At 60.6% G+C, this 57,671-nt stretch carries 51 protein-coding genes (1 of these 51 running past the window's edge); 20 read left to right on the top strand and 31 right to left on the bottom strand.

Going from position 1 to position 57,671, the window contains the following annotated elements; all coding sequences use genetic code 11:
* A protein-coding gene (locus HYE77_RS30280) for a c-type cytochrome (RefSeq protein ID WP_177070280.1) crosses the window boundary here: on the bottom strand, positions 1–1,741 show its 5' portion. It extends 284 nt beyond the left edge of the window; the window shows 1,741 of its 2,025 coding nt (coding positions 1–1,741); its start codon is at positions 1,739–1,741; its stop codon lies beyond the left edge, outside the window.
* 223 nt (positions 1,742–1,964) lie between these two features.
* On the opposite strand from HYE77_RS30280, the gene HYE77_RS30275 reads away from it, so the two are divergent.
* The 4 genes from HYE77_RS30275 (at position 1,965) to HYE77_RS30260 (ending at position 4,627) form a co-directional block, all read left to right on the top strand.
* Entirely contained in the window at positions 1,965–3,167 is a 1,203-nt protein-coding gene (locus HYE77_RS30275) for a pyridoxal phosphate-dependent aminotransferase (RefSeq protein ID WP_177070278.1), read from the top strand.
* A 147-nt stretch (positions 3,168–3,314) separates the two neighbouring features.
* Positions 3,315–3,569, top strand: a complete 255-nt coding sequence (locus tag HYE77_RS30270) for a type II toxin-antitoxin system prevent-host-death family antitoxin (RefSeq protein WP_087692805.1) — start codon at positions 3,315–3,317, stop codon at positions 3,567–3,569.
* Entirely contained in the window at positions 3,566–3,820 is a 255-nt protein-coding gene (locus HYE77_RS30265; protein ID WP_087692806.1) for a Txe/YoeB family addiction module toxin, read from the top strand. Before HYE77_RS30270 ends, HYE77_RS30265 begins: the two co-directional genes overlap by 4 nt.
* Positions 3,821–3,922: 102 nt before the next feature.
* Complete coding sequence (locus HYE77_RS30260; RefSeq protein WP_003216395.1) at positions 3,923–4,627, top strand: hypothetical protein; 705 nt, start codon at positions 3,923–3,925, stop codon at positions 4,625–4,627.
* Positions 4,628–4,749: 122 nt separating this feature from the next.
* On the opposite strand, the gene HYE77_RS30255 is transcribed toward HYE77_RS30260, so the two are convergent.
* The 5 genes from HYE77_RS30255 to glyA all read right to left on the bottom strand — a co-directional run bounded on the left by HYE77_RS30255 (position 4,750) and on the right by glyA (position 11,183).
* Positions 4,750–5,835: a pyridoxal phosphate-dependent aminotransferase gene (locus HYE77_RS30255; RefSeq protein WP_177070276.1), complete on the bottom strand. Its 1,086-nt coding sequence runs from the start codon at positions 5,833–5,835 to the stop codon at positions 4,750–4,752.
* A 149-nt stretch (positions 5,836–5,984) separates the two neighbouring features.
* Positions 5,985–7,427, bottom strand: a complete 1,443-nt coding sequence (locus HYE77_RS30250) for a cytochrome c (protein WP_177070274.1) — start codon at positions 7,425–7,427, stop codon at positions 5,985–5,987.
* Positions 7,428–7,430: 3 nt separating this feature from the next.
* Positions 7,431–9,020, bottom strand: a complete 1,590-nt coding sequence (locus HYE77_RS30245) for a GMC family oxidoreductase (protein WP_177070272.1) — start codon at positions 9,018–9,020, stop codon at positions 7,431–7,433.
* Positions 9,021–9,034: 14 nt separating this feature from the next.
* On the bottom strand, positions 9,035–9,571 hold the full coding sequence (locus tag HYE77_RS30240) for a sugar dehydrogenase complex small subunit (protein ID WP_023659207.1): 537 nt from the start codon (positions 9,569–9,571) through the stop codon (positions 9,035–9,037).
* A 256-nt stretch (positions 9,572–9,827) separates the two neighbouring features.
* On the bottom strand, positions 9,828–11,183 hold the full coding sequence (gene glyA, locus HYE77_RS30235; protein ID WP_177070270.1) for a serine hydroxymethyltransferase: 1,356 nt from the start codon (positions 11,181–11,183) through the stop codon (positions 9,828–9,830).
* Positions 11,184–11,462: 279 nt separating this feature from the next.
* Between glyA and HYE77_RS30230 the strand changes: the two genes are divergently transcribed.
* On the top strand, positions 11,463–12,068 hold the full coding sequence (locus tag HYE77_RS30230; RefSeq protein ID WP_003216382.1) for a helix-turn-helix transcriptional regulator: 606 nt from the start codon (positions 11,463–11,465) through the stop codon (positions 12,066–12,068).
* Positions 12,055–12,951 (top strand): queuosine precursor transporter, encoded by an 897-nt coding sequence (locus HYE77_RS30225; RefSeq protein WP_003216380.1) that lies wholly within the window; start codon positions 12,055–12,057, stop codon positions 12,949–12,951. The genes HYE77_RS30230 and HYE77_RS30225 overlap by 14 nt, the downstream gene beginning before the upstream one ends.
* Positions 12,952–13,063: 112 nt before the next feature.
* On the opposite strand, the gene queC is transcribed toward HYE77_RS30225, so the two are convergent.
* From queC to hmpA, 8 genes are all read right to left on the bottom strand, one after another.
* A complete protein-coding gene (queC, locus tag HYE77_RS30220; RefSeq protein ID WP_003216378.1) occupies positions 13,064–13,756 on the bottom strand; it encodes a 7-cyano-7-deazaguanine synthase QueC in 693 nt (230 codons plus the stop codon).
* A 102-nt stretch (positions 13,757–13,858) separates the two neighbouring features.
* A complete protein-coding gene (gene cyoE / locus HYE77_RS30215; RefSeq protein ID WP_003216376.1) occupies positions 13,859–14,746 on the bottom strand; it encodes a heme o synthase in 888 nt (295 codons plus the stop codon).
* Between the two features lie 11 nt (positions 14,747–14,757).
* Positions 14,758–15,093: a cytochrome o ubiquinol oxidase subunit IV gene (gene cyoD, locus HYE77_RS30210; protein WP_003216374.1), complete on the bottom strand. Its 336-nt coding sequence runs from the start codon at positions 15,091–15,093 to the stop codon at positions 14,758–14,760.
* On the bottom strand, positions 15,093–15,719 hold the full coding sequence (locus tag HYE77_RS30205) for a cytochrome o ubiquinol oxidase subunit III (RefSeq protein WP_008435616.1): 627 nt from the start codon (positions 15,717–15,719) through the stop codon (positions 15,093–15,095). The genes cyoD and HYE77_RS30205 overlap by 1 nt, the downstream gene beginning before the upstream one ends.
* Before the next feature lie 3 nt (positions 15,720–15,722).
* Positions 15,723–17,741, bottom strand: a complete 2,019-nt coding sequence (gene cyoB, locus HYE77_RS30200) for a cytochrome o ubiquinol oxidase subunit I (protein ID WP_003216371.1) — start codon at positions 17,739–17,741, stop codon at positions 15,723–15,725.
* 3 nt (positions 17,742–17,744) lie between these two features.
* Positions 17,745–18,686, bottom strand: a complete 942-nt coding sequence (gene cyoA / locus HYE77_RS30195; protein ID WP_008435619.1) for a ubiquinol oxidase subunit II — start codon at positions 18,684–18,686, stop codon at positions 17,745–17,747.
* 798 nt (positions 18,687–19,484) lie between these two features.
* Entirely contained in the window at positions 19,485–19,991 is a 507-nt protein-coding gene (locus HYE77_RS30190) for a disulfide bond formation protein B (protein ID WP_008435621.1), read from the bottom strand.
* Between the two features lie 260 nt (positions 19,992–20,251).
* The gene (gene hmpA / locus HYE77_RS30185; RefSeq protein WP_102369858.1) at positions 20,252–21,433 is read right to left on the bottom strand and encodes an NO-inducible flavohemoprotein; all 1,182 of its coding nucleotides are present in this window, start codon (positions 21,431–21,433) and stop codon (positions 20,252–20,254) included.
* A 147-nt stretch (positions 21,434–21,580) separates the two neighbouring features.
* On the opposite strand from hmpA, the gene norR reads away from it, so the two are divergent.
* Positions 21,581–23,125: a nitric oxide reductase transcriptional regulator NorR gene (norR, locus tag HYE77_RS30180; RefSeq protein ID WP_008435623.1), complete on the top strand. Its 1,545-nt coding sequence runs from the start codon at positions 21,581–21,583 to the stop codon at positions 23,123–23,125.
* A 57-nt stretch (positions 23,126–23,182) separates the two neighbouring features.
* On the opposite strand, the gene HYE77_RS30175 is transcribed toward norR, so the two are convergent.
* A complete protein-coding gene (locus tag HYE77_RS30175; RefSeq protein WP_008435625.1) occupies positions 23,183–24,094 on the bottom strand; it encodes a DMT family transporter in 912 nt (303 codons plus the stop codon).
* Positions 24,095–24,231: 137 nt separating this feature from the next.
* On the opposite strand from HYE77_RS30175, the gene HYE77_RS30170 reads away from it, so the two are divergent.
* On the top strand, positions 24,232–25,107 hold the full coding sequence (locus tag HYE77_RS30170) for a helix-turn-helix domain-containing protein (RefSeq protein ID WP_177070268.1): 876 nt from the start codon (positions 24,232–24,234) through the stop codon (positions 25,105–25,107).
* Between the two features lie 135 nt (positions 25,108–25,242).
* On the opposite strand, the gene dacB is transcribed toward HYE77_RS30170, so the two are convergent.
* From dacB to HYE77_RS30130, 8 genes are all read right to left on the bottom strand, one after another.
* Positions 25,243–26,703 carry a D-alanyl-D-alanine carboxypeptidase/D-alanyl-D-alanine-endopeptidase gene (gene dacB / locus HYE77_RS30165; protein WP_177040289.1) on the bottom strand — a complete coding sequence of 487 codons (1,461 nt, stop codon included), beginning with the start codon at positions 26,701–26,703 and terminating at the stop codon, positions 25,243–25,245.
* 58 nt (positions 26,704–26,761) lie between these two features.
* Complete coding sequence (locus HYE77_RS30160; RefSeq protein ID WP_102369863.1) at positions 26,762–27,796, bottom strand: YncE family protein; 1,035 nt, start codon at positions 27,794–27,796, stop codon at positions 26,762–26,764.
* Positions 27,796–30,222 (bottom strand): TonB-dependent receptor, encoded by a 2,427-nt coding sequence (locus tag HYE77_RS30155; RefSeq protein ID WP_177070266.1) that lies wholly within the window; start codon positions 30,220–30,222, stop codon positions 27,796–27,798. The genes HYE77_RS30160 and HYE77_RS30155 overlap by 1 nt, the downstream gene beginning before the upstream one ends.
* 110 nt (positions 30,223–30,332) lie before the next feature.
* Positions 30,333–31,268, bottom strand: coding sequence for a glutathione S-transferase family protein (locus HYE77_RS30150; RefSeq protein WP_177008763.1), 936 nt, complete (start codon positions 31,266–31,268; stop codon positions 30,333–30,335).
* Positions 31,269–31,343: 75 nt separating this feature from the next.
* Positions 31,344–31,619: a GIY-YIG nuclease family protein gene (locus HYE77_RS30145; RefSeq protein WP_003216354.1), complete on the bottom strand. Its 276-nt coding sequence runs from the start codon at positions 31,617–31,619 to the stop codon at positions 31,344–31,346.
* Positions 31,620–31,655: 36 nt separating this feature from the next.
* Positions 31,656–32,126: a nuclear transport factor 2 family protein gene (locus HYE77_RS30140; RefSeq protein WP_008435632.1), complete on the bottom strand. Its 471-nt coding sequence runs from the start codon at positions 32,124–32,126 to the stop codon at positions 31,656–31,658.
* Between the two features lie 100 nt (positions 32,127–32,226).
* The gene (locus HYE77_RS30135; protein WP_003216351.1) at positions 32,227–32,862 is read right to left on the bottom strand and encodes a response regulator transcription factor; all 636 of its coding nucleotides are present in this window, start codon (positions 32,860–32,862) and stop codon (positions 32,227–32,229) included.
* A gap of 200 nt (positions 32,863–33,062) precedes the next feature.
* On the bottom strand, positions 33,063–33,797 hold the full coding sequence (locus HYE77_RS30130; protein WP_177021865.1) for a response regulator: 735 nt from the start codon (positions 33,795–33,797) through the stop codon (positions 33,063–33,065).
* Positions 33,798–34,301: 504 nt separating this feature from the next.
* On the opposite strand from HYE77_RS30130, the gene HYE77_RS30125 reads away from it, so the two are divergent.
* The 8 genes from HYE77_RS30125 to HYE77_RS30090 all read left to right on the top strand — a co-directional run bounded on the left by HYE77_RS30125 (position 34,302) and on the right by HYE77_RS30090 (position 42,000).
* Entirely contained in the window at positions 34,302–34,931 is a 630-nt protein-coding gene (locus HYE77_RS30125; RefSeq protein ID WP_087692818.1) for a DUF1120 domain-containing protein, read from the top strand.
* A gap of 44 nt (positions 34,932–34,975) precedes the next feature.
* A complete protein-coding gene (locus tag HYE77_RS30120) occupies positions 34,976–35,593 on the top strand; it encodes a DUF1120 domain-containing protein (protein WP_166742204.1) in 618 nt (205 codons plus the stop codon).
* Positions 35,594–35,636: 43 nt separating this feature from the next.
* The gene (locus tag HYE77_RS30115) at positions 35,637–36,266 is read left to right on the top strand and encodes a DUF1120 domain-containing protein (RefSeq protein ID WP_177070264.1); all 630 of its coding nucleotides are present in this window, start codon (positions 35,637–35,639) and stop codon (positions 36,264–36,266) included.
* Positions 36,267–36,330: 64 nt separating this feature from the next.
* Positions 36,331–36,957, top strand: coding sequence for a DUF1120 domain-containing protein (locus tag HYE77_RS30110; protein WP_250884758.1), 627 nt, complete (start codon positions 36,331–36,333; stop codon positions 36,955–36,957).
* 28 nt (positions 36,958–36,985) lie between these two features.
* Positions 36,986–37,684 carry a fimbria/pilus chaperone family protein gene (locus HYE77_RS30105; protein WP_008435638.1) on the top strand — a complete coding sequence of 233 codons (699 nt, stop codon included), beginning with the start codon at positions 36,986–36,988 and terminating at the stop codon, positions 37,682–37,684.
* 141 nt (positions 37,685–37,825) lie between these two features.
* Positions 37,826–40,195: a fimbria/pilus outer membrane usher protein gene (locus tag HYE77_RS30100; protein ID WP_177070311.1), complete on the top strand. Its 2,370-nt coding sequence runs from the start codon at positions 37,826–37,828 to the stop codon at positions 40,193–40,195.
* 11 nt (positions 40,196–40,206) lie between these two features.
* Entirely contained in the window at positions 40,207–41,334 is a 1,128-nt protein-coding gene (locus tag HYE77_RS30095) for a DUF1120 domain-containing protein (RefSeq protein ID WP_177070262.1), read from the top strand.
* A 15-nt stretch (positions 41,335–41,349) separates the two neighbouring features.
* Positions 41,350–42,000, top strand: a complete 651-nt coding sequence (locus HYE77_RS30090) for a DUF1120 domain-containing protein (protein WP_087692824.1) — start codon at positions 41,350–41,352, stop codon at positions 41,998–42,000.
* Here the strand turns inward: HYE77_RS30090 and HYE77_RS30085 are convergent.
* Both HYE77_RS30085 and HYE77_RS30080 read right to left on the bottom strand, forming a co-directional pair.
* Positions 41,997–43,277 (bottom strand): CynX/NimT family MFS transporter, encoded by a 1,281-nt coding sequence (locus HYE77_RS30085; RefSeq protein WP_087692825.1) that lies wholly within the window; start codon positions 43,275–43,277, stop codon positions 41,997–41,999. The genes HYE77_RS30090 and HYE77_RS30085 overlap by 4 nt on opposite strands.
* A complete protein-coding gene (locus tag HYE77_RS30080; RefSeq protein ID WP_003216331.1) occupies positions 43,267–43,926 on the bottom strand; it encodes a FadR/GntR family transcriptional regulator in 660 nt (219 codons plus the stop codon). Before HYE77_RS30080 ends, HYE77_RS30085 begins: the two co-directional genes overlap by 11 nt.
* Positions 43,927–44,085: 159 nt before the next feature.
* On the opposite strand from HYE77_RS30080, the gene HYE77_RS30075 reads away from it, so the two are divergent.
* Positions 44,086–44,397 carry a type II toxin-antitoxin system MqsR family toxin gene (locus HYE77_RS30075; protein ID WP_008435648.1) on the top strand — a complete coding sequence of 104 codons (312 nt, stop codon included), beginning with the start codon at positions 44,086–44,088 and terminating at the stop codon, positions 44,395–44,397.
* Complete coding sequence (locus tag HYE77_RS30070) at positions 44,394–44,882, top strand: type II TA system antitoxin MqsA family protein (protein ID WP_008435650.1); 489 nt, start codon at positions 44,394–44,396, stop codon at positions 44,880–44,882. Before HYE77_RS30075 ends, HYE77_RS30070 begins: the two co-directional genes overlap by 4 nt.
* Before the next feature lie 59 nt (positions 44,883–44,941).
* On the opposite strand, the gene HYE77_RS30065 is transcribed toward HYE77_RS30070, so the two are convergent.
* The 4 genes from HYE77_RS30065 to HYE77_RS30050 all read right to left on the bottom strand — a co-directional run bounded on the left by HYE77_RS30065 (position 44,942) and on the right by HYE77_RS30050 (position 49,110).
* Entirely contained in the window at positions 44,942–45,706 is a 765-nt protein-coding gene (locus HYE77_RS30065; RefSeq protein WP_003171943.1) for an amino acid ABC transporter ATP-binding protein, read from the bottom strand.
* A 10-nt stretch (positions 45,707–45,716) separates the two neighbouring features.
* Positions 45,717–46,814, bottom strand: a complete 1,098-nt coding sequence (locus tag HYE77_RS30060; protein ID WP_003216325.1) for an amino acid ABC transporter permease — start codon at positions 46,812–46,814, stop codon at positions 45,717–45,719.
* A gap of 10 nt (positions 46,815–46,824) precedes the next feature.
* Positions 46,825–48,006 (bottom strand): amino acid ABC transporter permease, encoded by a 1,182-nt coding sequence (locus tag HYE77_RS30055; protein ID WP_003216323.1) that lies wholly within the window; start codon positions 48,004–48,006, stop codon positions 46,825–46,827.
* A gap of 72 nt (positions 48,007–48,078) precedes the next feature.
* Entirely contained in the window at positions 48,079–49,110 is a 1,032-nt protein-coding gene (locus tag HYE77_RS30050; protein ID WP_003216321.1) for an amino acid ABC transporter substrate-binding protein, read from the bottom strand.
* Between the two features lie 347 nt (positions 49,111–49,457).
* Here HYE77_RS30050 and HYE77_RS30045 point away from each other — a divergent pair, with 347 nt between their 5' ends.
* Together HYE77_RS30045 and rhlB are read left to right on the top strand one after the other, a co-directional pair.
* Positions 49,458–50,114, top strand: a complete 657-nt coding sequence (locus tag HYE77_RS30045; RefSeq protein ID WP_177070261.1) for an alpha/beta hydrolase — start codon at positions 49,458–49,460, stop codon at positions 50,112–50,114.
* A gap of 96 nt (positions 50,115–50,210) precedes the next feature.
* Complete coding sequence (gene rhlB, locus HYE77_RS30040; protein ID WP_032899430.1) at positions 50,211–51,698, top strand: ATP-dependent RNA helicase RhlB; 1,488 nt, start codon at positions 50,211–50,213, stop codon at positions 51,696–51,698.
* A 9-nt stretch (positions 51,699–51,707) separates the two neighbouring features.
* Here the strand turns inward: rhlB and HYE77_RS30035 are convergent, their stop codons facing one another.
* A complete protein-coding gene (locus tag HYE77_RS30035; RefSeq protein WP_177070259.1) occupies positions 51,708–56,480 on the bottom strand; it encodes an RHS repeat domain-containing protein in 4,773 nt (1,590 codons plus the stop codon).
* Positions 56,481–56,526: 46 nt separating this feature from the next.
* Positions 56,527–57,552 (bottom strand): hypothetical protein, encoded by a 1,026-nt coding sequence (locus HYE77_RS30030; protein WP_087692829.1) that lies wholly within the window; start codon positions 57,550–57,552, stop codon positions 56,527–56,529.
* Positions 57,553–57,671: the final 119 nt, after the last annotated feature.

The following is a 57,671-nucleotide window of genomic DNA, read 5'->3' as shown; positions in this document are numbered from 1 at the left end:
GGCCATTGTCGCCATGGCACACCGCGCACTGCTTGGCGTAGACCTGCCTGCCATTCTGCATATCCGGCTTGATCGCCGGGTCGACCTTGCCCACCCCGCGCCCGGCGACTTTGTCTTCGGGCCTGGTGTTGTTTTTCATCCAGTCGAAGTACGCCACCATCGCCTGCATATCCGCCGATTCCGCTGGCAACGGCTTGCCATTCATCGAGCGACGGAAGCAGCCGTTGATCCGCTCTTCCAGGCTCACCACCTTGCCCGCACGCGGCGCATAGCTCGGGAAAAATGCCGAGACGCCCACAAACGGCGAACCATCCGCCACAGTGCCGGCGTTGAGATGGCAGCTGGTGCAGTTCAGCGAGTTGCCCACGTTATTGGGCAGCAGTTCCTTGGTCTGCAGGTGCAGGCGCATGCCGCGTACCACCTGATCGGCATTCGGCGCCGCCAACAATTCGGCCAGGCGTGGGGTTTCAAACGCTGACGAGTCGGTGGTGACCGGGTTGAGCTGGCCGCGCATTTTCTTCACTTGGGCAGCCGTGACAGGCGTGCCTTCGTTGCCCCAACTGCTGCGCACGAAACTGAGGATTTCAGCGATTTCCTGATCCGCCAACCGCGCAAACCCAGGCATGGTGTAGACCCGTGGATGGGCTGCGGTCTCGGCGGTTTCCCAACCGGTGAGGGTGATGTGCAGCAGTGACGTCGGGTTGTTCGAGGCAACGCTCGGGTTGCCGGCCAACGGCGGGAACAGCCCTTTCACCCCGCCGCCATCGCTGCGGTGGCAGTCACTGCAAAACTGCATATAGCCCAGGCCACCACGGCTGGTGAACAAGTCCTTGGGCGGTGCGGCGGGTTCGTGGGCCACGGCGGGCATCGGCAGGTCGTCCTTGCCCGGCGGCAGGGATTTGAGATACGTCGCGATGGCGGTCAAATCGGCATCGGTGAAGTGTTGGGTACTGTGATGAATCACATCCGCCATGTTGCCCGCGACCGTGGCAAAGCGGTTCTGCCCGGTCTTGAGCAATTGCACGGTGTCGTCCACCGTCCACAGGTTGCGCAGGCTCAAGGCGCGCCAGTGCTCGACAGTCTCCCCGGCCAGGTAATGCCGGCCACTGCGGCCCGCGTCGCTCAGGGCTTTTTCCTGGAAGGCGATGCCGCGCGGGGTGTGGCACGAGCCGCAGTGGCCCAGGCCCTGGACGAGGTAGGCGCCACGGTTAAGCACGTCATCCTTCGCCGGGTCCGGCACGAATGGTTGCTTGTCGAGAAACGCCAAATTCCACAACGCCAGGCCCCAGCGCTGGTTGAACGGGAAGCCCATCTCGGCGTCCAGGTTGGGTTTGTTCACCGCCTCCACGCCCTGCATCAGGTAGGCGAACAAGGCGCGCATGTCGCCTTCGCTCATCTTCGCGTAGGACGGGTAAGGCATCGCCGGGTACAGGTTCTGCCCGGCCGGCGTCACGCCTTCACGCATCACCCGGTCGAACTGCTCGAAGGTGTACTGGCCGATGCCGGTGTCACGGTCCGGGGTGATGTTGCTCGAATAGATCGTGCCCATCGGCGTGCCCAGTTCCAGCCCGCCGGCCATCTGCGCGCCTTGCCTGGCGGTGTGGCAGGCGATGCAGTCGCCCAGTTGGGCAACGTATTTGCCCTGTTCGATCAGCGTGGGGTCGGCTTCGTTGGCGTGCAGGGGAAGGGACAGGCACAGCACCACCCCCACAAGGCCCAGACGTGACAGGGGAAAAATCATCGCACTATTCCTTTAATAACCCGGCCTGGGGCGGTCCCCTCGGCGCAGGTCTGCAATCGTTTTTATTGGGTCATCAGGCAGATAACCGGGGCATGGCCAGCCCCAGCTTCGTTGTAGCGGATTTTTTGCGCGCGGCCCTTGATGTGGATCAGGCGGCATGTTCTACAGTGGAACTGAAATTGACTAATTGACGCGGGCATCGATGTCGGCGAGGAGAGCAAGGATGCGTTATTCACCCTTTGTGGGGCGCATTGGCGGCGAATCCGTCAGTGCCTGGGATATTCACTACGCCGCCGCCGAAGCCCAACTGCGTGGCGAAGACGTGATTGTGCTCAGTGTCGGCGACCCGGATTTCGCCACACACAGCGCGATCTGTGAAATCGCCGTGGACGCCCTGCGCGCCGGCGACACCCACTACACCCCTGTGCTCGGCCGCCCGAAACTGCGGGAAGCCATCGCGGCCCGGCAGAGCCTGCTGCAAGGGATTGCGGTGCACGCCGACAATATCGCCCTGGTCGCCGGCGCGCAGAATGGCCTGTTCGCGGCCTGCTTGTGCCTGTTCAGCCACGGCGATGAAGTGCTGGTGCCAGAGCCGATGTACCTGACCTACGAGGCCTGTGTCCAAGCCTCGGGGGCACGCATTAAAACCGTCGAACAACCGGCCGCCAACGGCTTTCGCCTGACCCGTACCGCGCTGCAAGCCGCGATTACCGACAAGACCCGGGGCATCGCCCTCGCTACACCGTGCAACCCCACCGGCAACGTCTACTGCCGCGAAGAGCTGGAAGCCGTCGCCGAAGTGGCACGCGCCCACGACCTGTGGGTGATTTGCGATGAAGTGTATGGGCAGCTCATCTATGACGATCAACACCTGAGCATCAGCGCATTACCCGGCATGGCCGAGCGTACGGTGGTGCTCAACAGCCTGTCGAAAAGCCACGCCATGACTGGCTGGCGGGTAGGCTGGGTGGCCGGCCCGCCCACATTGATCAACCATCTGGAAAACTTGCTGCTGTGCATGATTTATGGCCTGCCAGGGTTTATCCAGGCGGCGGCGATCAAGGCACTGGAACTGGATGAGGCCTTGGTCAGCGATGCCCGTGTGGTGTATCGGCGCCGGCGTGACCTGGTGGTGAACGCGTTGAGTGCGATCAGCGAGCTGGACTGCCGAGTCCCCCAGGCGGGCATGTTCATGCTGGTGGACGTACGCCGCACCGGGCTCAGCGGCCGGGAATTCGCCTGGCAACTGTATCGCCAGACCGGCGTATCGGTGCTTGACGCCCAAGCGTTTGGCCCCAGCGCCGAAGGGTTTGTGCGGGTTTCGTTTACCGTCGCCGATGACACCCTCAGGGAGGCTTGCCAGCGCATTGCCGGCTTCGTCGAAGGGCTTGGGGCCGACGCCGCGCCTTTACGTGATCGCCGATAACAGGTAGCGGCTGTACCAGGAATTGGGCTACGAAAAACGCGGCTTCGAAATGGGCAAGCGCCTTGGTTAAATCAACCGTTGGTAAGATGCCCCTTGATGACCTGTACGTATTTCTGTACGTTTCAGCCATTAAGCGAGGACTCAATTATGGAAACTATCAACTACACCCATGCACGGGCCCATCTCTCGGACACGATGGATCGGGTAAACGAAGATCGTGCCCCTCTGTTGGTGACCCGGCAAAAAGGTGAACCGGTGGTCATGATCTCTCTCTCAGAGTTCAACGCTCTTGAAGAGACGGCCTATCTGCTGCGCTCTCCCAACAACGCGGAACGCTTGATCAAATCGATCAACAGCCTGCGAGCCGGAAAGGCCAAGCCGAGGCAGTTGATTGAAGAATGAAAATACTCTTTACGCCTGAAGGCTGGGACGACTACCTCTGGTTTCAACAAAACGACAAAGCTGGGCTCAAACGCATCAACTTACTGATCAAATCGATCCAGCGTGATCCTTTTGACGGCGTTGGCAAACCAGAACCACTCAAACATAACCTCAGTGGTTTCTGGTCCAGGCGAATCACAGCGGAACATCGTCTGGTGTACGGGATTGAGGAGGGTGAAATACAGATCCTCATGTGTCGCTATCACTATTGACGCCATTTACCGTCAGGATCCTGCCTTGACCTGATCCCCCTCCCCGCTGAAAATGCGCGACGCTTTTCCCGTCTCCCCGTTTACTGAAGTAGTGAAATTTCAATGTCTGATTCCCGCACCGAAGAATCCGTAGTCGCCTTGCAATCCAAAGCTGAATACGAAAACGCCATCAATCTTTCACAGCACGTGCCGGCGGCCAAGACCATCAGTGAAATGGTGCTGGACGCGTTCCACACCTCCAAGGAAAGCGACCAGATCCGCGAGCTGCGCGTGGCCATCCGCCAGGCCCACGACGCCTTCGACGACGACAAGGCCTACGACCTGATGGGCGAGCTCAAGCAGCTCAAGGACGCCGAAGCCGCCGACAACGCCGCCCTCGAAGACCTGAACAGCAAGTTCTCCATCAGCCGCATCCTGTCCAGCTTCAAGGACGACCCGGAGTTCCAGGAGCTGGTCTACGGCCTGGCCCTCAAGGTGCTGAACCAGACCCACCAGGCCATCAGCAACCCGAGCGCCGGCAAAGGCAAGGCTTCCCGCCCGAAGAAGGAAGTGGAAGTGTTCGCCATCAGCAAGGACGGCATCAGCGTCACCCTGCCGCTGCGTTCGCCGCGCTCCAAGCCGAACGTCGACCGTGAGGCGTTTGAATTCCTCGGCTTTACCTTTGTCGGTGAAGGTGACGAGGCGGAACTGGAAGTTGAAACCTTTGTGGATAACTCGGGCGCCGAGCAGCCACTGACGCGTAAAAGCATCATCACCGCGCTGCAGCAGCAGACGGCGTTTGAGGGCTACAGCATCGCCCAGCAGTAACTCGATCTAAATGTGGGAGCGGGCTTGCTCGCGAAGACGGTGGGTCAGTCACGTATGCATTGACTGACACTCCGCTTTCGCGAGCAAGCCCGCTCCCACATTTGACCTGCGTCGCAGCGAATTCAGCCTACGACTTGAGCCGCAAACACCTCGCGAAACCGCTGCATCTCATCAGCGTTGCCCACGGTGACCCGCACCCACTGCGGCCAGTTTTGCCACACGCGCCCTATCTTCACGCCCTGCTCGCCCAGCCGCTCGATGACCTGTTCCGCCGGACGGCGCACATCAATCATGAAGCAGTTGCTGTGAGACGCCGTGCAGGTGAATCCGCGGTTTTTTAGCCAAGCCACCGTCTCATCCCGCAACCGGGTATTGAGCGCCTTGCGCGCCGGCACCAGTTGCGCATCTGCAAGGCTGGCGCGGGCGGCCAGCAGGCTGGCGGCCGCCGGCACGTTGTCCCCGCCAAACACCGCCAGTTGTTCCAGCAGCTGCGGATGACCGATCGCAAGCCCCAGGCGTGCGCCGGCCAGGCCGTAGATTTTCGAGAACGTGCGCAGCACCAGCAAGTCGTCATGGTCCTTGACCCAAGCCACACAACTGGGTGCGTCACTGAAGTCGATGTAGGCCTCGTCCACCAGCAAAATGCTGCCCTGGGGTTTGCGCGCCAGTGCCTGTTCGATGGCCTTGGCGGGTGTGAGGGTGCCGGTGGGATTGTTCGGGTTGCAGAGGTAGATCAGGCCGGGCTGGCGGTCAACGGTGAGCATGGCGGGAAGGTCATGGGCGTGATCGGCGGTGAGGTCTACTTCATGCACCCTGGCCTTGCACGACTCGGCTGCCTGGCGCGGAACTTCGTAGGAAGGCGTGGCCATCACCAGGCTGCGGGTTTCGCTGGTAAACGCCAGCACCGCGTAGCGCAACGCAGCCATGGAGCCGGCGAACACCGCCACCTGCTCCTCCAGAATGCCCTGCTGCCGGGCAAATTGTTCAACCAGCGCGTACATGTCCGGGTACGGGTAGCGCCCCGAAACGGCAATACCGCGCTGCATGGCCTGCCGCGCAGCCGGCGAGGGCCCGTAGGGGCTTTCGTTGTAGTTGAGCAGCACCTCGGGCGCCGCCACGGCGGGGCTTGCCTCAGCCCAGTCCAGGCGACCCAGCAACGGCAAGGCCGCGCCCAGTGCGATCAGGGAACGACGACTCACGTTGACCATGAAGACCTCTCCTTGTCGGCTCGCAGCTTCAGGTGCGGGATTCGCCCCCGTTCCTGCAATTGGGTATGACGAGGAAAACAGCCGGTGATTTACCCAACCAACAAAAAGCCCCGCACTTCATACCGAAGGCGGGGCTTTTGCGTTTCCGGCTAGTTGGAATGAAAACGCCGGTTCAACGCGATCCGCTTGGCCTCCACTGCCCGCAGGTGTTGGTGGTGACGGCGCCACAGCAACAGCACGATGATCAGCACCAGCACCACCAGGCCACCGCCCCACAGCAGGTACGGCATGGCCGTGATCAACAACGGCGCATCCCCGCCACGACGCAGGCTGGTGACTTCTTCGGAACTGACGCTCAGCGCCGGGTTGCCGAAGGTCTGCAGGCTGTAGTTGGCGATGGCGGCGATTTGCGCGTCGTTCAGGTCACCGCCCAGGGCCGGCATGCTCACGGCGCCGTCGGCACCTTTGCGGTCGATGCCCGCGATGATCGCCATCACCAGGTTGTTGGCCTGGTTGCCGTTGAGCGCGGTGTTGAGGCTCAGGGACGGGTAGAACTTGTCAGCCGAGCCCTGGCCATCGCGGCCGTGGCAGCTGGAGCAGGCCGAGTTGTAGAGGCGTGCGCCATCCAGTCCGGTGGCGTCGGCCAGTGAGGCTTGATCGCCCTGGCCGGTTTCCAGGGTGCTCATGTCCACCGGCTTGACGTCACGCACCACCCGCTCGGTTTGCCCGGGATCGCGGATCGGCGGCACGCTGTGCAGGTAGGCGGCCATGGCATGCAGGTCGCTGTCGCTGAGGTAGCGGAAGCTGTTTTCCACGGCTTCGGCCATGCCGCCCGCGGCTTGGGCCTTGTCGGCGAGGTGACCGTTTTTCAGGAAGTTGACCAGGTCGTCCTCGCTCCAGTCGCCGAGGCCACTGACCTTGTCGGAGGTGATGTTGGGCGCAACCCAGCCCCCCAGTTTGGCGCCGGCCAGGTACTGGCTGTTGTCCTCGGCCATCAAGGCATTACGTGGGGTGTGGCAGGCGCCGCAGTGGGCGAGGTTGTCCACCAGGTACTGGCCACGGCTGGTCTGTTCGGTGGCGCCGGGCTTGGGCACAAAACCCTGGCTGTCGAGGAACACCAGGTTCCAGCCGAACATCAGTTGGCGGATGTTGAACGGGAACGCCAGGTGCGTTTCCGGCACCGGCTGGTCCACGGCTTTGACGCCCTGTTGCAGGTACACATACAAGGCGTGGATGTCGTCATCGCTCATGCCCTGGTAAGAGGTGTAGGGCATCGCCGGGTACAGGTGCTGGCCCTTGGCGTTGATGCCTTTGCGCAAGGCGTCCGCCAGTTGCTGCTCGGTGTAGTCGCCGATGCCGTAGGCCTTGGACGGGGTGATGTTGCTGGAGATGATCTTGCCCATGGGCGAGTCGATCACATACCCGCCGGCCAGCGGCGCGCCGCCATTCTCGGCGGTACGGTGGCAGGCTTCGCAATCGCCGGCACGGGCGACATAGGCGCCCTTCTCGATCAGCGCGGCAGTGTCTTCAGCGGCAAACACCGGCAACGCGGTGAGCAGCAAGGCCAGCAATGGAAATTTAAGCAATCCCATGACCTAGACCTCCCGCGCAATGATGTCGGCCATACGGATACTCAGCGCCACGCCGGCCAGGGTCGGGTTGATGGTGCCGGAGGCCGGTATCACCCCGGTGGTGGCGAGAAACAGGTTGGCGTGGTCGTGGGTGCGGCACTCGTGGTTGACCACCGAATCCTTGGGGTTGGCGCCCATGATCACGGTGCCCATCAGGTGGTCGCGGTTCTGGTAGCCGGTGTTGTCTTCCACCACCGTACCGCCCATCAGTTGCACGAAGTGCGCATAGTCTTCAGTGACGCCGGCCTTGGCCGCCTTCACGTAGTCGCCCACCTCGTAGTTGACCACCAGCATCGGGATGCCCAGGGCGTCCTTGCGGGTGCGGCTCGGGCGCACGGTGTTGGTCTGCAATGGCAGGGTTTCATACACGGTAGAGACGTCGACCCAACGCGCCGCATCGTGGCGGATGCGTTCGTCCAGCTCCTTGCCGTACACGCCCTGGGCGATCAGCCGCTTGGCCACGGCAATGTTCGGCACGTTGTTGGAGATCGAGTGTTTGACCGAGGCCCGCTCCTTGCGGAACTCGCCGTCGCGACGGTTGAAAATCCCGCCCTGCTGCACCGCGCCACGTCCCGGCCACAACGGCTCGTCGGCGATAAATTGCAGGCCCTGGCCGGTGTGGTCCATCAGGTTGCGACCGACCTGGTCGGAGGAGTTGGCCACCTCGGAAATCAGCAGCAGCTTGGGGGTTTCCAGGCCGTGGGCGGCAACGATGAAGTACTTGGCAGTGAGCCGCACATCGGCGCCGGTGGAGCTGCGGTAATGGATGGCGACGATCTTGTCGTCCGCGCCTTTTTCCAGCTTGTAGGCGGTGGCGTCGGTGATCAGCTTGGCGCCGGCCTGTTCCGCATGGCGGGCGTGCACGTCGCCGCTGTACATCGCACCAATGGGGCAGACCGGCATGCAGTTGTTGTTGCCGCTGCACGCCGGGCGCCCGTCGTAGGGTTCAGTGGCACGGCCATTGGGCTCATGGATAAAGTGATACCCCGCCGGGGCCATGCGTTCGCGCAGGCGCTGGAACAGGTAGGTATCACCTTCCGGCGCCATCGGGTACGGGCTTGAGCGTGGCGGGAACGCGCCGCCGCCCTGCCCGCTCTGGTCCTGGGTGTCACTGCCGCATACGCCCAGGGCAATTTCCGCACGCACGTAATAGGGTTCCAGCTCGCTGTATTCCAGCGGCCAGTCGCGACCTACGCCGTAGAGCGTCTTGAGTTTCATATCGTTGGGCAAGTAACGCCAGCACGCTGCCGCCCAGTGCCAGGTGGTACCGCCCACCAGTTTCAACATGCCGGGGCGGAACTCGAAAGAACCGGTGTTCTCGATGTATTGATCATCGTAAGAATGATGGGCCCACGGTTCATTCGGATAGGGTGAGTTGTAATTGCCCTTGTTCGACGAATTACGGAAGTTCTCGACTATCTTCCAGCGGGGAATATGTTCACCGGCTTCCAGAATAATCACTGACTTGCCGTGCCTGGCCAATTCAAATGCTGCGTTACTGCCTAATGCGCCGGAGCCAACCACAATGACATCGGCGTCAAAATCCTGATTCATAAAAGTGCCTTGTCTTAGTCGTTGGCCAGCGTGGCCGGAGGATTGACCCAGTAATTGGTTTTTCCCCGGGAGTACGTCGGGATCACCGTGGCGTCCGCGGTCGGCGCATAGGCCAGGGCGCCGGTGAAGGTGACCAGGCGCGTGCCGTCGGTGGCGCGCAGGGACACCGGCGTGCCGGTGTAGCCCAGGTACCAGGCGGAGACGATTTTCTGCGTCGTGTCCTTGATCACCGGGTCGGCGTAGAACGGGCTGCCGGACAACTGGCCGACGTTGCGCAAGTGATGCTGGCCAACCTTGCTCCACAAGGCTTTGATCTTCTCGGGGAATGCAGGGTCGTTCCGGGTGCACTGGGCCAGGATGCGCAAGGACAAGGCGGCATCCAGGTTCGAGCGTTCGAGGAGGAACATCGACAGTTGGCGGAAGGATTCAATGTCGTCGCTGGCGGCGCTGCTGACTTCCTGCGCCAGCGCGGCACCTGCCCACAGCGGGGCAAACAGGCCAGCACCGGTCAAGGCTGCGCCTGAATACAGGAGTTTTCTTCGGGTTATCACGGGATATCTCCTCATGAGTCGAACAACTATCGGCGCACGGGCCTAGTTCGACTTCACTGCAAAAGGCTGAGTACTTCGTTCACGGAGGTTGAACGGACTTTAAGAGCCCTTTTTATAACTGCCAGGAGAACGCCAAGCTGTCGTGCAGCTTGTTAATGATGAGAATGAGCAACAACGCGACCGTCTATAACAGCCGCTTAAACACCGTACAGCAATTTATCCTGCAATAACATGAAACATCCATTTGGATGTTTGCTCAGTTGTGCAGGTAATCCGCGAGGGGATACTTCGCGCACAAGGCTTGAGCCTGCAAGCGCAGTGATTCCTGTGCATTCGGATCCAGGGTGAACTTGTGCTCGTTGAGGGGCGTGACCGCATCGAGTACCCGGCACACCAGTTCGACGACCTGCCGACATCCATCGGCGTCGAGCTGGCGTTGCGCCAGGGAGCCGGTGCCGATACACAACCCGCCAGCGACGAATGATGGTCGCGTCTCTCCCGGTGCGCGATGCTTGTCCACGATGATGCCGCACTGCTCCAGCGCCGCCTGGGCGATGGCGCCGGTGATGCCGCCACGCAAGCGAATCAGCACCGAGTGGTTTTCACTGCGCCCGCCCACCACCTCGTAGTCACAGGCCTGGAACGCGCTGGCCAGTTCGTCGGCCGTGGTGCGAATACGCGCCATCCAGGCGTCGAAATCCGCGCACATGGCGTAGCCGAACGCCGCCGCCTTTGCCGCGATCATGTTGAAGGCCGGTGCGCCCTGCATTCGTGGGAACACGGCTTGATCGAGGAGCCGGCTGAAGCTGGTCTTAAGGCCCGGCACCTTGGTTTCGGCGTCGCGACCGGAAAGGATCAGGCCGCCACGCGGGCCGCCCAGTTGTTTATGGGTGCACAGCGTAGTGACGTGGGCTGCGTCGATCGGGCTCGGATGGCGCCCGGTGGCGACCAGGCCGGCGATGGTCGAAATGTCCGCCAGCAGGATCGACCCGGCTTCGTCGGCAATCCCACGCAAGCGCGCGAAATCAATGGTGTGCGAGTAGGCCGTCGCCCCGCAGATGATCACGCGCGGGCGATGGGCCAGCGCCAGTGTGCGCACCTGGTCGTAGTCGATAACACCCTTGGAGGTAGTGCCGTACCTGAGCGCCTTGTAGTTCGCGCCGGTGAACGCGACGGGGCTGGCGTGGCTCAGATGCCCGCCGTGATCGGGGGCCATGCCGAGCACGGTGTCTCCCGGCTCCAGCAAGGCCGCCAGTACCTGATAGTTGGCAGTCGACCCCGAGTGTGATTGCACACCGGCGTATTGCGCATCGAACAGCTCACGCGCTCGGCGCACAGCCAGGGCTTCGACCCGGTCGGCATTCTCGCAGCCGGCGTGATGACGCCAGCCGGGCGTGCCCTCGGCGGTCACGTTGACCAGCAGCGAGGCGGACGCCGCCAGGATATTCGGCCTCACTGCGCAGGACGAAGCGGCCAGCGACAGCGTCTGGTGTTGGCGCGTGACTTCCGCATCCAGCAACCCTGCCAGCTCCGCGTCTTCTGCCCGTAGATCCGCCAGCCCTCGTTGCAGCAGGTCGGCCTGGTGGGTAAGTGATTGCGTGTCGACTGCCATTGTCCTGTGTTCCTTCCCTGAAAATCCCGTGCGCCTTTCCGTTGGGCGCAGGGCAATTAAGCAGAAAAATGAACATTTTCCAAATTAAATGATTCTTTTTGGCCGCACACAGGGGGACAAGGCGCGGTTTTTCCTGGCTGGATGATGGCCAATCGCCAAAAAACTGATCACGGTCTTTATTCTTGTGGCAGGCGCATGCAACACTTCGCGCCGCGGCGAAGCACGCACCCCCAGCGCAACATGGACGCTCTGTGTAGAACATAAGGAAGTGGTGGGCATTTGATTCACAGAAAAGAACGCACCGAGTATTTGAAGAGCAATATCAAATACCTGATCAAGAGCCGCGGAGAGACGCAGCTGTCGTTGTGCAATGCGGCCGGCCTGACCAGAACCACGATCTACAACATTCTGGAAGGCAAGGTCGTTAACGTACAGCAGTCCACCATCCGCAAGATCTCGGATTTCTTCGGCGTTTCCTATGAAGAAATCGAGACCCTCGACTTCGAAGAAAAAGAGATCATCGACAGCAGTATTTCCCCCCAGGGCAACATGAACCCTGCTGCCGTGCCGATCATCAAGCAAAGCCAGGTCATGGCGAGCATGGACAAGCGCATTGGCGAACTCGCCACGCTGTACCCGCTGACCTACTACTTCGGCACTTCCTACAACTTGATAGCCGTGCTGCTGGAACATGCGATTGCCGGCGTCAACGAGCCGGGCGATTTGTTGATCGTGCAGAAAGGGACGTCGAGCGACGACAAGGAAAAGTTGGTGTACGACAGGCTCAGCAAAAAACTATTTATCACGGATCAAGCGTGTGTCAGCTCGGATCGTATCTGTGTGGTGGGAGATATCATTGAGGAGCGCTTCAATGACAACGTATGAGCACGAAGTCGAAAACAGCAAATACAAGTTGCTGGGGTTCGAGAATGACAAGAGCCTGGCGGTGATCATGGTGATCGCCACGGGCAAGATCATTCGGATAAAGCTGAGCGAAGTGCTGAACAGCGAAATCATGGACAATTTAAATAAAATGGAAGTCAAGAACATGTACAAGAAGTTCTACTCACAGGGCGGAGCGCTGACCGCGTACGACCTCAACGACCGCAACGAGAACTCATGGATGATTTACATCATCCTGAACCTACTGCTCTTTACGTTCTATATCTTCACCAGCATCGCCGCGACCAAACCTATTTACCTGGAGTCGCTGGGCATTATCGTCACGCCCGGCACGTTCCTTTACCCGCTGACGTTTCTGATCGTGGACTTGCTCAACGAACAATTCGGCCTGCGGCTGGCGAGACGGGCCATCCTGTTTGCGTTTGCCAGTAACGCGATGATCATCATCCTGCTCTACGGCTCGACCTTCCTCCCCGGCTTGCCAGGCTGGAAGCTCGACGGGCCTTACAACGACGTGATCATCCAGGTGTCGTCGGTGCTCATCGCCTCTTCGGTTTCGTTCCTGGTGTCGGAGAATATCAACTCGTACCTGCTGTGCAAGATCAAGGAGCTGACCAATTCCAGGTACCTGTTCCTGCGGATTTTCCTGAGTACGTTCTTCGCGGTGATCATCGACAGTTTCCTGTTCTGCTTCATCGCGTTCTACGGCGCCATGCAGACCAGCGACATCCTGAACATGATCTACGTGCAGATCGCGATCAAGGTTTGCTTTGCCTTCTTCAACATCCTGCCGGCCTATGGCGCCCGCTCGCTGTTCAAGCGCTACATCACGGGCGATACCCAGGCCCAACCGCACGCCAGCTGATGATCGTTCCCACGCTCTGCGTGGGAATGCCGCGTTGGACGTTCCGCGTCCGCCTTTGTGACGCGGAGCGTCACGGGATGCGTTCCCACGCGGAGCGTGGGAACGATCGACATCACGCCAGTTTGCTTTTCAGGCTCTGCATGACGGCTGCCTTGTTTTCGAGGTAGTCGTTCAATCCACGTGCGCGAAGGTTGCACGCGTCGCAGTTGCCACAACCCGTACCGATAATGCCGTTGTAGCAGGTCAGGGTCTGGTTGCGGATCAGGTCCAGCTGCTGGTGATCGTCCGCCAGGGCCCAGGTCTCGGCCTTGTTCAGCCACATCAACGGCGTTTCCAGGCGCACGTCGTATTCCATGCCCAGTTGCAGCGCTTTGTTCAGCGCCTTGACGAACTCGTCCCGGCAATCGGGATAGCCGGAGAAGTCGGTTTCACACACCCCGGTGATCACCGTTTCCGCCTTGACCTGGTAGGCGTAGATCGCCGCGAGGGTCAGAAACAGAATGTTCCTGCCTGGCACGAAGGTGCTCGGCAAACTCTCGCCCGAGCTGTTCACCGTGGGTACCGGAATGTTGTCGCGGGTCAGGCTGCTGATGGCCAGCTCGTTCAACAGCGACACGTCCATCACTTTGTGAACGGTGGCGCCCAGCTGTTTGGCGAGTTTCTGTGCGACTTCGATTTCCGCCACATGGCGCTGGCCATAATCGAAGGTAATGCAGTGCACCTCGTCATACAGCGCCAGTGCCTGGATCAGGCAGGTGGTCGAATCCTGCCCACCACTGAATACGATAACGGCTTTTTTACTCATCACGCTGCTTCCTGCATTTGTAAGATTTGGCATAGTTTAAAGGCCCCTCAATAAAAAACCCCGCGCTTCTTTCGAAGGCGGGGTTTTTTACTGCTCGATCACTCAGTGAGCGTACGTCAGCAGCAACTCTTTCGGCACCTGGAAATCCAGGGACATCATCACGCTCAAGGCGGTGATGGTGAAGATCGAGAAGACGAACAGCTTGCGTGCCCAGACAGTGTCATCCACCGCCTTGTAGCCGGTCCAGGCCATGTACAACCAGTACATGCCCATGGCGGCGGCAACGGCGAGGTAGCTCATGCCGGCGTAGCCACTGAAGGTCAACATCAAGGTCGCCACGAGGAAGGCCAGGATGTAGAGCAGGATGTGTTTCTTGGCGACCTTGATGCCACGCTTGACCGGAAGAACCGGAATCGAGGCAGCCAGGTAGTCGTTGAAGCGGAAGATCGCGATGGCATAGGAGTGCGGCATCTGCCACAGGCTGAACATCACCAGTAGCACCAACGCGGCCATGTCGAAGCTATTGGTCACAGCCACATAACCAATCACCGGCGGCATCGCCCCCGACAGACTGCCCACCAGCGTGCCGTGAACCGACTTGCGCTTGAGGTACAGGCTGTAGAAGCCGACGTAGATGACAAAGCCGATCACGGCAAACAGCGCCGCCAGCGGGTTGGCCACCTTGTACAGCAACACCACGCCGGCGATACCCAGGATGGTCGCGAAGATCAGTGCCAGTTTCAGGGAGATAAGGCCCTGGACCAGCACACGATTCTTGGTGCGTTCCATCTTGATGTCGATATCGCGGTCGATGCAGTTGTTGAATACACAACCGGAAGCTACCACCAGGGACGTGCCGATCATCGCAGCCAGGAAAATGGCCAGATCGACATGCCCCTTGGAGGCCAGGAAGAAACCGCCTGCCACAGAAAGCACGTTACCGAAAATGATCCCCGGTTTGGTGATTTGGATAAAGTGCTTAAGCGACATCGGGTCTTACCTCACTTCGCCATCATGAACGTATGGATGCTGAACATGATCCATACCGACAGGCCAACCAGCAGGAGGATCACCAAACCTGCGAACACGAACGCAATCACGTTATCGCGCTGAGCCTTCGAGCGGTCCAGGTGCAGGAAGTACACCAGGTGAACCAGGACCTGGATCACCGCGAACGCCAGGACGATCATCAAGGTGATCGACTTCGGCAAGGTTGGGTACATCACCAGGCCGAACGGGATCAGCGTCAGGATGACCGACAGGATGAAGCCAATGGCGTACGACTTGACGCTGCCGTGGCTGTCATCATGGCTGTCATGGGAATGTGCATTAGCCATTACAGAGTCCCCATCAGGTAGACAACGGTGAAGACGCAGATCCAGACCACGTCCAGGAAGTGCCAGAACAGGCTCAGGCAGCTCAGGCGAGTCTTGTTGGTGTTGGTCAGGCCATGTTTGTTGACCTGATACATCATGGTCGCCATCCAGATCAGACCGGCAGTCACGTGCAGACCGTGGGTGCCTACCAGCGTGAAGAACGCCGACAGGAAGCCGCTACGGTGCGGGCCGTAACCTTCGGAGATCAGCAGGTGGAACTCGTTGACCTCCATGCCGATGAAGCCCAGGCCGAACAGGAAGGTCAGTGCCAACCAGCTCAGGACGCCTTTCTTGCTGCCCTTGTAGAAGGCCAGCATGGCGAAGCCGTAGGTGATCGAGCTGAACAACAGCAAGGCGGTTTCGCCGAGCACGTAAGGCAGTTCGAAGATGTCGTGGCCCGACGGGCCACCCGCTACGTTGTTTACCAGTACCGCGTACACCGCGAAGATCGACGCAAACAAGATGCAGTCGGTCATCAGGTAGAGCCAGAAACCGAATACGGTCATTGGCCCCGAGTCGTGGTGATGGTCATCGTGCCCATGGTCATCGACATGGGCGTGTCCAGCATTGGTCACTAAGTTCGACATGGTTTAAGCCTGTTCCAACGAGGTTTCAACACGGTTGGCCGGGATCTTCTTCTCGGCAACCAGGCGAGCGTGTTGCTCGGCTTCGATGCGTTCGATCACGTCGACCGGCACCATGTAGCCTTGGTCATCACGGGCAGCGTGAACGATGAAGTAGCCGATGGTGCCCACCAGGCTCACGATGGCCAGCCACCAGATGTGCCAGATCATCGCGAAACCGAACACGGTCAACAGCGCGCCCATCACAACGCCGGTAGCGGTGTTGTTAGGCATGTGGATCGGTTCGTAACGCGCAGGCTTCTGGTACGCAGTACCGTCTTCCTTGGCTTCGGTGAACGGATCGATGCTGTCAGCCTTCGGCAGTACGGCAAAGTTGTAGAACGGCGGTGGCGACGAAGTCGACCATTCCAGGGTGTGTGCATTCCATGGGTCGCCGGATTCGCACATGTTCTGCTTGCGATCACGCACGCTGACATACAGCTGGATCAGCTGGCAGGCGATACCCACAGCGATCATCAGTGCACCCACCATGGCAACGTACAGGTACGGTACCCACTCAGGGTTGGTCGTGGCGTTCAGACGACGGGTCATGCCCATGAAGCCCAGAGCGTAGAGCGGCATGAACGCGACGAAGAAGCCCGAGATCCAGAACCAGAATGCAGCCTTGCCCCAGCCTTCGTGCAGCTTGAAGCCGAACGCTTTCGGGAAGTAGAAGCTGAAACCTGCGATGTAGCCGAATACTGCGCCGCCGATGATCACGTTATGGAAGTGAGCAATGACGAACAGGCTGTTGTGCAGTACGAAGTCAGCACCCGGGATGGCCAGCAGTACGCCGGTCATGCCGCCGATCGCGAAGGTCACCATGAAGCCCAGGGTCCACAGAACCTGGCTGGTGATACGCAGACGACCGTGATAGATGGTGAATAGCCAGTTAAATAGCTTCACCCCCGTCGGGATGGAAATCAGCATCGTCGCCAGTCCGAAGAACGCGTTGACGCTGGCCCCCGAACCCATGGTGAAGAAGTGGTGCAGCCAAACCATGAAGCCCAGTACCGAGATCGCGCCCGAGGCGTAGATCATCGAGTGGTGACCGAACAGGCGCTTGCCCGAGAAGGTCGAGATCACTTCAGAGAAGATACCGAACGCTGGCAGGATCAGGATGTACACCTCAGGGTGACCCCATGCCCAGAACAGGTTCACGTACATCATTGGATTGCCACCAAGTTCATTGGTGAAAATGTGGAAATCCAGGTAACGGTCAAGCGACAGCAACGCCATGGTTGCAGCCAGGATCGGGAACGATGCAACGATCAGTACGTTGGCCCAGGTGCAGGTCCAGGTGAAGATCGGCATGTCCATCAGCTTCATGCCAGGGGCGCGCATTTTCAAGACGGTGGCCAGGAAGTTGACCCCCGTCAGTGTCGTCCCGAGTCCTGATAACTGTAGCGCCCAGATGTAGTAATCCACACCCACGCCCGGACTGTAGGCCAGGCCCGACAATGGCGGATACGCAACCCAACCGGTCTTGGCGAATTCGCCGACGCCCAGGGACAGGTTGATCAGCACTACGCCGGATACCAGCAGCCAGAAGCTCAGGGAGTTCAGGAACGGGAACGCAACGTCACGCGCACCGATCTGCAGCGGCAAGGCAAGGTTCATCAGGCCGGTGAAGAAAGGCATCGCCATGAAGATGATCATGATCACACCGTGGGCGGTGAAGATCTGGTCATAGTGTTCAGGAGGCAGGTAGCCAGGCGAACCCTCGGTGGCCATGGCCAACTGGGTACGCATCATGATGGCGTCGGCAAAACCACGCAGCAGCATGACCATGGCAACGATGACGTACATGACGCCGATTTTCTTGTGGTCGACCGAAGTCAGCCACTCGGTCCACAGGTAGGTCCACTTCTTGAAGTAAGTGATACCTGCAAACAGTGCCAGACCACCCAGCGCGATCATGGCGATGGTCACCATCACGATCGGCTCGTGGAACGGGACCGCATCCCAACTTAATTTACCAAACATCGTTTACTCCTCTGCCCCAGCAGTTGAATGCGAGCCCGTGTCAGAACCTTCAACCGCGGCCACTTCTTTCTTCTCGTGCTCGATCGGCTTGCCTGGCTTCATACCTTCGTACTTGTCGACGATTTTCTGAAACAGGTCCGGCTCGTACGTGGAGTACAGGGCGACTGGGTTGTTCTGGCTTGGTTTGGCAAGGGCGTCGTATTCAGCTTGATCAAGCTGTTTAGGTGCGGCCTTGACTTCGGCTACCCAGGCGTTGAAATCTTCCTGGCTCGTCGAGATCGCTTTGAATTTCATGCCGGTGAAGCCAGCACCGCTGTAGTTGGCGGAGATGCCTTCCATTTCAGCTTTCTCGTTCGCGATCAGGTGCAGACGGGTCTGCATGCCTGCCATCGCGTAGATCTGGCCACCCAGTGCAGGGATGAAGAACGAGTTCATCACGGCGTCGGAGGTGATCCGGAAATTAAGCGGGGTGTTCTCCGGGAACCGGATCTGGTTCACAGTGGCGATACCCAGGTCCGGGTAGATGAACAGCCACTTCCAGTCCAGCGCGACCACTTCGATGTTGATCGGCTTGACGTCGGAGTCCAGCGGACGGTACGGGTCCAGCTCATGGGTCGACTTATAGGTGATGTAACCCAGGGCGATGATGATGAGGATCGGCACCAGCCACACCGCGATTTCAATCTTGGTGGAGTGCGACCACTTCGGCGCGTAGGTGGCGCTGGTGTTCGACGCGCGGTATTTCCAGGCGAACGCGAACGTCATGATGATCACGGGCACCACGACCAACAGCATCAGCAGGGTGGCGGTGATGATCAGGTTGCGTTGATCCAGACCGACCTGACCTTTAGGGTCGAGCAAGGTCCACTTGCAGCCTCCCAGCATTAACATCATGCCAAGCAGCGGCAAAAAGCCTAGTAATCGGGGGTACCTGTTTTTACTCATCTCACGACCTCTAAAGCAGCTTGCGCAATGCAGTTGGGTTTTGATCGCCAACACTTCACCCTGCCAAGGGTTGGCATTTCTCTTCGATTGAATAAGGGCCTGCCCGTCGCACCTTGCGCGAATCGACACGTCCCGGGCTAGCGGTGAGTTCTTATTCGAATTCGTTGGTCAAAGGCCTTGTTACAGACCAATTCCATTTGGTGCGGATAGTTGAAAGGCTGCCGGCACCTGGGGTCGCATGAAACGTTACATCCGCTTCTCGACCGCCCTAGTTTGCTCAGGGGTGAGCAGCACCGGACATTCAGTGCGGGCGATTGTAGTTAGCTAGCGATGTATAAACCATGTCTTATCCAGAAATAATTTTTATCGTTTCCAGCAATAATCCTTCACCATTATTGCAAAGGTCCGCGATCGTATCGCGTTTGATTCTCGACAAAAACCACAAAAAATGCCGTGTTATTGGGCAATCTGCCACATCCCTTACAGCCTGTAAGGGCATCGAAAACGGATCCAAGTCCCCTAAAAACAAGGCATTCGGACATCGGGCAATGTCGCCGACCGCACGCCACTCGCGGCGTCGGCCAGACGACGAACTGACAGCCATAAAACGCCGCTTCATGCAAATTTATGGCGCGTTTACGAGCGTCAGAAACGTCCTGCGACAGCTTCCGTGTGACAACATGTCGCACGCTGCGCACACTCAAACTTGCCCCGCGTCACGGCCTCTTCACAAATGCCTACAAACAAAAACGCCCCAGCCTTCTTTAGAGGAAGGCCGGGGCGTTGAGTTGTAACCGCTTAGGCTTTGCCCTGGCGATTACGGTAAATGCCCAGTGGCACCAGGATCACCGTCAGCACAAAGGCCACCAGCGCCCACTGGGCCAGGGACAGGCCGAGCACGGGCGGGTACGGCGTCTCACAGAAGCCGTCGACCTGGAACCCCAGGGGAAACACCGAGGCCAGCGGCAAGCCATCGACAATCGGTTGCAGCACGTCGATGCCGCAGCTGACCTTCGGAAAGAACTGGATGTACACGTGATAGCCGGCAGCGGCGACGCCCCCCAGGGCGCTGAGGGTCACCAGTGCTTCAAACACCGTGACACTGCGGGTGGTGCGCATGGCGGCACCGATGAAGGCGAAGATCGCGATCAGCAGCAAGGCATAACGTTGCAGGATGCACAGCGGGCAAGGGGCCTCGCCCAGCACCACCTGCATGTACAGCGCCCCGCCGATCAGCGCCAGGCAGATGATGCCCAGCAGTACCAGAAAGCGTCGCTCCCTGCCCAAACGCAATTCGTCGATCATCCCCGTTTCCCTTTAGCCAATGATGGTTGTGCCAATGGCCGCAAGTTTACACGCGGACGGTGAAAGTTGAGCAGTTGGCGTGTGGAGGTTTAAACAGGAGGCATTAACAGGAGATTAATCAGGGAAAATGGAGATCAAAATGTGGGAGCGGGCTTGCTCGCGAAGGCGGAGTGTCAGTCACTGAATGTGTGCCTGATACACCGCCTTCGCGAGCAAGTCGAATCGTCGCACCGCCGCTCCCACATTTTTGACCGAGTAAGTTATTCCAGGGCCGACGCCGGCCCAAAGAACTCATACCGGCTCTGCGCTTCCGGCACACCCAGGGCCTTCAAGTGACGCTTGATCGCCGCCATGAAGCCTTTAGGCCCCAGGAAGTACGCATCCACATCGCGCTCCTGCGGCAGCCACGCCGCCAGTTGCTCCTGGCTCAGCATCCCGACCTTGTCCGCCGCCGGGCTCACGCCATCATCCTCGGCGTAGCAATAGAAGCGCTTGAGCTGCGGATGCTGCGCCGCCAGGCCGTCCACCCATTCGCGGAACGCATGCACGCCGCCATTACGCGCGCAGTGGATAAAGTGAACCGGACGCTCGGTGGCCAGCGCCGCTTCGAGCATCGGCAATGTTGGCGTGATGCCCACGCCGCCGCTGATCAGCACCAATGGCTTGTCGCTGGCCGCCAGGGTGAACTCCCCCGAAGGCGGGAACAGATCGATGGTCGCACCCACCTGGAACTGGTCATGCAGGTAGTTCGACACCCGCCCACCGGCTTCGCGCTTGACGCTGATGCGGTACTGGCCCGAATCGCCACGCGCCGACAGGGAATAGTTGCGGCGCACCTCCTCGCCCTCCAGCACCAGCTTCATGCCGATGTACTGCCCAGGCTCGGCGGCCAGGATCGGGCCGTTATCCACAGGCGCGAAGTAAAACGAGATAATTTCCGCGCTCTCCTCCACACGCTTGACCAAGGTGAACGGCCGCGCGCCACGCCAGCCGCCCGGTGCTTGTTCCTTCTCTTTATAGATAGCCGCCTCGGCACCGATCAGGATGTCGGCCAATTGGCCATAGGCGGCGCCCCAGGCACTCATCACTTCAGGGGTGGCGATTTCGCTGCCCAGCACTTCGGAAATTGCCCGCAGCAGGCAGGTACCGACAATCGGGTAATGCTCCGGCAGGATCTGCAGGGCCACGTGCTTGTTGATGATCTTTGCCACCAGATCGCCCAACTGGTCGAGTTGGTCGATATGCCGGGCGTACATCAGCACGCCGTTGGCCAAGGCCCGGGGCTGGTCGCCGCTGGCCTGGTGGGCCTGGTTGAACAGCGGACGTACTTCTGGGTATTCGGACAGCATCATCCGGTAGAAATGGGTGATCAGGGCTTCGCCGCCACTTTCCAGCAGGGGCACGGTGGATTTGACGATGGCACGGTCTTGGGCACTAAGCATGGCAGACTCCTGAGTCTTCTTACTGAATACCCTTTACTACTCAGTATTCATGCCAACTAATAAATCCTTATAAATCAAATGCTTAATATTAATGTAGTCAGTATGACTTCCTACGTTATATAGTCACTATGACTACAAGGAGTCATTATGACTGCGAAGCCGCTGCTCACCACCCTGCTGCCCCTGGTCGCCGACCTGTCCCGCGAGTTGCCCGAAGGCGAGCGTTACCGGCGCCTGCTCCAGGCCATGCGCGCCCTGCTACCCTGCGACGCGGCCGCCCTGCTGCGCCTCGACGGCGAATGGCTGGTGCCGCTGGCGGTGGATGGCTTGAGCACCGACACCCTCGGCCGGCGCTTCAAGGTCAGCGAACATCCGCGTTTCGCCGTGCTGCTCAGCAGCCCCGGCCCTACCCGCTTTGACAGCGACAGCGAACTGCCCGACCCCTATGACGGCCTGGTGGATGGCCTGCACGGCCACTTGGAGGTTCACGACTGCATGGGCTGCCCACTGTTTGTCGACGACCAGCCCTGGGGCCTGCTGACCCTCGACGCCCTGGATACCGAGCGCTTCGAACGGGTGGAACTGGACGCCCTGCAAGCCTTCGCCAGTCTCGCCGCCGCCACCGTCAATGTCGCTGAACGCATTGAACGCCTGGCCCTGCGTGCCGAAGACGAACACCAGCGCGCCGAAATCTACCGCCAGGCCAGCGGCCAGCAGCACAAGGAAATGATCGGCCAGAGCAAGAGCCACAAACGCCTGGTGGAAGAAATCAACCTGGTGGGTGGCAGTGACCTGACGGTATTGATCACCGGCGAGACCGGCGTGGGCAAGGAGCTGGTGGCCCAGGCGATCCATGCTGCATCAAACCGCGCCGAGAAACCGCTGATCAGCCTCAACTGCGCCGCCCTGCCGGAAACCCTGGTGGAAAGCGAACTGTTCGGCCACGTGCGCGGGGCGTTTACCGGCGCGCTCAACGAACGCCGGGGCAAGTTCGAGCTGGCGAATGGCGGCACGCTGTTTCTTGATGAAGTGGGCGAGTTGTCCCTCACCGTGCAGGCCAAGCTGCTGCGGGTGCTGCAAAGTGGCCAGTTGCAGCGCCTGGGGTCTGACAAGGAGCACCAGGTGGATGTGCGCCTGATCGCTGCCACTAACCGGGATCTGGCCGAAGAAGTACGCAGCGGCCGCTATCGTGCCGACTTCTATCACCGTTTAAGCGTGTATCCCCTGCAAGTGCCGGCCCTGCGTGAGCGCGGTCGCGATGTGCTGTTGCTGGCGGGCTTTTTCCTTGAACAGAACCGCTCACGCATGGGCCTGGGCAGCCTGCGCCTGACCAGCGATGCCCAGGCGGCACTGCTGGCTTATACCTGGCCGGGGAATGTGCGCGAACTGGAACACTTGATCGGCCGCAGCGCCTTGAAAGCCCTGGGTAACTGCCGGGAGCGCCCGAAGATTCTCAGCCTCAGCGCGGCGGATCTGGACTTGCCGAACGCTACCGCGCCACCGCTCGAAGCGCAGCCCGACCCCGTGCCGGACGTCACCGGCGACCTGCGCCTGGCCACCGAGAACTACCAGCGCCAGGTCATCAGCGCCTGCCTCGAACGCCACCAGCACAACTGGGCCAGTGCCGCCCGTGAGCTGGGCCTGGACCGGGCCAACCTGGGACGAATGGCCAAGCGCCTGGGCCTGAAGTAATGAACGGTGATTCTCAGGTAAAGGAGATCAAATGTGGGAGCTGTCGAGCCCCCCACACTAAACCTGCTTCGCCTTGTAGATTGGATTGATCGGCGCGCCAGCCTTGGGCTTGCGAAACACCAACACATTCCCCAGCATCACCAGCACCAACCCCGCCAACGCCGGCGCCGTCCACTGATAGCCCTCGGCAAACGCCGAGACGTTCAACGCCACCACCGGGAACAGCACGGTGCAATACGCCGCCCGCTCCGGCCCCATGCGCCCGACCAGGGTCAGGTAGGCGGTAAAGCCAATCACCGAACCCGGGATCACCAGGTACAGCAGCGAACCGATGTACCGGCTGTTCCATTCCATGTCGAACGGAATGCCCTGCACCGCGCAGTACATCGCCAGCATCGACGCACCATAGGCCATGCCCCAGGCATTGGTGGTCAGTGGCTTGAGGCCGGCCTTCTGCTGCAGGCTCGACAGCATATTGCCCGCCGAGAAACACATGGTGCCGAGCAATGCCAAACCCAGGCCGAGCAAGGTTTGCGGGCTGGCGGTGTGCCCCACCAGTTCCGGCCAGAACAACAGCCCCAGGCCCAGCAAGCCAAGGCCGCCGCCCATCAACACATTGCGTGCGACCTTCTGCCCGAAGAACACCCGGGCGTTCAGCGCGTTCCACAAGGTGGCCGTCGAGAACACCACCGCCACCAGGCCGCTGGGAATCCACTGGCTGGCGGTCAGGAAGCACATGAAGTTGACGCAAAACAGGCACAGGCCCTGGGCCAGGCAGATCAGATGCCCGCGCCGGTTCATCACCTGCAGCTTGCGGCTGAGCAGCAGCATCACGAACAGCACCAGCGCCGCGAGGCCAAAGCGATAGACGATGGACACCGGAATCGCCACCACGCCCAGTTGCCACTTGAGGGCAATCCAGGTGGTGCCCCAGATCAATACGGTGAGTAAATACAGGAAAAGGTTCATGGCGGGCTCCGAGGGTTGAGCCACAGTTTCGCCCCTGGCGGCACCAGGTCTCTTGCACATTCTTGCGCTTTTGTCGGCTGCCGGGATCACAGCCGCCGCCGCTGGGAGTAGGATGCAAGCCGTCAGAGAGTACGAATATGCCGCCACTGGAAACCCTGCAAGTCTTTCAATCCCTCAACCGCTCGCCCAACGCTCGCCTCGAGCTGTGCGCCGAGCTCGGTGACGGCTTGTCTGCAGCCTTGTGGAGCAACCATCACGACGCCCAGGATTACGAAGCCCCCGAGCACCACACCTTGTCCTGCTACATCGGCGGCGGCACCGGCACCTTTCGCCGCGACCAGCCCGGCACCAAGGGCGGCCCGGACAAGCTGTGCATCCTGCCGGCCGAGCATCAGTCGGCCTGGGTGATCAACGGCGAAATCCGCCTGGCCCACGTGTATTTCAGCCCCGAGCAATTCGCCCTGGGCTGCGTCACCTTGCTGGACCGCGAACCCCGCGAGTTGCAACTGCGCGAGAGCACCTTCCTCGACGATGCGCGGCAGGCCCGGCGTTTTCACCAGTTGATCGGCCTGAACTGGAAAGAGCCCGGCGAACGCCTGCTGACCAGCTGCCTGGCCCATGAAATGCTCAGCCATACCTTGCTCAGCCAGGTGGGGATGCGCGAGGGTTTGCGTTTGAAAGGCGGGCTGGCCGCCCACCAGCGCCGGCAACTGGTGGAGCACATCGACCAGCAACTGGCGGAGCCGATCAGCCTGGGGCAGTTGGCAGGCTTGTGTGCGTTGTCGGAGTACCACTTTGCGCGGATGTTTCGCGAGAGTTTTGGACTGCCGCCCCATCAATATCTGCTGGCGCGGCGCCTGGCCCGCGCCCGGGAGTTGTTGCGGGGTGGGTCGTTGCCGCTGGGCGAGATTGCCCTGGCGTGCGGATTTTCCAGCGCGAGCCACTTTACCAACCGGTTCCGCCAGGCGATGGGCGCAACCCCTGGTGAATACCGGCAGGCGTTCCTGCCTTGAAATGCAATCTGCCTGACGGCACAGGTCCAATGTGGGAGCGGGCTTGCTCGCGAAAGCGGTGTGACAGTCAACACATGTACTGACTGAACCAGCGCATTCGCGAGCAAGCCCGCTCCCACCTTTGATCTTCGGTGCTCAATAGTCCGTGCTGTTGGCCAGTGCCGTGGCCAGGCGGTTTTCCAGCGCCTTAACCCGCGCGCCTGCGACCACGTAATTGTTGGTCACCATCGAAAACACCAGCTTGCGCCCATTGGCATCGGTGACATACCCAGTCAACGACGACACGCCACTCATGGAGCCGGTCTTGCCGTGCAGGTTGTTTTCCGCAGCGGTGCCCCGCAGGCGGTAACGCAGGCTGCCGCCCACCAGTCGCTGCGGATTACCGGCAACCGGCAACGCGTTGTACCAGGCGTTGAACCAGGGCTGTTTGCTGGCGGCCAGCAGCACATCCGTGAGGTTCTGCGACGACACCAGGTTACGCCGGGACAACCCTGAACCGTCCACCTGGTTCAACGTCGCCGTATCAATCCCCTGACGCTTCAGGAACCCGGCCACCGCCGCCACACCGGCAGGCGCCGTACCGGCATTCACGGTCTTGCGCCCCATGCTCTTGAGCAAGGCTTCAGACATGTTGTTATTGGAAAGCTTGAGCAACGGCGTGATCAGTTCCTGCAACGGCGCCGACTCATGCAGCGCGAGCACCGTCGCCGTGGTCGGCGTCACACCCCCGATCATCCGACGCCCCTGCACGACAATCCCCTGCTGCGCCAAGGCCTGTTCAAACAGGTTGGCCACCAGTTGCGTCGGCTCCCACACACTGACCAGTTGCGGGCTCTGCCTGCCCGGCGCCAGCGCGCCACTGAGGCGCAACAGGTTGGTGCCGTGCTGGCGATTGATTCCATAGCTGTTGCCTGTGCCGCTGACCGCACGGTTGCTGAGCTGCACGTAATCGGTAGCCGGGCTGATCTCCACCGTCACCGGGCGCCCTGCCACGACCGGCGCCCTGGCCGTGACCAGCAGGGAGCCCGCATCAAAGTCGTCATTGGGCGATACCGTCAGCGCCGAAATCTGCGCGCCGTAGTAGGTGCTTTCATCGTCCTGGGACCAGTCGGTGCCCAGGCGCTCGGCGTCGAAGAACGTGTCGTCGAACACCAGGTCGCCCCGCACCTGCCGGATGCCCTGCTGCGCCAGGTTGGCCGCCAGCGCCTGGTAATCCGCCCACTGGATCGTCGGGTCGCCCAGGCCGCGAAGGTAGAGGTTGCCGTCAAGCACCGCGCCCTGGCGGATGCCGTCGCTCAACAGTTGCGTGGAAAACCGATACTGCGGCCCCAGCACATCCATCGCCGCCGCAGTGGTCAACAGCTTGAGGCTCGAAGCCGGGCTCAGCCGTGTGCGTGGGTTGTGCTGGTAGAGCGTGTTGCCGCTGCGGGCATCACGCACCATCAGCGATACGCTGGCGCCGTGCAGTGCCGGGTCGGCCAGCAACTGGTCGAGGCTGGCACTGGTGGAAGTTTTCGGCGCCGTGGCGCAACCGCCCAGCAACAAGCTCAAGCCCAGCAGCAGCCCGCCGGTGTGTGTCCATCGTCCCAACCGCATAAACCTGGTAGTCCTTGAATTTCGAGAGTGCGCAGCTTGTGGAATTCCTCCCGGTCAATCAAGGCCCGTAGGTCGTGACGGAAAACGTATTGGCATGAAACAGCGGGTCCGGCTTGGGCTCGGCCTTGCTCGGCGCCGGCTGGGTAAAGTCCATGGCCGGCAGGAATACCCGCTGGCTCGCCGGGTCGAACGCCATGTTGTAGGCCATCGGCAAGGTGCTGACGCTGGCGCGTACGGCGTAGTGGTCGGCATCCGTTTGATCCACCAGCGTCAGGTTGGCATCGACGCCACTGGGGATCAGCAAGCGCCGGTGCTGCTCGTCGTAGGCCAGGGCGTTGACGTCGCGGGTGATCGGCAGCTTCGCCTTTACTTCACCGGTTTTCCGGTCGGCAACGATCAACACCGGCACTTCACCGCGACACGCCACAAACAGTCGCTGGCGCGCCACGTCCTGGGCCAATGCGCTGGGCTTGGGGCAACCGGCAAACTGCCAGGTGTCAAGCAACGCAAAGGTGCTCGCCGAATAGCGGGCGACCTTGCCTTCGTCGCGCATCGGCAGGAAGAAGCTGCCGTCGCCCTTGATCAGCAGCGGGTCGATTTTCTTCACCGCCAGTTCATGGGCGCCGGTGATTCGTTCCTGTTTCGGGTCGAATTCAAACAGAGTCGAACGATCCGCCCGACGCCCACTGACGATAATCACCTTGCCCGTCGATGGCTCGTACACCGCGCTGTTGAGGTTGCTTTGCGCCACCGGGATACGCTTCAAGAATGTGAGTGTGGATAACTCCACCACACTCAGACTGCCGTCGGTGTTGAGCACGAAAACCCGGTCTACCTCAGGCACGAACACCACGCCGTTGGCGCCTTCGGACTGCGCCACCGTCTCGACCAGGCGCTGCTGTTTCACATCAAACACGCTCAGGCCGTTTTCCCGGCGAGCCAGGAACAGATACGGCCGGGTCGGGTCCAGCCCGACAAAGCCCCAACTGTGGCCAGAGCCGGGCAATGTCACCCGGTGTTCGCGATGGTAGGTCGAGTCATCAGCCGATGCTGCGCCGCTGATCAACAGTGCTGCCAGTAACCAGTGTTTCATCAGAACTCCAGGGTGCTGGAGACGGACACCTGACGGGCGTCGCCGATGGAGACAAACTGCGTGTTCACGGCCGAGGTGTAATAGGTACGGTCAAACAGGTTCTTCACGTTGAGCTGGAACTTGACCTTCTGCCCCTCGATTTTAGTGTCATAGGTGGCGAACGCATCGGCCACGGTGTAGCTCGGCAGGTCGAAATCGTTGGCGGCATTACCCGCTCGCTCCCCCACATAACGTGCACCGGCGCCCACCCGCAGTTGGTCACCGCCAAGGATGCTGCCGAAGTCATACACCGCTGACAGCGAGCCGGTGTTCTTCGCGACGTTTTGCAGGCGGTTGCCCTTAAGGTCCGGGTCTTCGGTGACAACAGCATCGGTGTAGGCGTAGCTGCCGATTACGCTCCATTTATCCGTCAGTTGACCGCTGGCGTCCAGTTCAAGGCCGCGGGAGCGGACCTTGCCGGCTACGCTATAGATCGCGGTCGGGCCGTCGCCCACCTCGACCAATACATTGCGCTTCTCGATGTTGAACAGAGCGGCGCTGGCAGTGATACGACCCGGAATGTCGAGTTTGGTACCCAACTCCCAGGACTTCGACTGTTCCGGTTCAAGGCTGCCATCCAGCACCGTTTTGTTATCCAGCGGTGCGATGGTGGAGTTGGGCTTGAACGACTCGGTGTAGCTGCCATAGAACGACAGCTCGTCAGTGTAGCGGTACACCAGGCCCGCGCGTGGCACCCACTTCTGGCCATTGCCGTCGGTGTTGGCGGTGAACGGGACACCCTTGCCGGCGTATTGGTCGTACATCTGATAACGCGCGCCGCCCACCAGGATCCACTGGTCGGTGAGGTGGATCGCATCCTGCAGGAACAGCGAGTCGCTGCGCAGCAGGTCCATCTGGTTGCTGTCCGGCGCGCTGACGGTGGTGCCCGCCACTTCATTGCCATAGACCGGATCGTTGTAGTTGAACGTGCCACGGGGCGCCTGGCGGATCAGGTCGGCCCGGTAGATCTTGCGGTACTCGTCATCCAGGCCGAAGGTCAGGTCGTGCTGCATGCCCGCGACGTTGACCTTGCCTTCAAGGCTGGCGGTGGCGAAGCGGTCGGTGGTCAGTGCGCCCTGGGTGCCGTCCATGCTGCGGGTCAGGGTGCCATTGGCGTTGACCTTGACCACACGCACCTGGCTGGCGTCGTAGGTCTCGCGGTTCCAGCTGTAGCCGAAGTGGGCTTTCCAGTCGTCATTCAAATCGTGGTCGGCCTCGAAGCGGTACAGGTCGGAGCGGCCTTCCATGTTGTTGAAGGGCTCGTCCAGGCGGCGAGTCGACGGGATGTTGAGCGGGTGGTTGGTCTTGGGGTCGATGGCGGTGCCCCGGTCGAACGGCGAGAGAAACTCCCGGTGCTCATAGGCAAACAACAGCTTGGTGTTGTCGCCGTACCAGGCCAGCGACGGTGCGATCAGGCTCTCGCGGTGAGTGCCGTAGTTGCGCCAGTAATCTTCGTCTTCGTGATCGACGATCAAGCGGTACGCCAACCCGCTGTCACCGATGGGCCCTGTGGTGTCGAGGTTGCCGCCGCTGCCGTTCTTGCCGTCGCCAAAGGTCGAGCCGCGCACGGTCAGCGAGGTGGATTGGATCAGCTCGGGTTTCTTGCTGACGATATTGACCACGCCGCCCGGATCCTGGATGCCATACAGCAACGACGACGGGCCCTTGAGCACTTCGACGCGCTCGGCGGTGGAATTCAGCGCGCGGCCCTGCACCAGCGGCATGCCGTCCTGCATGATCGAACCGTTTCGGTTGTCACCAAAACCCCGCAGCATCACCGCGTCCTGGGTGCTGCCCAAGGTGTTGGCCTGGGTGATGCCACTGATGTTGGTCAGGGCATCGTCGAGGTTGCGCGGCTGTTGATCGCGCATCACCTGGGCCGGTACAACGTTGACAGTCTGTGGGGTTTCCAGCAGCAGGCCGTGGGAACGCATCACCGAACTTGTAGGCGGCGGTTGATAGCTGGTGGTATCCGAGGCCAGGGCGGCACCGTTGATGGTGGTGGCGCCGAGGTTCAGCGCGCCGTCGGTGGGCAGCGGTTCCAGGGCCAGGGTGCGGGCGTCGATCTGGCGGAAGGTGAAGCCGGAATTACCCAGCAGGCGTTGCATGGCCTGGGCCGCACTCATCTGCCCGGTGATGGCCGGGGCCTTGATGGCGTAGGGCGCTTCGTCGGTGTAGACCACGCTGATGCCGGTCACCCGGGTGAAGTCGCTCAAGGCCTGGGGCAGCGGCTTGGCGGCCAGGGCAAAGTTGAACAGCGTGCTCTGCTGCTGCGCCTCGGCCGCCTGCGCCACGCCCAGGGGCAACAGCGCCAGCCCCGAAACTGCCAATACCGAGGCTCCCAGCCAATGTTTAACCGAACCCGCCGACGTTGCCCTGGACTTCATGCTTGAGAACCCGTGTGTAAAAAACGCTGTTAATGCGAATTAATCGCAGTTTCAAGCACTACACGGATGGCCGACAGGTTTACCTCACACCGATTTGAAAATAATTTCAGTCACGCCGGTTGGATCCGAAATCCGAAGCGCGGAACGTGCACATGCACGGTGCCGGCGCGGTCATCGGTGCGCCGCAGAATCAGCTCTTCGCGGCCGGCAAACAGCAACTCCCCGGCCACCGGATCGGTGCCGTAGTCGGTGGCGCTGATGGTCACTTGCTGGCCGGGCTTGAAGCCGTTCGGGTCTTCGAAGATTTCTTCCGGCAGGTTGGCCGGCATGGCATTGCGCGCGACTTCCAGGGCTTGCTCGGCACTCATCTGGCTCGACGTGCCATGCCCGAAACCCAACACCCGGGCGAGCCAGGCGGCCACCGCAGGATAGGTTTCCACCAGCGGCGAGGTGACCGACGATCCCATGAGGAACCACAACGGGTGCGCCAGGGCGAAGTCGGCAATCGACGGCTCGCCGAACAGGAAGTCGCCCTGCTGGTGCTGCAACTGCTGATTGATACGACCGATGATCACCGGCCATTGATGCTTGGCCTGATCCAGTTGCACACGGGTGGCCGTGCCGCCACTGAACAATTTGCTGCGGTCGGCCACCAGCACCTGGAGCATTTCCGGCGGCACTTTGGCGAACTTGACCGCCAGGGATTCCGGCTGGAACACCAGGCTCACGGCATGGGAGAACACCGTCGAATCAGCCCAGGCGGCGAAGCTTTGGCTGACCAGTTCCAGGCCTTGGGGAAACAGCGCCGGCACGGACTTTTCCTGCTCCAGGCGGCGGGCGATCAGTGCGGTGTCGCAGTAGATATCGGCGCCCACCTGCAACACCGGGGTCTTGCGATAACCACCGGTGAGGGCCGTCAAGTCAGGCTTGGGCATCACCGGCGAGATGTGCACCGAACGCCAGGACAAGCCCTTGAAGCCCAGCAACAGGCGGGCTTTTTCGGCAAACGGGGATTGCGGGTAGTGGTGCAGGATCAACTCAGTCATGCCAGGCTCCGCTCAATGAGTGAGCGTCCAGCTTAGCCTGCAAACCCGGCAAAGGTGCGCATGGGAACCTATCAGTCAAACTGATGGGCCGATCGCCGCCAGGCACTCCTTGGCGCTTTTCTTGAGTTTCTTGATCAGCCGTTCCTGGCGCAGCGCCTCGGCCTTGCTGATGCATGCCTCGGTGTACACCAGCGCCACGGCGGGGCTCGAGAGGAAAAACCGTGCGCCCTTGCCACTCTGGTGCATGGCAAAGCGGCGCACCGGGTCATTGCTGATACCGCAATAGAGCGAGCCATTGGCGGCGCGCACCAGGTAGACAAACCACGGTTTGGCTTCAGAAGGAGTCGTCACGGATCAATTCGGCAAACCATAGGAACGCCAATCTTATCAACGACTGGCCTGGAACGCCTTCAACCCTTTCAGCGCCTGGGCCCGCACGGCGTTTTTCACCAGCGGCGTCCAGCCCAGCAACAGGCCTTTGGTGCCCAACGCCTGCCGCGACCAGCGCCACAGGTCAAAGTGGTCGTGATGCTCGCAGATCTTGCCGTCACGAAACACAAAGCGCGCCCGGATATCGTTGACTACGGTGTTGCCCGTCGCACTGAACAGGTAGGTCGCCACCCAGTGGGCGCTGCCGGTGATTTCATCGCTGCGCACACTGTCGAAGGTCAGGGAAAAGTCCTTGGCCCGGGTGGTCAGCATGCGCCACATGTCGCCGGCATCACGGCCACGCAGTTCACCGAATGCCGGGTCGCTGAACACCACGTCGTCGCTGTAGCAGGCGCTCATGGCCTCGGCATCCAGGCGCTGGAAGGCACTGTAGAACTCGGTGATCAAGGCGTTATGGGCGTCGCTCATGGGCAGGTTCCGCAAAAGAAGTTGGGATGGCCGGTACGATAATCCCCAAGGCCGGGGAACACTACTGGCATCAACGCCAGGAATACCTCATCCCGTCCCTTCAGGGCACCATTCCGCTGCTGCGAGCATAGTGGAACAAATCCACATCGGTGGAGATACACAGCCGGTTCATCGCGGTACTTTTCTGTTTGCTGATGGTGGAGATGCTGCGATTGACCCGCGCGGCAATCTGGCTGACGGTCATGCCGCTGGCCAGCATGCGCACCACTTCGCGCTCCTTGCCCGACAGTTGCGGCGGTTGTGATTGATCGCCCGTGCCGGCCTGCACCAACTGGGTCCGCAGGGACTCGCTGACGAAGGTCTTGCCCTCGCAGACTTCCTTGATGGCCGTGGGCAACTCCTTGGCCGACGCACTCTTGGCGACAATGCCTCGGGCGCCCTCGGCGAACGAGGCACGCAGGGTGGCGATATTGGCGAACATCGTCACCAGGATCACCGGCACCCCGGGGTATTGGCGTTGCAACAAGCCCAACAACACATAGCCGTCAGCCTGCTGCCCGCCCGGCATGGCGAAGTCCGTCACCAGCACATCGCAAGGGGTGCTGCCCAGTACCCGCAGCAGCTCATCCGGGCCGTTGGCCTCACCGACCACCTTGCACTTGCCGTTGGCCTCGATCACCACCTTCTGCCCGATCCGAACAATGGGATGATCGTCAGCAATAATTACGCGAAGCATAGAAATCCATGAGTGATGGCAAATTGATTTGCGCAAAATAACCCTGTCCGTCCCGGGCAACAACCGCCCACCTGGGAGCGGTTTTCAATGGCGTCCCGTGTTCTTAAGCGGGTGATTTTTTACCTACAACAAAAAAGGAAACCACCTACAAACTAAGCCCACAGACAGAGGTAATACCCCCTACAGAATCGCTGAAAATGTCATAAATCTGTCAAATAGCGCAGATACACCAGCAGGTCCTGGTCGAACCGCTGCAATGCCCGCCTGTTGCACCGGATCCCGTGCTTGCGCACCTGTTCGATCAACTCCCCCGCACAGCGATCCAGCTCCGTCTCGCCAAAAAACGCCAGGCTTCCCGCCAGGCGATGCAGGCAGTCGACCAATGCATGCGGGTCGACGATGCGGCAAGCCTGTACCAGGCCTGCGTAATCAGCCTCGGCCTCGCGCACCAGGGTGCGCAACATTTGGTTCACCACCTGTTCATCGCCAAATGTCCTGATCAGTTCGGCACGAGTCGGCCAGTGCACCCCGGCGCAGGCTGTGGCAGGCGGGTTCGTACTGGCGCCCGGCGGCTGTGGCAGCCACTGCTCCAGCACCCCGCGCAATTGTTCCAGGGTCAGCGGTTTGAGCAGCCAGGCATCCATGCCGGCCTCAAGGCAGCGGCGCGCATCGTCCGCAGAGAGTTTGGCGGTCAAGGCAATGATCGGCACACGCGGGCGGCTGTGTACGGCCTCTCGCCGCCTGATCTCACGAGCCATGCTATAGCCATCCAGCACCGGCATGCGGCAATCGCTGATCACCAGGTCGAAATGCCGCAGGGCGATGGCGGTCAACGCGGCCTGCCCGTTGCACACCAGTTCGTGATCGACTTCGAATTTTTGCAGGAACCAGCCCATCAAGGCGCGATAGGCCTGATGGTCCTCGACGATCAGCACGCTCAGGTGCTTCCAGTGAACAGGAGGACTGCGCCATGGCACCGTTTGCTGCCTGGGGGCGTCGTCAGCAAACACGCTTGGCATCATGGCCACCTCGATATCGGCGCCGACCTGCCAGGGCCATCAGACGGCCCTGGCATATCGTCTAGTGAGGGTGCGCTTGACGGTGATCCTTAACCCATCCGCCTGGCACCCATTACCGAATCAAGCTATCCACATGAATACCACTCTTGCGATACAAGAACTACGAAAAGACAGTTTTTCCTACAGCTCCGCCCACCTATTCCGACTTGACGCAGGCGAGCTAGAGGGATAGCGGATTGTCGTAATTCTTGTATTTCCCCTCCTCCCCCCCGGCGCTAAATTGCGCCCCACCCCAAGAGGGCAACCCGCCAACTCACCTGGCGGCCAACTATCCGAACTGACCCGACGCCCAACCGCGCCTCTTTCTGCGCTGCGGTGAGCTGCACCCGTCAGTTGATCCAACACCGAGACAATACAACCATGAACAAGCACCTGATCGCCGTCGCCAGCGCCCTGCTGATCACTGGCACCGCCCCCGCCTTCGCCGCCAGCACCGTGGACCTGACAGTCAAGGGCATCATCACCCCGAATGCCTGCACGCCGAGCCTGTCCAGTGGCGGGGTCATCGACCACGGCAAGATGTCGGCCAAGGACTTGAACGCCACCCAGATCACCCTGTTGCCGAAAGTCACGCTGCAAATGACCGTGACCTGCGATGCGCCGGTGATCTTCGCCCTCAAGGCGACCGACAACCGTATTGGCTCCGGCAGCGGCAGCGGCTTCGGGCTGGGCTTTATCAACGGCACGCAAAAGCTGGGTTCCTATAGCTTGACCCTTGGCGCCAACGGTAGCCCGCCCCAGGCCGACGGCGAAACCGTGCAAGCCATCGGGTCTTTCGACAATGGCGTCACCTGGGAGCGTTGGAACAGCTTTGAAACCGGCACCTATCTCTCGGTCGCCACCCTGGCAGACGCCAGCACCCCGCGTGCCACCCAGCAACTGGTCACCCCCGTGGCCTACAGCGGCTACATCAACCGCACCGACGGCCTGGACCTGAGCAACGAAGTCAATATCGACGGCTCGGCCACCATTGAAGTGCTCTACCTGTAACCCACCTTCGCCCCTGACCTGCAACCAAAAGGTGCTGCTCGATGATGAATTCCTCACCCGCTGTCTTTCTCGCCACGTTGCTGCTGGCCCCCACCGTCCTGGCCGCCAGCAGTACCGACTTCGCCGTCACGGGCACCATCACACCCAATGCCTGTGAACCCATGCTCTCCGGCGGAGGCGTGGTGGATTACGGAAAAATGCCGGCCAAGGAACTCAACACCGACAGCCCGACCTCACTGCAGCCGCAGACCATGCAAATGGAAGTCCTGTGTGAAGCGCCAACGTTCATCGCGCTGAGCACGATCGATAACCGCGCCGGCACTTCGGCAATTAACGACTACTGGCATGGCCTGGGGTTGACGGACAGTGGCGAAAAACTTGGCGCCACCGCATTCGGCCTGCTCAACCCGGTCGCGGACGGCGTCACGGTCAAGACGATCAACTCGACCGATGGCGGGGTGACCTGGCTCCCGTCGATTTACCTGGGCCACTACACCCAAACCTCGGTCGCCACCAACGGCGGTGCGAACACCCCGATTGCGATACGGCAATTCAGTGCCGACCTGCGCGTGTACACGATGGTCGACGGCACCGACCGCCTGACCGTGCTCGACGAAGTGCCGCTGGACGGCCATGCCACCGTGCAACTGAAGTACCTGTAACCCTTTATTCAACCGGCCCCACTCGAAAGGAAACGTGTGCCCCATGAAACTTACGCTCAATGCCCTGGCCACCGCGCTGCTGCTCAGCACCAGCGCCTCTGCCCTGGCGGCGTCCACCGTCGACCTGACTGTCAAAGGGGTGATTACCCCCAACGCCTGCACACCTGGCCTGTCCGGCGGAGGGATGGTGGACTACGGCAAGATCTCCGCCAAAGACCTGAACCTCACGATCCCCAAACAACTGCCACGCACCACCTTGCAACTGACCATCACCTGCGACGGCGGCACCCTGTTTGCCGTCAAGGGCACCGACAACCGCGCCGGGTCCAACTCCAGCGGCGGCACCTACGGCCTGGGGTTGATCAACGGTACGCAGAAGCTGGGGGCCTACGACCTGATGCTGAATAACGCAGTCGCCGACGCTGTCGCCGTCACGGTGCTGGAATCCGGGGATAACGGCACGACCTGGGCAGAGTCGGCGGACGCGATCCTGCCACCCAGCGCATTGGCGGCTTTCGGCGATAGAACCTCGGGCACCTGGCTGCCGGTGCCGATCCAGCAAGTCGTCAGCGACCTGGTGGTGTACGCGCAGATCGCCCGGGCCGACAGCCTGGACCTGAGCGATGAACACCCGATCGACGGCTCGGCCACGCTGGAAGTGAAGTACCTGTAAACCCGCGGCCTCGTCGTTCGCGGCGAGGCGCCTTACTTGCACCGAACACATTGAAGACCGAATGATGAACAGAACCCTACGCCTGTGCACGGCGCTGTTATTGCTCAACACCGGCTCTAGCGTGTTTGCCAGCACCGCCACCGAGATGACCCTGTCGGGCCTGGTTACCCCCAGCTCCTGCACCATCGCGCTCTCCGGCAGCGGCATCATCGACCACGGCACCATCCCTGCCCATCTCCTCAACCAGGTGGCTCCCACCCCGTTGCCTACCCAATGGCTGGAGGTAGAGATCCACTGCAGCGGCCCCTTGTTGTTTGGCCTGATTGGCCTGGACAGCCGCGAAGATTCGTCCGCCGCACCGGACACTACCTACGGCCTGGGGAGAAACCCCATCGCGCCCGCGGAGCAGTTGGGTTACGTCGACCTGGCGTTCGAAGCGGCGCAAGGAGACGGCCAGGCCATGCAGTCACTTGTGTCAAACCCCGAAGGCGGCCTTTGGGCTCCCCAACCGGCCATCCACCCCAAGACACTCATGGGCTTCGCCCGTCCCGGCCGACCGTTTCCGGAACCCATCGTCACCCTGACCACCCGGATCCGCGCACAGACCACCATCCACCCGGCGAACCGTCTGACCCTCAGGCAAGACGTTCCCCTCGATGGCTCACTGGTCCTGGATTTGCGTTACCTCTAAGCCCTGTGATCATTTTAGGAACTGCGTCATGAAGACCTATCCAACCTTGCTGGCCCTGGGCTGGCTGCTGAGCACCCAGGCGTTTGCCGACGGCATGGTGCCCGACACCTCGGTGGTGATCGTCAACGAGGCCGACGGCGAAGCTTCGGTGTCGGTGACCAACACCGACGGCAAACTGGCCCTGCTGCACGTCACCCTGGAAGACATTCCGGAAGACACCGAATCGCTGCTGTTCGTCACCCCGCCCCTGTCCCGGGTCGAGGCCGATAAAAGCCAGTTGGTGCGCTTTATCCTGCGCAACCCCACGCCCCTGAAAACCCAACGCCTGAAGCGGGTGATCTTCGAAGGCATGCCCAAGGACCGTGACGCCGCCCAGGCTGGCCATGCGCGGGTGGGCGTGACCGTGCGCCAGAACCTGCCGGTGATCATTCATCCCAAGGGCCTGGCGCCGAACCGCACACCCTGGACCGGGCTGACCTGGTCGTTGAACGCCGGTCACCTGAACGTCGCCAACCCCACGCCTTACGTGGTGCGCCTGGCCCAGGAGCTGCAATTGCTGCCCGGCAAGCAGAGCCTGGTGCTGCCGCGCACTTATGTGTTGCCCGGCGAAACCCTGCGGCTCAGCACGCCCCACACCGCCACGGCCGTACGCCTGCAACCGGCCACCGTGTACGGCTTTGCCGTCGCCGCCTATGAAGCACCGATAACCGCCGCAAACGCTGAATAACGAAGTGACAGCCCTGTGACTGTCACCGGGAAGCCCGCCAACCGTTGCCGGCTTCCATAACCTGAGTGCCTTTACGTGAACACAGTAACCACTGACCCGGCTGGCGAAGCCGTGCCCGACTGTCCTTTACGCCCCGCCCGGATGCGGGCCGCGCTGCCACTGACCATGGCGTTGCTGTCGGCCGATGCCTGGGCCGACGCCTTCGACGCGCAAACCCTGCACCAGCGCGGTATCGACCCGGAACTGGCCTACCTGTTGCTGGACGCACCGCGCTACACCAGCGGCCGCCACGCCGTGAGCCTGACGGTGAACGGCCAGCGCCGTGGCCGCCTTGATGTTCAGTTCGACAGCCAGGGCGCGCTGTGCTTCGACCGCCCGCTGCTGGACGCCGCCGACCTGGTGATACCGGCCCCGCTGGGCGACAGCCACTGCCATGACTTCCTCGGCGAATACCCGCAAACCGTGGTGGAGCAAGACCCCGCCAGCCTGAGCGTGAGCCTGATGGTGCCCACCGATGCCCTGCGCCCGCGCCAACGTGAGCTGTCCGGTTATGAAACCGGAGGGTTCGCCGGCTTGCTCAACTACGAACTCACCGGTTTGTACAACCGTTATGGCGACGACACCAACCGCTTCGGCTCGGCCAATACCGAAGTGGGGTTCAACGCGGGCGACTGGATCGTGCGCAGCCGCCAGGTGCAGACCTGGCAGGATTCCAGGTCTCGCAGCACTCACCTGGAAGCCTATGCCCAGCGCACCTTCGCCGAGCAGCAGGCGGTGTTGCAGGCCGGGCAGATCAACCTCTACAACCCGGTAGTGTCATCGGCGCAGATCACCGGCATGCAACTGTTTACCGAACAGGCCCTGCAGGACCAGGAACAGGGCTCGACCATCAGCGGCATCGCCAACAGCCCGGCCCAGGTCGAGGTACGCCAGAACGGCGCGCTGATTCACTCCACGGTGGTGCCGGCCGGGCCGTTCTCGCTGACCGACGTGAGGCGCCTGAACACACGCTCCGACGTTGAAGTGACGGTCAAGGAAAGCACCGGCGAAGAGCGGCGCTTCACCGTGCCGGCGGCGATGCTCGGCATCGGCTTGCCAGCCCCGGGTTACTCGTTGGGGGCGGGCCGGGTGCGCAATATCGGCGATACACGGGGCGACGATCCATGGGTAATCAGCGGCGGCTGGAGCGGTGCGTTGAACCCGCGCCTGAGCCTGGGGGCCGGCGCGCTTGCCGCCGAAGACTACCGTGCCACGGGTGCCAGCCTCGGCCTGTTGCCGTGGCCAGACGGCCAGGTACAACTGTCGACCCAGATTGCCGATGCCCAACGCCTGGGTGAACGCGGCGTACAGACCGACCTGAGCCTGTCCCAGCGCCTGGGCCGGCAATGGTCGATCACCGCCGGCGCCTCCCACCGCACCATGGGCTACCGGGAGCTGGAAGACGCCGCCTACTACGACTCACGGGACGACGAGGGTCGCCTCACCCGCTATCGCGACCAGCAGAGCCTGGCCCTGGGCTGGGCCCATCCATGGCTGGGAGCCTTCAATGCCGGCCTGTCGCGCACCACCACGTTCAACGGCGAAAACAGCAGCCGTGCCCTGGCCTCATGGGGCACCAGCGTGCGCGGCGTGTCGCTGTCGGCCAGTGCCGAGTGGCAGGTCAGCGGCCGGCAGAATAACGAGAACGCGGTGTACCTGAACCTGAGCGTGCCACTGGGTGAGAACCGGCGTGGGCGCTCCTGGGTGCGCAACTCCGGTGGCGAGCATCGCATCGGCCTGGGGGTGAACGAGCAGGTCAACGATCAACTCAGTTACCGGGTCAGTGCCGAGCACGACAGCCGCGACCAACAAGTGGAATCCACCCTCGGCGTGTCCTATCTGCCGCGCTATGCACAACTGGACATGAACTACAGCCGCTCTGACGCCGAGCGCTCCAGCTACCAGGGCGGTGTGCGCGGTGCGGTGGTGGCCCACAGCGGTGGCGTGACCTTCTCGCCTTATCCGGTGCGCGACACCTTTGCGCTGGTGTCTGTCGGCGATATGGCCGGGGTCAAGCTCACCACGCCCAGCGGCCCGGTGTGGACCGACTTCCAGGGCCAGGCCGTGGTACCGCAGGTGTCCGCCTACGGGCGCAGCCCCGTGGAAGTGCAAACCCAGTCGCTGCCGCGCAACGCCGATATCAGCAACGGCCTGGCCGTCATCAGCGCCGGGCGCGGTGCGGTCGACCGCGTGGAATTCGGCGTGGCCCTGACCCGTCGTGCCTTGCTCACAGTGACCACCGACCACGGTACGCCACTGCCCCGTGGCGCCACGGTGAGTACCGCCGATGGCGAGTTCGTGACCCTGGTGCAGGAAGGCAGCCAGGTGTTCCTGCCGAACGTGCTGGACCCACGTCCCCTGTGGGTCAAGGCACCGGGCATGAGCCGCTGTGAACTGCAGGTTGAACTCGCGGAAAAAGCCGACCCGCAGGTGTATTTCGAAACCGCCCCGGCCCGCTGTGTGACGCCATGAGGAAGACTGTGATGAAGCGATTGTTACTGCTGGGATTGGCCCTGGGCGCCATCGTCCAGAGCCGGGCGCACGCCGACGAATGCCAACTGACCCTAAGCCAGTCGCGCCTGGATTTCGGCGTGATGAACCGCGCCGTGCAGCGCAACCCCGGCGCAGAAATCCTGCTGGGAGAACGCCGCCTGAGCCTCAACCTGAACTGCCCGACGCCCACCGATATGCACGTGTTCTACCGGGCCCTGGCCGCGACCGCCGAGCGCTACCGCTTTACCGAACGTGGCAGTTACCGCGTGCACATCAGCGATGCGGTACTCGACGGCCAGGCTGTTGAACTGGGGTTGACCAGCGGGCAAGGCCAGGCGCCCAGTGCCAGGGGCAGGATACTCGACTGGCGGCCCGACCAGGCCATCGTACCGTTGCGCGACGGTGCGCCGACCACCGGCAGCAGCTTCTCGGCGCAATTGCTGGTCAATGCCTGGGCACAGGCCGACGCCCTGCAAGTGCGCGACGCGGTGACCTGGCAAGCCACCGGCTTGATCGACGCCGTCGCCAGCGGCCGCGCCCGGGAGCTGTCGCTGCAAGCCGGCTTCGCTCCGGCGGCCTGCGAGACCACGCTGTCCAACGGCGGCATCATCGACTTTGGCCGTATGTGGTCCAGGAGCCTTAACACCGACAAGGAAACCGGGCTGGTCTCCCGCAGCCTGCTGCTGAGTATCGGCTGCGACGGCCCGACTCATTTCGCCTTGCGCATGCATGACAACCGCAAAGGCTCGGCCACCGGCGGCATCGACGAAACCGCCTACGGCCTGGGAGTGGACGACAGTCGTAATAAAATCGGCCGGTACTTCCTCTATTTCGACCCTTTCGACCTGCGCGCCGATGCCCTGCCCCAGGTATATCGCACCGACTCCACCACCGGTGGCGTGGCCTGGAGCAGCTCCAGCGCCTACCCCATTCCCATCGGCAGCAGCAGCTTGCTCGGCTTTACCGCTCTACCCGGCAGCAATGCCGGCCCCACCGCGATCCAGAACCTGAGTGGGCAGATCAGCGTGCGCGCCGTCCTGTCCCCCATGAACAGCCTGGACCTGCGTACGGAAGTACTGCTCGACGGTTCGGGCACGATTGAAATCATCTACCTCTGATCAAGGAGTATGGTCATGCACCTACGCCAGCGTTCTCTCGCAACACTTGCCCTGCTGACCCTCAGCAGCGGTGCCACGGCAGCCTCCAGTGTCGAACTTGGCGTCACCGGCTTGCTCACTCCCAGTGCCTGTACACCGGCGCTGTCGAGCAACGGGCTGATCGACTACGGCAAGATTTCCCAACAGGAGTTGAACATTGATCGTGGCAAACGCCTGCCGGTGCGCTACCTGAGCGTGACCATCAACTGCGAGGCAGCGACTCGCTACGCCCTACGCATGAGCGACAACCGCGACGGCACCGCCAACGTCAACAGCGAAATCTACTACGGGCTGGGCCTGGACCCGAGTGGCAACAAGATCGGGCTGTACTCCCTGACCTTCGACCCCAAGCAGACGGTGATCGACAGCCTGCCGGAGGTTTACGGCACCGAGTCCACCAGCGGCGGGATCGCCTGGCGCACCGCCAACAGCAACCCGATCGACATCGGTTCGCGCAGCTTTCTCGGCTTTACCGACACCGTCGGTAGCACCAGCGGGCCGACGGCCTTCCAGACGCTGAGCAGCCTGGTCAGGGTCGATACGGTGATCGCTGCCAAGAACAATCTCGACCTCAGCAGCGACGTGCATATCGATGGTTCCAGCACTATGGAAGTGCTGTACCTCTAGACCTTTTCGCTGGTCACGCCGACATACCGCGCACGCCCGGCGCCCAACCCCGCGATGATCGCGCCCAGGCCGATCACCGCGAAAATCCAGCCGGTGGCGTTCCAGCCACCGGTCCAGTCATGCACCAGCCCGACCGCGAACGGCCCCATGGACGCCAGCGTGTAGCCGATGCCCTGGGCCATGCTCGACAGGTTGGCGGCTACATGGGCGTCCCGTGAACGCAGCACGATCAAGGTCAGTGCCAGGCTGAAAGTGCCACCCTGGCCCAGGCCCAGCAGAATCGCCCAGCCCCACAAGCCGTCCAACGGTGCATACAGGCAACCGAACAGGCCGCCCAGGGTCAGCACCATCACCACCACGATGGCCAGGCGCTGGTCCTTGCCGCGGGTGGCCAGCCAGGGCGCAGCCAGGGAACTGGCCAGTTGCACAATCACCGAACCGGAAAGCACCAGGCCCGCCTGGGTGGCGCTCAGGCCACGGCCGATCAGGATCGACGGCAGCCAGCCAAACACAATGTACGCCAGGGAGGATTGCAGGCCCATGTACAGGGTCACCTGCCAGGCCAGCGGATCACGCAACAAGCCCTTCACGCGATAGGCCACCTGGTGCGCGCCGTGTTTCTGGCCGACCTGTGGCAACCAGAACAACGCCGCGACCAACGCCGGGAGAATCCAGAACCCCAGGCCGATGTTCCAGCTGTCGCCGAAGTAATGACTCAGGGGCACCGTGGATCCCGCCGCCAGCGCTGCACCCAGGCACAGGGCCATGGTGTACACGCCGGTCATGGTGCCGGCCTGTTTGGCGAAATCGCGCTTGACGATACCGGGCAACAGCACCCCGATGATGCCGATACTCGCGCCCGCCAGCAGGCTGCCGGCGAACAGCCCGGCCTCACCGAATGAACTGCGCAGGATGATGCCGCCGGCCAGGGTCAGCAGAATGCCCAGCACCACCCGCTCGGCGCCAAAACGTCGGGCCAGGATCGGAGCCAGTGGCGCGAACAGGCCCAGGCACAAGACGGGCAGCGTCGTCAGCAACCCGGCCTTGGCCGCCGAGAGACCCAGGCTGTGGGAAACCTCAGCGAGCAGCGGCGCCATGCTCGACAACGCCGGGCGCAGGTTCAGCGCCACCAGGATCAGGCCCAACAGCAACAACCACGGACGGCTCACCACCGGCGGGCTGTGCTGGACCTCATCGTCATCGGCTTCGGCGTCGATCAGCAGTTCATCAAGGGCATTTTCTGAACGGGGCATGGTGGTCTCGGGTTCAAGGTTCATTGATCAACTGCCGGGACAGGGCCTTGGCGCGTTCCGGGTCCTGTTGCTCCACGGCATCGAGCAAGGCGCCGTGCAGGTCGAATACCGCTTGCCGGCGCGGCTGGATGTTCAGGGTCTGGCGCAGTTGCGCGCCGACAATGCTCGAGAAGTACTGATACAGCTCGCTCAAGGCCGGGTTGTGGGCCGCGTCCACCAGGCGTTTGTGGAACACCAGGTCGCAGCTGATGTAGTGCTCAAGATCACCGTGGTAATGGTCGCCGCTGGCGTTGAGGGCCGCGCGCAAAGCGACCAGGTCTTCATCGGTGCGGCGCAACGCGGCCAAGCCGACTGCCTCGACTTCAAGAATCTGCCGCGTCTCCTGCGCCTGAGCCAGGGTGCAGTGGGACAAGGCTTTCATCGCGCCCAGCGGGTCGGTCATGGAGCGCAAATAGCTGCCGTCGCCCTGGCGGATCTCGATCAACCCGGAGAATGCCAATACGCGCATGGCTTCACGCACGGTGTTGCGGCTGATCCCCAACTCGGCAGACAACTCGGGCTCGGTGGGCAGGCGTTCGCCGATGGCCCATACGCCTTGGGTGATGCGCTGGCGCAACTGTTCGAGGGCTTGATCGACGAGGGAGCGTTTGATCAGGGGGGCGATGTCTGTCATGGGTTTCGTCCTTTCATCCAATCATAGGATGAATTTTCCCACAGCCTATTCGGAGTTGCCTACAAAGGCAACGCACTAGGGTTCTTGGGCAGGCAAAGGAGCAGTATTTTCGATTGGTAAAATTACCCTCAGAGGGTAATTATTGGACTCAGGTGTCTTATGGAAAAGTACACACCTCATTACGATCTGGCGGTGATAAAGGCGGATGTCAGGCGGCTTGGCGCCAAGGCTTTCACACGTGCGGCAAAGAAAACCGCAGAGGCGCTCGACCTTGATCTCTCGGAAATGCAGGCCGTTATTTTCGAACTGCAAAACAGGATGTTGTACAAGTCGATGACCACCTATGTGGATCATCGGATCTGGCATGACGTCTATCACATCCATTCACACGGTCTGGAGATTTACATCAAGGTGACTTACTGCTCCGGCAGCAACCCTCCGGTGATCTCCTTCAAAGGGATGAACCTATGAACACCCAACATTGCTTCATCTGCGGAGCCCCCGACGCCATGACGCGTTTTGAAGGCCGCAGCGAAACCATGCGTATAAAAGGCATGGAGCGGCGCATTGATGATCTTTCGGGCTGGGAATGTCAGGTGTGCGAGGACGGCATGTATGACCCCGATAGCTGCGAGCGTCATGCCAATGCCGGTGATGATCTGCTCCACGCCGCCCGAGGGATAATGGGCGCCGAACTGAAGCGAATCCGTCGCAAGCTGCACCTCACGCAAAAAGAAACCGTGGGCTTGCTCTCCGGTGGCGGCCACAACGCATTCTCACGTTACGAACGCGGTGAAATAACGCCACCCAAACCATTGATGGTACTGATGCGACTGCTGGATCGTTACCCCCACTTGCTCATCGATGCCAAAGAACTGGCCGAAGGCGCAGACCTGCGCAACGCCTTCACCTACACCATCAACGACAAGACGCAAGAAGCCCTAAACGCCTCCTAGACAGGCAAAAATAAACCCGGCACCAGGCCGGGTTTATTGTTTCAAGCATTACCCATGGATCAATGCAAAATCTGGCTCAAGAACAACTTGGTCCGATCATTCTGCGGGTTGTCGAAGAAGTCATTCGGCGCCGCCTGTTCAACGATCTCGCCCTTGTCCATGAAGATCACGCGGTTGGCCACGGTGCGCGCAAAGCCCATTTCGTGGGTCACGCAGAGCATGGTCATGCCGTCTTCCGCCAGGCCGATCATGGTGTCCAGTACCTCTTTCACCATTTCCGGATCGAGCGCCGAGGTCGGCTCATCGAACAGCATGATTTTCGGCTTCATGCACAGCGCACGGGCAATCGCCACGCGCTGTTGCTGGCCGCCGGACAACTGCCCCGGAAACTTGTGGGCCTGCTCCGGAATACGCACGCGCTCAAGGTAGTGCATGGCAATTTCTTCAGCCTTGCGCTTGGGCATCTTGCGTACCCACATCGGGGCCAGCGTGCAGTTCTGCAGGATGGTCAGGTGCGGGAACAGGTTGAAGTGCTGGAACACCATGCCGACTTCGCGGCGGATCGCTTCGATCTGCTTGAGGTCATTGGTCAGTTCCACGCCATCGACCACGATGCGGCCCTGCTGGTGCTCTTCCAGGCGGTTGAGGCAGCGGATGGTGGTGGACTTGCCGGAACCCGACGGGCCGCACAGCACGATACGTTCGCCCTGCTTGACGTTCAGGTTGATGTCTTTCAACACGTGGAACTGGCCGTACCACTTGTTGACGCCCTGCATCTGAATAATGCCTTCAGGGCTCACAGGCTGTTTGATCGCTTCACTCATCACAACACTCCTAACGCTTGTGGCCTGTGTCCAGCTTGTGTTCCAAATGAATGGAATAGCGGGACATACCAAAACAGAAAATCCAGAACACCAGGGCGGCGAACACGTAGCCTTCAGTGGCCATGCCCAACCATTTCGGGTCGGCGGCGGCTTGCTTGACGCTGTTGAGCAGGTCGAACAGGCCGATGATGATCACCAGGCTAGTGTCCTTGAACAACGCGATAAACGTGTTGACGATGCCCGGGATCACCATCTTCAGTGCCTGGGGCAAAATCACCAGGCCCATGCTGCGCCAGTAACCCAGGCCCATCGCGGCCGCAGCCTCGTATTGGCCCTTGGGAATCGCCTGCAAGCCACCGCGCACCACTTCGGCTACATAGGCCGACTGGAACAGGATCACGCCGATCAAGGCCCGCAGCAATTTGTCGATGCCCATGCCTTCCGGCAGGAACAGCGGCAACATTACCGACGACATGAACAGCACCGTGATCAACGGCACGCCGCGCCAGAACTCGATGAAGGTCACGCAGACCACACGAATCGCCGGCATGTTCGAACGCCGACCCAACGCCAGCACGATGCCCAGCGGCAAGGCCCCGGCAATGCCGACGGTGGCGATCACCAGGGTCAGCATCAAGCCGCCCCACTGGCTGGTGGCCACGTTGGTCATGCCGAAGATCCCGCCGTGCAGCAGGAAGTAGGCAACGATCGGGTACACCACCAAAAAGCTCAGGCCGTAGACCGCCTTGCGCGTGAAGCGCGAGATGAACAACGGCGCCACACCCACGATGGCCAGCCACACGGTCAGGTCGACGCGCCAGCGCAGGTCGCCGGGGTAGTAGCCGTACATGAACTGCCCGAAGCGCTGTTGGATAAACACCCAGCAGGCGCCCTCCTTGGTGCAGTCGGCGCGGGTGGTACCGACCCAGTTTGCATCGAGGATCGCCCAGTGCAGGATCGGCGGCACGACCAGGTAGATCAGGTAGAACGCCAGCAATGTCAGCAGGGTGTTGAGCCAGCTGGAAAACAGGTTGGCGCGCATCCATGCCATCGGCCCGAACACTTTGTTCGGTGGCGGCATATCAGGTTTGAAAGTATGCGTACTCATGCAGGTTTCCTCACCGCTCGATCAGCGCAATGCGCTTGTTGTACCAGTTCATCAGCAGGGAAATGCTGATGCTGATCGCCAGGTACACGCTCATGGTGATGGCAATAACCTCGATGGCCTGGCCGGTCTGGTTGAGCACCGTGCCGGCAAACAGCGAAACCATTTCCGGGTAACCGATACCGGCGGCCAGTGACGAGTTTTTCGCCAGGTTCAGGTATTGGCTGGTCAGCGGCGGAATGATCACGCGCAGGGCTTGCGGGATGATCACCTTGCGCAGGGTCGGACCGTTGCGCAGCCCGAGGGAACGCGCCGCTTCGGTCTGGCCGTGGCTGACGGACTTGATGCCTGAACGCACGATCTCGGCGATAAACGCCGCGGTATACACGGTCAGGGCCAGGGTCAGCGCCAGCAACTCGGGAATCAGTACCCAGCCGCCGACGAAGTTGAAGCCTTGCAGCTTGGGCATTTCCCAGTGCAGCGGCGCGCCGAACACCAAAGCGCACAGCGCAGGGATCACCACCAACAGCGCCAGGCCGGCCCAGAACTTGTGGAACGGAACACCGGTGGCTTCAAAGCGTTTATTTGCCCAACGGGCCATCAGCACAATGGCGATGATTGCCACCACGACGCTGATCACAAACGGCCAGAAACCCTCCGCCATCAACGCGGCGGGCATGTTCAGGCCACGGCTGCTGACAAAGAACGTGTCGCCGAAGTTGTGGCTGTTGCGCGGCCCCGGCATCGTCAGGAATACCGCGAAGTACCAGAACAGGATTTGCAGCAGCGGCGGAATGTTGCGGAACACTTCCACATACACCGTGGCCAGCTTGTTGATCATCCAGTTGGGCGACAAGCGCGCCACACCGATGATGAACCCGAGGATGGTCGCCAGGACCACACCGATCACCGTCACCAGCAGGGTGTTGAGCAGACCGATCACAAAGACCCGGGCATAGCTGTCCGATTCGGTGTAGTCGATCAGGTGCTGAGCGATGCCGAAGCCGGCACTGCGCTCAAGAAAGTCGAAACCCGAGGTAATGCCCCGGTGTTGAAGGTTGGTTTGCGTGTTGTTGAACAGGTACCAGCCCAACGAGACCACCGCCACAATCGTGATGATCTGGAATAGCCACGCACGCACTTTTGGATCACTGAAGCTGAGCTTCTGTTTTGGTGCGCCGATTTGATTTTGCATTAAGTGCCCCAGGAATAATGGAACAGAACATCACCCGGCGGTTGGCCCACCGGGTGATAGAACCATCAGCGATCAGCGCACAGGTGGTGCGTATTGAATGCCACCGTTGGTCCACAGAGCGTTCAGGCCACGATCGATTTCCAGAGGCGTGCTCTTGCCGAGGTTTTTCTCGAACACTTCGCCGTAGTTACCGACCTGCTTGACGATCTGTACGACCCAGTCTTTCTTCACTTTCAGGTCTTTGCCGTATTCGCCGTCAGCACCCAGCAGACGGGCAACGTCCGGGTTCTTGGTGGACTTGGCTTCAGCTTCGACGTTTTTGGAGGTGATACCGGCTTCTTCAGCGTTGAGCATGGCGTAGCCAACCCAGCGCACGATGGCCAGCCACTCGTCGTCGCCGTTACGCACGACAGGGCCCAGTGGTTCTTTGGAAATGGTTTCCGGCAGTACCACGTAGTCTTTCGGCGAAGCCAGCTTGCTGCGCTGTGCGTAGAGCTGGGACTTGTCGGAGGTCAGTACGTCGCAACGACCGGATTCCAGCGACTTGGCGCTTTCATCGGAGGTGTCGAACGTGATCGGGGTGTACTTCAGGTTGTTGGCGCGGAAGTAGTCGGAAACGTTCAGCTCAGTGGTGGTACCGGCCTGGATGCAGATGGTTGCACCGTCCAGTTCCTTGGCACTTTTCACGCCCAGCTTGTTGTTCACCAGGAAACCAACACCGTCGTAGTAGGTGATGAAACCCGGGAATTTCAGGCCCATGCCGGCATCACGGGAGCTGGTCATGGTGGTGTTGCGCGACAGGATGTCGACTTCGCCAGACTGAAGCGCGGTGAAACGCTCCTTGGCATTCAACTGGCTGAATTTGACCTTGGTTGCGTCGCCGAATACGGCAGCGGCAACAGCACGGCACACGTCAGCGTCGATCCCGAGGATCTTGCCGCTGGCGTCCGGCACCGAGAAGCCCGGCAGACCGTCGCTCACGCCACACTGCACAAAGCCTTTCTTCTGCACGGCATCCAGAGTGGCGCCAGCCTGGGCGAAACCACTGACACCCAGTACGGTAGCCGCGGTCACGATGGCCAGGGTGGATTTCAATACCTTCATTCAAACCTCCAGTTTTGCTCTTGTTGTGTCGGAGCTCGAACCCCACCGCACCCTTATGAGGCGACATCGACCCGTGTTGGCTTTTTTTGGGGTCAAACAGCATGAGGTTTTTGCTTTAAGTCCAGTTGCTATCCCACAGGCGCCAGTCACTGATAGTGTTACCGCCTGGGGTGAGCCTTGACATCGGGTTTCATATAGCAAGCCCCGTACCAGACTGATGGCTGAGTCGTTTCAGCCCATGGTCAAGAGCAAAAGATTCAACCTTGCGACATTCTCTTAACAGATCAACCCGTCGCGCACCGTTCCGACGCACTCAATCGGAGCGCACGCACATATATGGAGCAGACATGACCGAAGCCTTGATTCTTCAGCCCGCCAAGCCCGCAGACGCCTGCGTAATCTGGTTGCATGGCCTGGGTGCCGATCGCTACGACTTCCTGCCCGTGGCCGAAGCCCTGCAGGAAAAACTCCTGTCGACGCGCTTTGTCCTGCCCCAGGCGCCGACACGCCCGGTGACCATCAATGGCGGCTACGAGATGCCGAGCTGGTACGACATCAAGGCCATGAGCCCGGCGCGTTCCATCAGTGTTGAAGAGCTGGAAGCCTCGGCAAAAATGGTTACCGACCTGATCAAGGAACAAAAAAGCAGCGGGATAGACGCCTCGCGGATTTTCCTCGCCGGTTTTTCCCAGGGTGGCGCCGTGGTGTTCCACACCGCGTTCCTGAAATGGCAGGGCGCCTTGGGTGGCGTGATCGCCCTTTCCACCTACGCTCCCACTTTCGGTGACGAACTCGAATTGTCGGCGAGCCAGCAACGGATTCCGGCGCTGTGCCTGCACGGCCAATACGACGACGTGGTGCAGAACGCCATGGGTCGCAGCGCCTATGAGCATTTGAAGTCGCGCGGTGTCACCGTTGCATGGCAGGAATACCCAATGGGCCACGAAGTGTTACCCCAGGAGATACACGATATCGGTGACTGGTTGGCCGCCCGCCTGGGCTGAAAACCACCCATTGTGTAGCCGCATGACCAACGCACTACGCCGCGCCCGATTCTTGCATTACACTGGCCGGCGTACATTCCTTAACCAATTGATGAGATGACCGTGCTCAAAGCACTCAAGAAGATGTTCGGTAAAAGCGAGGCTGAGCAGCTCGCGCCAGGTTCCAGTGCCCCCGCCCACGTTCAAGGCAGCCGCAATGACGGCCAGCAGCCTGGCCGGACCGCACCTGTAGCCTCGCCAAAAAAAGAGCCGGTGACCACACCCGCCACGGTTAACGTCGCTGAAGAGCCAGCCGCCGACCAACCACGCCAGGAGCCACGCCAGGAAAAGCCGCGCCGTGAACGCGCGCCCAAACCTGTGGTTATTCCCTGGAAACTGGAAGACTTCGCCGTCGAACCCCAGGAAGGCAAAACCCGCTTTCATGATTTCAAACTCGCCCCGGAACTGATGCACGCCATCCAGGACCTGGGTTTCCCGTACTGCACGCCGATCCAGGCGCAGGTATTGGGCTTCACCCTCGCCGGCAAAGACGCCATCGGTCGCGCCCAGACCGGTACCGGCAAGACCGCCGCCTTCCTGATCTCGATCATCACCCAGCTGCTGCAAACCCCGCCGCCGAAAGAGCGCTATATGGGTGAGCCCCGCGCCCTGATCATCGCCCCGACCCGGGAGCTGGTGGTACAGATCGCAAAGGACGCCGCCGACCTGACCAAGTACACCGGCCTCAACGTGATGACGTTTGTTGGCGGGATGGACTTCGACAAGCAGCTCAAGCACCTGGAAGCGCGCCACTGCGACATCCTGGTGGCCACGCCGGGGCGCTTGCTGGACTTCAACCAGCGCGGCGACGTGCACCTGGACATGGTCGAAGTGATGGTGCTGGACGAAGCCGACCGCATGCTCGACATGGGCTTCATCCCGCAAGTGCGTCAGATCATTCGCCAGACCCCGCCGAAAAACGAGCGCCAGACCCTGCTGTTCTCCGCGACCTTCACCGAAGACGTGATGAACCTCGCCAAGCAGTGGACCACCGACCCGTCCATCGTCGAGATCGAGGCACTCAACGTCGCCAGCGAGAACGTCGAACAGCATATCTATGCCGTGGCCGGTGCCGACAAATACAAGCTGCTCTACAACCTGGTCAACGACAACGGTTGGGAGCGGGTCATGGTGTTTGCCAACCGCAAGGACGAAGTGCGCCGCATCGAAGAACGCCTGGTGCGTGATGGCGTGAATGCCGCGCAACTGTCCGGCGACGTGCCGCAGCACAAGCGCATCAAGACCCTGGAAGGTTTCCGCGAAGGTAAGATTCGCGTGCTGGTGGCCACCGACGTGGCCGGGCGCGGGATTCACATCGACGGCATCAGCCACGTAATCAACTTCACCCTTCCGGAAGTGCCGGACGACTACGTGCACCGGATTGGCCGTACCGGCCGTGCCGGTGCTGCGGGCGTGTCCATCAGCTTTGCCGGTGAAGACGATTCGTACCAGCTGCCGTCAATCGAAACCTTGCTGGGCCGCAAGATCAGCTGCGAAACGCCGCCGACGCATCTGTTGCGTCCGGTGGAACGCAAGCGCCCTTAAGCCAAAGGCTCAGGCCGAATTCCATTCGGCCAGGATCGGTTGGCGAACACGCGAGGCCTCCTGCGAAAAGGCCTCATGGAAAGTGAAGCTGCTGCCCGACATATCGACAAGGCGATGGGCCTGAGGCTGGGGTTGCGGCTGCCCCAGTGGCTGCTGCAAGTTCTCGGCATCGCCCCCGATAGGCGCTGCCGGCTGGCGCTTTCTGATCCGACCGTCGACCGAGCGGTACAGATTGACCACGCGCAAGCCAAAACGCGTCACCCCCCAGGCTTGGCTTGGCAGCGTAATGTCATTGAAGAACTTGTAAGAAGCACCGGTCAGCAACTTGCCAGCGGCCTGCAATCCAGCCCTTGCTTGGGAACTCAATAGACTGAAGCTTCGGACCGCCGGGCTTGCGGCGACTTCAACCGCCCGGGAAGCGCCCGTCGCCGCTATGCCTGCGCCCCCTAAACTGGCCGCGACACCCACCGCTGCAAAGGTCAGCGATGCCCAGTTCAGGACGTTGATTTGACTGGAGCGATCCCAGCCCATCTGATTGTCGACCGCCTCAACGCTCAGTGCGGCAATCCCCAACGTCCCACCTACCGAGGCCGCGCCTGAGGCTACCAACAGCGCGCTCTTGCCGGCAATGGTCAGTGCAGCGGCTTGAGCGCCGATGGCAGCGAGCAAGCCCGCGGTTGCAAGCCCAGCGGTGACCACCGACATGCCCAGTGCAACACCGGTCAGTGCCCACCGGGCCCATGTTGGAAAACTGAAGAGGCCGCTGGGGTCCGACCAATTCACCGGGTCACCGCCACAATAGGCGTAGCTGTTGATCCCGCCCTCGTCAAAAGGACTGAGGGGATCAGGAGAGAGAAACACCATCAGTTCGGGGTCATAGGCACGGCGCCCATTACCCAGGTGATAGAGGTTGACCGGTACGTCCAGCCGCTCGCCGTTGTAGGCGGGCAATTGCATTTCCATCATCGTGGGCGACACGTCATCCCGCAACTCGATCCTGGCGTCACCGTAGGGTGCGTAATGCCGGCGCACCTGGTCCGTGATCGGTGCCACCACACCGCGGACGCTGCCAGCGCCGTCAAGAACCAGTAGTTTCTGGTAATTACCACTATCTCGGTAGGCCACCACCTGGTCACCGTCGCGCACGTAACGTGCCCGCATGCTGACCTGCGCCAGCGTGTCGAGCCGATCCCCGGCATAGGCCAGCATCACGGGAGCTTCGTTGCCTCGCGCAGCAAGCACCTGGCGTGCTTCGCCGTCGTACTGGTAGCTGTACTTGTCTGTGGCGGTCTGTACAGCAGTGAGCTGGTCAAAACCGTTGTACGTGAAACCGCGACCGAAGGTGCCCTGTTGCAAATTACCGGCGGCGTCATAGCTCAGGGTCAGGTTTCGTACCGGGTTTGTATGGGTCAGGTGCGTCAGGCAGGCAGGGTCCTTACCCTGGAAAAACCGCTCGCTGCGGTCGCTACTGCCATCGATAAACGTTGTCCGCACTTCAGTCATATTATCGAGACCGTCATAACTGAAACGCTGTTCCTTGATCGCCCGATCCAATTTATCCATCGGGTATTGCGTGCCCTCGCACACATAGGATTTGAGTCGCGAATAACCATCGTAAGTGAACGTCTCGCCCGTGACCACGGCGTCATTCGCGTCTTTCAACGTGCGAGTGGCCAGCAGGCCATCGTCGTAATAGGTGCTGACAATGTTCTGCAGTAGCGCACCGTCCTGTTCCAGCTTGCGTTCCGACTCACGCCCCCATGCGTCAAAGGTCACCGAGTCGGTAAGACGCATTTGATAATTGAGGGTTCGCGCCGAAAGGCGGCCCAGACTATCGTAAGTCCGGATCATGCGGACGAAACCGGTGGTGGTCTGTTGGAGGCGTCCGAACTGGTCATATACGAGGTCACTGTGCTGCCCATCCGCCGCGGAGTGCCGCAACAGCCGCCCACCCGGCGAATAACTCGTCAGGCTAGTCAAGGGCTGGCTGCCCAGCGTCTGGACTTCCTTGGCGAGATAGCCGTTCTCGTCGTAACTCATCTCATGCTTGAGCCCGGCGGTGAGTGATTGTCGCATCGCTCCACTGATGGGGTCGTACTCAAGGTCTATCGGTGCATGCCCTGCCATCTTGACGCTCGTTAATGTCTCCAGCTCAGGATCATGACCGTACTCTTGACGATCACCGCGCGGCGAAGTCACCGCCACTGGCGCAACCTGGTTGGGCTTGTACTCCCAGGTCGTGGCTGTTGCGTTGCCACGCGCTTGGGAAATGACGCGGCCCAGGCTGTCGTATTCACGCGTGCCAAGCAGCTTGCTGTCTACGGTGAGGGTGCGCACCATTGGCTCGCTGGTGCCAAGCGCATACGTCGTCAACCGCTCACGGGGCGGCGTTCCGTCGGATGGGGTTTCCAGGCTGCGCACCACACGATCAAAAATGTCATAGGCGTATTCAGTCTTGGTCTTCCTGGCATCGATGCGCTCCGTGCAGCGGCCCAGCCCGTCATAAGTACGGGTTTCCACCACAATGCGCGCACCGCCAACGCTCACCCGCTCAACCCGTGCCGGTTGATTGTGTTCGTTGAACCAGGTTTCCAGTTGCGCGTCACCTTGCACCCCCGTCACCCGGCGGTTGAGGAGCGGGTCATATTCATCGATCAATACCCGACCATCGGGTTGAGTTACCGTCCACGGGTTGCCCCAAATGTTATAGGCGTGGCTGGTTTTCAATGTACGCGGCCCATCACCCAGATAATCCAGACGGGTTTGCTTCACGAGCCGCCCGAGTGCGTCGTACGCCCAGGAACCCAGAAGCCTGTCATTGTCCGCGATGCCATCAAGCGATTGCGCAGCAGAGAGCTGGCGTCCCATGCCATCGAAATACGTGAAGAGCACGGTGCCTTGTGCATCCGTGGTGACCAGATGGGCCATCTTGGCCCCGGCCGAAAAGTGATAGGCATAACGACGTCGGGCCATCTGGAGCGTGGCTGGCGCGGCGGTTTCCGATGTCAGCCGCCCACTGACATCGTACGTCATCGCCAGGCTGCCGACGGCATCACGTGTCATGTCGAGCAGACGCTGATTGGTCAGTGACCACGTGCGCGCGGACTCGAGCCATTGACCAGGCTCACGCCCCTTCAAGCTCCGGACTTCGGTGATCGAGTCGCCATTGAAGGTGCAGGTGAAATCGGAGACCAGAGAGAGGTTGTCGATCGTCGTCGTGGAGCTTTTCAAGCGACCATGCAGGGCGGGGTTGGCGGCCACAGAATGATAGGTATAAGACGTATGGGTGCCCCCTTCAAGGTTGATGGCAAGCGGCATGACGAAGTAGCCGCCCCCCGTTATCGAGACGTCGGTGTGGGAATGTTCAGTGGTCCGAGCCGCAGTGGTCGATCTGGCCGGGAAAAGCTTTTCCAGCTTCAGGTAACGTTGAAAGAGTCCATGGGGGTCGGCAGGGCATCTTCGGGGCTCGCCGGTCACCGGGTAATAAGTGTATTCGGTGCGTACGCCGGAGGCCTCGGTGCGGCTTAGTTCGTTGCCGAAGTCATCGGTGGTAATACTGACCACTTCCGCCCTGGGGGGTTTGCCACCCTGGGGATACAGCTCAAAGGTCTTGGTGATGCGGCTCGGAAGTTGGAGATTGGCGGGCTGATTTGGAAACTGGACGCCCCGAACTTCATTGTAGACAGTCTCGGTTTTGACCTGGCTGCCATTGGCTAGTATTAATTCCTCAGTCATCAGGTGAAAACGATTATAAGTGGCGCGGGTCGACCGCAGGGGCTTGCCATTATTATCAACGTAAGTTTCTTCCGCCCAATAAGCGTACTCGCTATCCACCCGATACAAATTATCCTGGCCCTGGCGGAATCCGCCATTCAGAGGATATCCCGTGAAGTTACGGTTGGGACTGTAGTTATAGGAGCGGACGACAGAGGGCTGCCCGCGCCCAGGGTTTTGCTCCCAGTGGGTGACGACCGGAATATACAAACGGGCATCGTATTGAAGCCCATTGGGGTTATACCGAATTATCTCTTGCCCCCCCATGGGTGTCATAACCTGCGAAATAGCCACCATTGCGTCAGGCAACCTGAGGTACTGAAACGAATAGGCCTCACTTGCGACTGGCCCGGCCAGGTCATAAGGAACCGTGACCTTGGTCAGTTGGTTGTCGATATGAGTATATTCAAATCGCGTACGGGCATAACGATTACCATCAATTAGTGTATCGGCGGTTACCAGCGATCCGGCGGAATACTTCAGTATCAACAGGTCGGTTTCTTTATCGTCAACAATGCTCTGCAATAAGTTATTACCGCCATACCGGAAGCTCAGCCGCTCGCCATTTTCGAACTGGATAGCACTGATCTTATAGGGACCGGGAATGCTGAGGGGACGCAGGATTTCGACAGTGCCATCCTTGTAAATTACGTGCAGCGTATTTTGCGCAACCCGTTTTATGGTGAGGTCCTTCAACTTATGGTCGGTAATAACAGCATTGTCCCCTACGGAGGGCAGCCCTTGGGTTAGATATTGTTCACCGTTGAGTAGCGTAAGCTTGAAGCTGTTCGGGTCAAATTCGGTATTCGACAAGCTCCAGCCTTTACCGTAGCCACTGTTGCGGGTATCCATCATCGAGAACGCCAAGGCAATCTCTCGACTGACCTCTAACGGCCCTTTTGGGCTCAAGACTGCCAAACGAATCAGACACCCATACTGCCCGGTACGCAGGTCAACCGAACCGCCGAGGTGGGCACTGAAATTAAACGCGTTCGAATAGATGTCCATAGGTCCACCGCTTCGCACTTGGAGAGGGGATGAAATGCCTGGAACGTCAGGGTTTTGAAGTGGCGCGCAGCACCATCACATTGTAATTGTCGGTCTCGGTCAGGTAATAGTGATGCGAGCAGCCATAACTATCGACCATTGTCCAAATACTGGCCCCTTGTTGATCGGTGTTGGGGTTATCCAACCAGGCCTTGACTCGCGCAGCACGCATGATGGTATTGCGCTTGTTCGCAGGAATTGGGTCATTTCCCCCTGAAGATTTTTTCAGCAGGCTATTCATTGTGATGTTTCCAACAGTATTACCCCGTATGACACCGCCGATCTGTCTAATACCGTGCCCAATGTCCCGAGTGTAGTAAATATCAAAGTGATCCCCCTGAACAGATGAATCTTTTAATTTTACGGGATCAGTCGGAGGTATATTCTCGACAAATCTCAACCCAAGGGGGGGCGTCCAATAATAAATATCCACATCCACACCCTGCACTGAAAAGGCGTCGGTATCAGCCCAATGATCGAGCCGCTCAGCAGACAATGTATAGGGCTCTTGACACTTAACAGTGACAGATGATTGATAATTAACATTATCTCTCTCCATATTAGTTGTATATGTTTTACGTCCCACCGTAATTTTTGCCATAAACTGCTGATTACCACTTGATCTCAGATCACACCTCAGGTATCGCTTCTCATTTTCGAGCGGACCAATACCGGGCATCGGCTGAATAATAGGGTTAGAAGGGGCTGTAGCCATGCTGGGTTCCTCAAGCACCCCCGACCACCGACCCATGTTAAATTCGTTCCTTTTTGTATCACAATACCATCCGGCCGGAATTGTCGCTTCTGGGTTTGTGGAATACTCAACCACCGTGGCACTTTCAAGCTCCGTCGCCTCAAAGGCTGCCAGCTCCCATATACCTTCAGCGTTTCTCCTCTCCTTTTGGACAATTATATTGACTTGACATTGCTGTTTGCCACCCAGATACACCTCATTATTAACTACATTGCCACCATCGCGAGGGAATTCAATATCAAACGTTTTTAAACGAACATTGGGATCTTCCGCTTTCATTTCCTTCTCCTTATCCAACATAGAGAACAGTTATCATCAACGCCACATCTTGTACCGGCCTGATGCAAGTAAGCGCTTTATAGAAGGGACCGCCTACTGTTAGGGATGGTCTGAAGTAG

The organism is Pseudomonas sp. IPO3774 (assembly GCF_013386835.1).
GTDB lineage: Bacteria > Pseudomonadota > Gammaproteobacteria > Pseudomonadales > Pseudomonadaceae > Aquipseudomonas.
This window is presented reverse-complemented; position numbering and strand designations above follow the sequence as displayed.

Bases quoted from the DNA above. Each gene is read 5' to 3' on its own strand.
- HYE77_RS30275 (WP_177070278.1), top strand. From the start codon at position 1,965: ATGCGTTATTCACCCTTTGTGGGGCGCATTGGCGGCGAATCCGTCAGT.
- HYE77_RS30270 (WP_087692805.1), top strand. From the start codon at position 3,315: ATGGAAACTATCAACTACACCCATGCACGGGCCCATCTCTCGGACACG.
- HYE77_RS30265 (WP_087692806.1), top strand. From the start codon at position 3,566: ATGAAAATACTCTTTACGCCTGAAGGCTGGGACGACTACCTCTGGTTT.
- HYE77_RS30260 (WP_003216395.1), top strand. From the start codon at position 3,923: ATGTCTGATTCCCGCACCGAAGAATCCGTAGTCGCCTTGCAATCCAAA.
- HYE77_RS30255 (WP_177070276.1), bottom strand. From the start codon at position 5,835: ATGGTCAACGTGAGTCGTCGTTCCCTGATCGCACTGGGCGCGGCCTTG.
- HYE77_RS30250 (WP_177070274.1), bottom strand. From the start codon at position 7,427: ATGGGATTGCTTAAATTTCCATTGCTGGCCTTGCTGCTCACCGCGTTG.
- HYE77_RS30245 (WP_177070272.1), bottom strand. From the start codon at position 9,020: ATGAATCAGGATTTTGACGCCGATGTCATTGTGGTTGGCTCCGGCGCA.
- glyA (WP_177070270.1), bottom strand. From the start codon at position 11,183: ATGGCAGTCGACACGCAATCACTTACCCACCAGGCCGACCTGCTGCAA.
- HYE77_RS30225 (WP_003216380.1), top strand. From the start codon at position 12,055: ATGACAACGTATGAGCACGAAGTCGAAAACAGCAAATACAAGTTGCTG.
- queC (WP_003216378.1), bottom strand. From the start codon at position 13,756: ATGAGTAAAAAAGCCGTTATCGTATTCAGTGGTGGGCAGGATTCGACC.
- cyoE (WP_003216376.1), bottom strand. From the start codon at position 14,746: ATGTCGCTTAAGCACTTTATCCAAATCACCAAACCGGGGATCATTTTC.
- cyoD (WP_003216374.1), bottom strand. From the start codon at position 15,093: ATGGCTAATGCACATTCCCATGACAGCCATGATGACAGCCACGGCAGC.
- HYE77_RS30205 (WP_008435616.1), bottom strand. From the start codon at position 15,719: ATGTCGAACTTAGTGACCAATGCTGGACACGCCCATGTCGATGACCAT.
- cyoB (WP_003216371.1), bottom strand. From the start codon at position 17,741: ATGTTTGGTAAATTAAGTTGGGATGCGGTCCCGTTCCACGAGCCGATC.
- cyoA (WP_008435619.1), bottom strand. From the start codon at position 18,686: ATGAGTAAAAACAGGTACCCCCGATTACTAGGCTTTTTGCCGCTGCTT.
- HYE77_RS30190 (WP_008435621.1), bottom strand. From the start codon at position 19,991: ATGATCGACGAATTGCGTTTGGGCAGGGAGCGACGCTTTCTGGTACTG.
- hmpA (WP_102369858.1), bottom strand. From the start codon at position 21,433: ATGCTTAGTGCCCAAGACCGTGCCATCGTCAAATCCACCGTGCCCCTG.
- norR (WP_008435623.1), top strand. From the start codon at position 21,581: ATGACTGCGAAGCCGCTGCTCACCACCCTGCTGCCCCTGGTCGCCGAC.
- HYE77_RS30175 (WP_008435625.1), bottom strand. From the start codon at position 24,094: ATGAACCTTTTCCTGTATTTACTCACCGTATTGATCTGGGGCACCACC.
- HYE77_RS30170 (WP_177070268.1), top strand. From the start codon at position 24,232: ATGCCGCCACTGGAAACCCTGCAAGTCTTTCAATCCCTCAACCGCTCG.
- dacB (WP_177040289.1), bottom strand. From the start codon at position 26,703: ATGCGGTTGGGACGATGGACACACACCGGCGGGCTGCTGCTGGGCTTG.
- HYE77_RS30160 (WP_102369863.1), bottom strand. From the start codon at position 27,796: ATGAAACACTGGTTACTGGCAGCACTGTTGATCAGCGGCGCAGCATCG.
- HYE77_RS30155 (WP_177070266.1), bottom strand. From the start codon at position 30,222: ATGAAGTCCAGGGCAACGTCGGCGGGTTCGGTTAAACATTGGCTGGGA.
- HYE77_RS30150 (WP_177008763.1), bottom strand. From the start codon at position 31,268: ATGACTGAGTTGATCCTGCACCACTACCCGCAATCCCCGTTTGCCGAA.
- HYE77_RS30140 (WP_008435632.1), bottom strand. From the start codon at position 32,126: ATGAGCGACGCCCATAACGCCTTGATCACCGAGTTCTACAGTGCCTTC.
- HYE77_RS30135 (WP_003216351.1), bottom strand. From the start codon at position 32,862: ATGCTTCGCGTAATTATTGCTGACGATCATCCCATTGTTCGGATCGGG.
- HYE77_RS30125 (WP_087692818.1), top strand. From the start codon at position 34,302: ATGAACAAGCACCTGATCGCCGTCGCCAGCGCCCTGCTGATCACTGGC.
- HYE77_RS30120 (WP_166742204.1), top strand. From the start codon at position 34,976: ATGAATTCCTCACCCGCTGTCTTTCTCGCCACGTTGCTGCTGGCCCCC.
- HYE77_RS30115 (WP_177070264.1), top strand. From the start codon at position 35,637: ATGAAACTTACGCTCAATGCCCTGGCCACCGCGCTGCTGCTCAGCACC.
- HYE77_RS30110 (WP_250884758.1), top strand. From the start codon at position 36,331: ATGAACAGAACCCTACGCCTGTGCACGGCGCTGTTATTGCTCAACACC.
- HYE77_RS30105 (WP_008435638.1), top strand. From the start codon at position 36,986: ATGAAGACCTATCCAACCTTGCTGGCCCTGGGCTGGCTGCTGAGCACC.
- HYE77_RS30100 (WP_177070311.1), top strand. From the start codon at position 37,826: ATGCGGGCCGCGCTGCCACTGACCATGGCGTTGCTGTCGGCCGATGCC.
- HYE77_RS30095 (WP_177070262.1), top strand. From the start codon at position 40,207: ATGAAGCGATTGTTACTGCTGGGATTGGCCCTGGGCGCCATCGTCCAG.
- HYE77_RS30090 (WP_087692824.1), top strand. From the start codon at position 41,350: ATGCACCTACGCCAGCGTTCTCTCGCAACACTTGCCCTGCTGACCCTC.
- HYE77_RS30085 (WP_087692825.1), bottom strand. From the start codon at position 43,277: ATGAACCTTGAACCCGAGACCACCATGCCCCGTTCAGAAAATGCCCTT.
- HYE77_RS30080 (WP_003216331.1), bottom strand. From the start codon at position 43,926: ATGACAGACATCGCCCCCCTGATCAAACGCTCCCTCGTCGATCAAGCC.
- HYE77_RS30075 (WP_008435648.1), top strand. From the start codon at position 44,086: ATGGAAAAGTACACACCTCATTACGATCTGGCGGTGATAAAGGCGGAT.
- HYE77_RS30070 (WP_008435650.1), top strand. From the start codon at position 44,394: ATGAACACCCAACATTGCTTCATCTGCGGAGCCCCCGACGCCATGACG.
- HYE77_RS30065 (WP_003171943.1), bottom strand. From the start codon at position 45,706: ATGAGTGAAGCGATCAAACAGCCTGTGAGCCCTGAAGGCATTATTCAG.
- HYE77_RS30060 (WP_003216325.1), bottom strand. From the start codon at position 46,814: ATGAGTACGCATACTTTCAAACCTGATATGCCGCCACCGAACAAAGTG.
- HYE77_RS30055 (WP_003216323.1), bottom strand. From the start codon at position 48,006: ATGCAAAATCAAATCGGCGCACCAAAACAGAAGCTCAGCTTCAGTGAT.
- HYE77_RS30050 (WP_003216321.1), bottom strand. From the start codon at position 49,110: ATGAAGGTATTGAAATCCACCCTGGCCATCGTGACCGCGGCTACCGTA.
- HYE77_RS30045 (WP_177070261.1), top strand. From the start codon at position 49,458: ATGACCGAAGCCTTGATTCTTCAGCCCGCCAAGCCCGCAGACGCCTGC.
- rhlB (WP_032899430.1), top strand. From the start codon at position 50,211: ATGACCGTGCTCAAAGCACTCAAGAAGATGTTCGGTAAAAGCGAGGCT.
- HYE77_RS30035 (WP_177070259.1), bottom strand. From the start codon at position 56,480: ATGGACATCTATTCGAACGCGTTTAATTTCAGTGCCCACCTCGGCGGT.
- HYE77_RS30030 (WP_087692829.1), bottom strand. From the start codon at position 57,552: ATGAAAGCGGAAGATCCCAATGTTCGTTTAAAAACGTTTGATATTGAA.